The sequence below is a fragment of the Streptomyces bambusae genome (assembly GCF_019400985.1).
GTDB classification, from domain to species: domain Bacteria; phylum Actinomycetota; class Actinomycetes; order Streptomycetales; family Streptomycetaceae; genus Streptomyces; species Streptomyces bambusae_A.
The window spans coordinates 1-46,317 of record NZ_WTFF01000017.1 but is presented as its reverse complement, the minus strand read 5'-3'; the positions used below and the strand labels follow the sequence as shown (position 1 = coordinate 46,317).

The following is a 46,317-nucleotide window of genomic DNA, read 5'->3' as shown; positions in this document are numbered from 1 at the left end:
CTGCGGAGGGCGGCGATCGCGCGCGACTACGAGCGGGAGATCGAGGGCCTGTACCGGCGGTGAGGGCGGGCCTCCGGTCCCTGCGCCCCTCGGTGGCCGTGCCTGCGGGCCTTCGGCGCCCGGGGCCGCGTGGGGTGGCCGTGCTTGCGGGCTCTGGGGCCCGGGCCTCCGTGCGGCCGTGCCTGCGGGGCTCCGGCCCTTGCGCACCAGGTGGCCGTGCCTGCGGCCGTCGGCCCGCGCCTCCCGGTGGTCGTGCCTCGGGGGTCGGCCCGGGTGTCTCCGGGCAGCCGCGCCAGCAGGCTTTCGGCCTCGGGACTTCCGACGGCCGTGCTTGCTGCGGCCGTGCCTGCGGGCTCCGGCGCGGGCCTTCTGGGGTGGCCGCGCCTGCGGGCTCCGGCCCCCGCGCCCCTCGGGCCGGGCCCGTGGCTCGTGGGCTTCGCCTTCCGGCTGCCGGGCAGCCGCCCCTGGGGATTCCGGGGCCCGTGCCCCGGTTCTGCGGCGCCGGGGCGGCCGGGCTTGCTGTGCGCCCCCGCGTGGTGCGTCACGCGGCCTGTTCGGGCTGGGTGGCGTCGTACGTTGCGCGGTTGGCGTGGACCTCGGCGAAGTGGTTCTCGGCCCAGCGCTTCACCGAGGACAGCAGGCAGGCGAGGTCGGAGCCGAGGCGGGTGAGGGCGTAGTCGACGCGGACCGGTACGGACGGGGTCACGGTGCGGCTGACCAGGCCGTCGCGTTCCAGGGAGCGCAGCGTCTGCGTGAGCATCTTCTGGCTCACGCCGGGGATCTGGCGGCCGAGGTCGCTGTAGCGCAGGGACTCCCGCCCGTCGTCCTTCGCCTCGCGGAGGGCGCCGATGACGAGGCCGACCCACTTGTCGCTGATGCGGGCCAGGAGCTGGCTGGTGGGGCACTCCTTGAGGAAGGTGTCGAAGGCCTGGCGGGCTTCCTCGCGGCGTTCGGCGGCGGTGCGGGTGGCCATGGGCACTCACTTCCGGGTCGGGTACGCACCTTGAAGTGCGTCCTTACGAACGGAAAGTACCTCTCCCTAAGTTAGTTCGCAGCGAAACGGACGAACGAAACGAAACGAAGTGAGAGGGATGAGGGCATGGGCGAGAAGATGATGCGCGCGGTCGTGGTCGAGGCCTTCGGCGGCCCGGAGGAGCTCCGTGTCACGGAGGTCGCCGTGCCGGAGCCGGCCGCCGGCCAGCTGCGGATACGGGTGCGGGCGGCCGGCGTGAACCCGGTCGACGGCGCCGTACGGGCCGGGATCTTCGGCGGGGACGCCCCGCTCGGCTTCGGCTGGGACGTGGCCGGCGACGTCGACGCGGTGGGCGAGGGCGTGACCGGCTGGACGGTCGGGCAGCGGGTGGTCGGGCTGCACTACGGGCCGTTCAAGGCGGTGGGTACGGGCACGCACGCCGAGTACGTCGTCCTCGACGCGGCCGCGGTGGCCCCCGCCCCGGCCTCGGCCGGCGCGGAGGAGGCCGCGGTGCTGCCGCTGAGCGGGCTGACGGCGGCGCGGGCCCTGGACCTGCTGGAGCTGCCCGCCGGGGCGTCGGTGCTGGTCACCGGGGCGGCGGGCGTGGTCGGCGGGTTCGCGGTGCAGTTGGCGGCCGCGGCCGGGCTGGTGGTGACCGCGCTGGCCGGGGCCGAGGACGAGGCGCTGGTGCGGGAACTGGGCGCGGCGGAGTTCGTCGCCCGCGGGGGTGCGCCGGCCGCGCCGGTGGACGGGGTGCTGGACGCGGCGGTCCTCGGGGAGGAGGCGCTGGGCTTCGTGCGGGACGGCGGGGCCTACGTGGGCCTGCGGCCCGGCAGCGCGCCGGCGTCGGTCCGGGGCATCCGGATGGCCGAACAGGAGGTCGCGGCGGACGGCGAACACCTGGCGCGGCTGTCGGCCCTGGTGGACGCGGGGGACCTGACCCTGCGGGTCGGGCCGACGTACCCCCTGGAGGAGGCGGCTGCGGCACACGCAACGCTGACGAAGAGCGGCGTCCGCGGCCGGATCGTCCTCACGGTGTCCTCCTGAGCGGGGCCGCCGCGGGCGGGCACGTGGGCGGGGTGTGCGGGCGGGAGTGTGGGTGGCAGCTGCGGATGGGGGCCGCTGGTGGGGACGAGCGGGGCCAGGCCCGTGGTGGAGCACCGGGTGGACGGTCCGTGCGGGACGGGCAGTGGGGTGCTGGGGCTGTGGGGTGCTGGGTCTGCGGGGTTCGGGGCCTGCGGAGTTCTGGGCCTCGACCCGCCGGCCGCGGGCAGTGGCCCGGCCTCCTGGTAGAGAGGCCGGGGCACTGTCGTCCCCCGTGGTGCCGGGACCGGCGCGGCGCTGTTCCCCGTACGCCGTGCCGGGCCCGGCTGACGTAGCGACTCTCCTGCGCCAACCTGCGCCCGGTCCAGTGCCGTTGGCGAACGGGGTCAGCGTGGGACGTCCCACGCGCTGACCTGCTGGGATGTCCCGGCGCGGGATGCGCTCGTGGGACGACGACGGCGACCGGCCGCGAGCCGGTATCGCGCCAACCCGCTGCCATGACTGGAAGGCCGGCGCCGGGAGCCCCGATCCTGGGGACAGGACATGGGGGGACAGGCTAGTGGCGCGTTGGAAGGAACTGCCTGCCGCGCTCGACGCCCGAGAGCGGCGGCTCGTCGCGGAGTTGCGGCGGTTGAAGGACCACAGCGGCCTGAGCCTGGCTGCGCTCGCGGGCAAGACCGGGTACAGCCGCTCGTCGTGGGAGCGGTATCTCAACGGGAAGCAGCCCGTGCCCCGTGAGGCCGTCGAGGAACTGGCCGGGGTGTGCGGGGTGGACCCGACGCGCCTGACGGTGCTGCACGAGGTGACGGAGCGGGCCCGGCAGGCCGGCGCGGTGCAGCGGGCAGCGCAACAAGCAGCGCAACAGGCACAGCCGGCACAGCAGGTGCAGCACGCGCAGCAGGTGCTGAGCGGGGGCGCTCCTGGCGGGGAGGACGCCTCGGCGCGAGAGGGAGCAGCCGGGCGCGCTGTGGGTGCCGTCGGGCGGGAGGACGGGGCCGGGGGCCCTGCCCTGGACGGCGGCGCCGCCCTGGAGGGCAGCCCTGACCGGGAGCCGGACCGCGACTCGGACCCGGGGCCTGACCGGGAGGAAGCCCCCGGACGGGACGGTGGGCGTGTTCGCGGGCGGGAGCGGGACGGAGCCTCCGGACCGGACGCCCCCGGCCGGGACGGCGCCCCCGGCCGGGACCGTGCCCCCGGCGTCGCCGGCGTCGCCGGGGCGACCGAGGACGCCGGGTCCGCCGGGCCCGCTGAGGCTGCCGGCCCCGCCGGGACCTCGTCGCGGGCCGCTCGGACCGTGACGGTCTCCCTGCGGCGGTGTGTCGTCGCTGGCCTCGCCGTCGTGGTCCTGGCCTTCGTCGCGGGGCTGCTGGCCGGCGGTGCGTGGGCGGGCCGCGACGCGGGCGGCGGTACGGCGGCCGGCAGCGGTGAGGCGGCCGCCGGTACCGGCAAGACCGGCTACCGCCGGGGCGTCGCGTACTCCTGCGACGTCCGGCGCCACGGCGGCGACCTGCGCGCGGGACACAGCACCAGCCGCGAGATCCTGCTCGACACCAACAGCACCGGCTTCGACGTCGTCGAGGTGCAGTGCCTGCTGCGTCAGCACGGGTTCGAACCGGGCGCCACCGACGGGCTGTACGGCCCGACCACGAAGGAGGCCGTGACACGCTTCCAGCAGGTGCGCGGACTGGTGGCGGACGGGATCGTCGGGCCGAAGACCTGGGGGGAGCTGCGCGGGTGAGCGCCGCCGCCGAGTGCGGGCAGCTCGCGGCGGAGCTGAGGCGGCTGCGGGAGCGGACGGGGCTGAGCCTCGCGGCCCTCGCCCGGCGCACCCCGTACAGCAAGTCCTCCTGGGAGCGGTACCTCAACGGCAAGCAGCCCCCGCCCCGGCAGGCGGTCGAGGCGCTCTGCGCCGTCGCGGGGGAGCAGCCCGCCCGGCTGCTGGCGTTGTGGGAGCTCGCCGACGCCGCGTGGAGCGGCCGGGCCCGGCAGCCGGCGCGGGCAGCGGACGATCACGGTTCGACGGGTCGTACCCAAGGCGGTACGGAGCACGGGGCTGCCCCGGCCGACGGCGGGGCGGCACCCTACGACGGCGGGGCGGCACCCTACGACGGCGGGGCGGCACCCTACGACGGCGGGGCGGCCGCTGCCTACGGCGTGGCGGGCGGCGACGGTCGCGGGTCGGCCGGCGCGGATCCGTCCGTGACCGGTGCCGCAGGGGCAGCTCCCGGCCGGCGGCAGCTGACCGGAGCCGGGGCCGGGGCCGGAACCGGGACCAGGGCCGGGACCAGGGCCGGGACCAGGGCCGGGACCAGGGCCGGCTGGGCCGTGGGTGCCGTGGTGCTCGCTACGGCGACCGCCGCCGGCCTGGCGTTCCTGCTGCTGCCCCAGCTCCGGGAGCCGGCACGGCCGGAGGCGGCCTCCGCGGCGCCGGGGTCGGAGCGGCCCGTGCGCAATCCGGGGTGTGCGGCGGCGGCCTGCGAGGGGAAGGACCCGTTGCGCATGGGCTGCGGGGGCGCGGGGATGGTGGCCACGGTGCTGACCGGTTCGGCCGCGGACGGGCGGCAACTGGAGTTGCGCCACGGGGAGCTGTGCCAGGCGGTGTGGGTGCGGGCGTCGGGCCTCAAGGCGGGGGACCGCGTCGAACTGTCCGTACCGGGCCGCCCGCTGGCCCAGGCCCTCCAGGTCACGGACAGGGACCTCGGCCAGTACGTGGCGACCCCGATGGCGGCGGCGGAGAAGGGGCCCGCCGGCGCCCGGTTCTGCCTGATCCCCGGCGGCGCGGCCGAGGACGACCGGGTCTGCTTCGGCTGACCCCGACGCCCGCCGCCCGCCCCACCGGGGGCGGGAAGGCCAGGGCGCCATGAGCGCAGCAGACCGCCGCCCCCTGCGGAGCGGCGGTCTGTCAGCAGCGTTCAGCCGGATCCTAGTAGCCGGTGTACCAGACCCAGTCGCCGGACTGCTGCGGGTTGATGTACTTGTCCTGGGCCCAGCGGAAGCTGGTGCCCGTGCAGCCGCTGTTGTTGAAGGACTTGACCCGGACGGTCCACTTCCACCACCAGCCGTGGATCTGGGTCGAGGAGCCGGGCGACACACGGAAGCACTGACTGGTGTGCTGCCCGTTCTGGTTGTACCCCTCGATCTGGATCGAGTTGGCCGCGTAGGAGTTGTCCTTGAAGCCGATCTGCTGACCGTTGCTGCCGGCAGCGGCAGGGCCCGCACCGAACAGCAGGACCGCACCGGCGAGGGCGACAGCGGTGGCCGCGCCGCGGCGCGGGGTGATGCTCTTGAACACAGATTTCCTTCCGTCGGTTCCGGGACATCACGGTCATCGTGGGCCGGGGCCGGAACACACGGCGAGATATTAGTGATCTTGAATGAATTACCGCTGTTCGACACGCTGTTGGAGAAGAGGTGGGCGAGCCGGGCGAGCAGGCGGAACTACTTGTCCTCGTCCACCCGCAGCTGCCAGTCGTTGCTCGTGTGGAAGATGCCCGGCGGGTACTCGAACTGGGTCTCCCCGAGCAGGGTGAAGCCTGCGCGGCGGCAGACCGCGTTCGACGCCGGGTGGTCGGTCCCCGGGAAGGCGTGCAGGACCGGGCGGGTGCCGTGCTCCGCCACGAACGCGGCGAGTTCGGCGAGCGCCGCCACCGCCAGGCCCCGGCCCTGGAACTCCGGGAAGACGGCCCAGCCGGTCTCGTAGACCTCCTCGTCGCGCCAGTCGCGCTCCCAGAAGCCGACCGAGCCGACGTCCTCGCCGGTGGCGGTCAGCGACACCCGGAACATCCGGCCCTTCGACGCCGGGCCCTCGCTCAGGGCGACGTAGCGGCGCTGGCGGTCCGCCAGCCGGTCGGCGTGCTCCGGGCCGCCCAGGTACTCGGTCATCTCCGGGGTGTTGGCCCGCTCCAGCAGCGGGAAGTCGGCCTCCGACCACGGGGTCAGGCGGACCTCTCCGAGACTCAGCATGAATTCCTCCGTGTCGGCGCCGCGTGCGTGCGCCCAGTTGGTCTCCCGGCCCGTCACCACGAACCCGCACTTGGCCAGGACGCGCAGCGAGCCCGCGTTGTCCGTGGCCGCCCAGGCGTACAGCGGCCGGTGCGTGACCTGCTCCAGCAGCTGCCGCACGGCGGCGCTGGCGATGCCCCGGCCCCAGTGGGCGCGGGCGATGGTGTAGCCGATCAGGCGCTCCTGCGGCGGGCCGAACACCACGATGTTGCCCACGACCTCGTCGTCGGCAAGCACGCTGTGGACCTCGACGTCCGGGTCGGCGAACCTGCCCTTCCACCGGTCGTCGAAGTCGGCCCGGTCGGCGGGGCCGGGTACGGGCGGGAACGCCGCCATGTGGGCGGACTCGGGGTCCGTGGACATCGCCCAGAGGGCGTCCAGGTCCTCCGGGCCGGCTGGGCGCAGCCGTATGCGCGTGGTGTCCGTCATGGTCGGTTCGTCCTGCCCTTTCACCGTGCCGCCGCGGTCGCCGCGTTCGCCGCGTTCACCACGGCCGCCGCGGTCGCCGCGTCCACCGTGTTCACCGCGGCCGAGGCGACCCCGGTGACCGCCTCGATCACCTCGTCGAACGTGTCGGCCACCCACGTGGGTTCCGCGCCGGCGAGTTCGGCCCGGGAGTGGATGCCGTACGTCACGGCGATCGACCGCATGCCCGCCGCCCGTGCCATCAGCAGGTCGTGGGTGGTGTCCCCGACCATCACGGCGCGGTCGGCCGGGGTGCCGAGCCGTTCGAGGACGAGCAGGCCGGACTCGGGGTGCGGCTTGGGGTGGGCGACCTGGTCGGCGCCGACCACGACGGCGAACAGCTCCCGCAGGCCGGCGGCGGTCAGCAGGGCGTCGGCACTGGCGTAGAACTTGCTGGTCGCGACGGCGAGGGTGACGCCCCGGGCGCGCAGCGCGGCGAGGCCCTCCGGTACGCCGGGGAAGAGGAGTTCGCGGGCACGGGGCAGGACGAGTTCCCGGAACAGCTTGAGGTACTGCCGTACGCCTTCGGCCACGCGCGGGTCGGTCTCGGGTACGCCGAGCAGCGTGGCCCACGCGCGTTCCAGGGGCAGGCCGATCGTGGCGCGGACGGCGGCGGGGTCCGGGGCGGGGCCGGGCTCGCCCATCGCCCCGTACGCGGCGAGGAAGGTCTCGACGATGCCGCGCGGGGTGTCGACGAGGGTGCCGTCGAGGTCGAACACGGCGAGGTCGAAGTCCGAATCGGCGAGATCTGGCGCGAACTCGGTGAGCTCGGAGCCGAGTCCGGCCCCCTCGGCAGAGCGACCGGAGGCCGCCGCCGCCCGTCCCCCCGGCGCACGTCCCGCCGCCGCCCGTCCCGTGGTCGGGTCCATCGTGGTCATGCCGCTGCTCCCCCGATCGTGCTGTGCGCCGCGGCCAGCCGGCCCGCGGCCTCGGCGCAGGTGGCCAGGACCGCCATGTTGGCCTTCGCCGAGCGTCCGTCGGTGGCCGCGTCGACCGCGCGCATCAGGTACTTGGTCAGGCCCTGGCCGGACACCCCGTCCCGGGCCGCAGCCGTCACCGCCTCGCGGATCGCGGCGTCGACCTCGGCGGAGTCTACGGCGTCCTCCTCCCGCACCGGGGTGGTGATCAGGAAGGAGGTCGGGCTGCCCAGCGCCCGGTGCGCCTCGACGGCGCGGGCGAGGGCGGTCTCGTCGTCGATGCGGTGCGGGGCGCGGTGGCCGCTCGTACGGCAGTAGAAGGCGGGGAAGTCGTCCGAGCGGTAGGCGACGACGGGCACGCAGTGCGTCTCCAGGTACTCCAGCGTCAGCCCCAGGTCCAGGATCATCTTCGCGCCGGCGCAGACCACCGCGAGCCGGGAGCGGGTGAACTGGATGAGGTCGGAGGACACGTCGAACGTCTCCTGCGCGCCGCGGTGCACGCCGCCGATGCCGGCGGAGGAGAACCAGCGGATTCCGGCCAGTTCCGCCGCCACGACCGAGGAGGCCACGGTGGTCGCTCCGGGGCCGCCGCGGGCGAGGACCACCGGCATGTCCCGGCTGGAGACCTTGGGGATGCCAGGCAGCGAGGCGAAGCGTTCGACGTCGGCCTCGGTCATGCCGACGCGGATCGCCCCGCCGTCGATGCAGATGGTGGCGGGCACGGCCCCGCCCGCCCGGACGGCGTCCTCGACCTTGCGGGCCGTGGCCGCGTTGTCCGGGTAGGGCAGGCCGTGCGTGATCACGTTGGACTCCAGGGCCACCACGGCCCGGCCCTCGTGGAGGGCCTCACGGACCTCCTCGGTGTACGTGATCGGTACGGATACGGAGCTCATCGCCGGGCTCACGCCTCTTTCCAGTAGCCCGGGGCCTTGATGAGCAGCTCCCGGCGGGCGGCGAACGCGGTGACGACCTGCTCGTGCCAGTCCTCCGGGGCCACGGTCTCCAGGGCGATGGAGACCTTGTCCTCGGTGACGCCGAAGGTCTCGGTGACGGCGGCGGTGACGGCGTCGTCGAAGGCCTTGAGGCGCTCGGCGGTCAGGTTGTCCTTCGGGTAGTGCTGGACGTGGACGTGCGGCATGGCTGGATCCCTTCGGCGGTTCGGCGGTTCGGCGGTTCGGCGGTTCGGCAGTTCGGCCGTTCGGCAGTTCAGTCGTTCCGGTTGTCGGCGTAGGCGGCGGTCCGGTCGGCGGCCCGGTCGCGTACCGCGGCGACGAGCTCGGCGATGCCGTGCTCCTCCTTGAGCACCTCGTAGTGGTCGGCGGCCAGGTCGATGACCAGCGGCGGGGCGGCCGAGTAGCCCGAACTGCCCTCGATGAAGGAGTAGTCGTCGCCGGTGGCCCGGACGATGGTCACCGGCGCCCGCAGCCGCCGCTCGGCCAGCTCGCGGAAGGTGTACTCGAACTCGTACGTCTCCCCGACGATCCGGGTGATCCGCCGGATCATGTCCCGGTCCAGCTCGGGGAAGGTGCTCGCGACGAAGTCCACGAAACCGTCCTCGTCGCGGGCCGCGTCCAGGCACTCCTGCAGGCCAGGGCCGGCCAGGGCGCCCGCGAAGACGGAGTAGAGGATCGTGACGTAGCCGGGGTTGGCGTACGAGGACTGCCGCGGGTACGGGCGGCCGTCCGGGTCGCGCAGCATCGGGTTGCCGGGGCAGACCAGCAGCAGCTCGGCGACCTCCTGCCCGGCCTGCTCCAGCTGCCAGGCGCTCTCGAAGGCCACCCGGGCGCCGAACGAGTAGCCCCACAGCGCGTACGGGCCCTCGGGCTGGATCGCGCGGAGCTCGGCCACGTCGGCGGCGGCCATGTCGCGGATGGTGGCGTACGGGGTCTCGCCCGGGTTGATGCCCGCGGCCTGGACTCCGTAGAACGGGCCGCCGGTCGCGGCCGCGCGCGCCAGCCCGCGCAGGTTCATCGGGTAGCCGCCCAGGCCCGGCCAGCAGAAGACGGGGCTGCCGGGCCCGCCGTCGTGCAGCCGGACCAGGCGCGAGGTGGGCACCTCGGCGCCGCCGTCGGCGATGTGGCCGGCGAGGTCGGCCAGCCGCGGGTGGTCGAAGAGGGTCTGCATGGGCAGGGAGATCCCGAACTCGCGGTTGATCCAGCGGGTCAGGGTCATCGCGATCAGCGAGTTGCCGCCGCACGCGAAGAAGCTGTCCTCCATCGACACGCCCTCGTACTTCAGGGCCTTGCCCCAGGCCTTGGCCAGCCACTCCTCGAGCGGGCTGGCGGGGGCGACACGGGCGGTCGCGGAGGCCTGCGCGGCGGGGGCGGTGAGCTCCTCGCGGGCCGCCAGCGTCGGGTAGTCGATCTTCCCGTTGGCGGTGAGCGGCAGCTCGTCCAGGACGACGACCCGGTTGGGGATCATGTAGTCGGGCAGCAGCCGGGCCAGGTCGTCGCGGATCATCTCGGTCGGACCGCGCATGTGCACGGAGTCCTCGCGCATACCGGTGGAGCCGATCTGCTCCTCGCTGACCTTGCCGCCGAGGAAGAAGTACGACGGCCCGGACGCGATCCCCGCGCCCGCCAGGACCTCGTCGATCCGGCGGGAACTGGGCAGCGGGTGCCCGGACTTGGAGGAATAGCCGGACGACATCAGGCCCAGGCGCAGGGAGTTGCGCTGGAGGCGGTGCAGGGTGCGGCCGAGGTGGACGTACTCCAGCCAGGGCTCCGCGGTCCGGTTGACGGCGGTGATGCCGAAGGAGGCCGCCTCGTACACGCCCTGGTTGATGGCGATGACATGGCGCTTCTCGACCATCCCGGAGGCGACGCGGTCGAGTTCGCCGGTGGCCGCGTCGTGCCGGTACAGCCCGCCGGGCAGGTCGAGGACGCGGCCGGGGTGGGCCTGGAGGAACAGGTCGACGGGGGTGTCCGGCCGGTTCCCGGGCGCGTCGGGGACGATCTCGAAGCTGCCGAGGTAGTCGTCCTCGGCGGCGACGTCGAGCCGCTCGCGGAACTCCTCCCGGTACGCGTACGGGCGCACGGTCAGCCCGTACTCGGGCAGCACCTCCTCGAACACGCCCAGCATGTGGCCGGTTTCGAACTCCAGGACCTCGCGGATGTTGTTCGCGTAGACCGGTTCGATGGCGCACCGCTTGCCGAGGAAGTGCAGGCGCAGGGCGGGGGAGTCGGCGGGGTCGGCGGGATCCGCGGGGTCGGCGGGATCGGTGGAGGAGTCCGCGGGTGGTGCGTCCCCGATGCGGACGAGGCTGTGGTCGACGGGGTGGAAGTAGTAGATGCCGCCGCCGTCGGGCAGTCCGGCGGCGCCGCCGCGGGCCTCGATGTAGAGCTGGGTGGCGTACAGGGCGCCGGGGGAGGCGTACGCGTACTTCGGCAGCAGCCGGTCGGCGCTGTGGAAGGGGCCCAGCCAGCGCAGGACCTCGCCCAGTTCGGCGTACGTCAGCTCGGTGACCGGGCGGGGGTGGACGGCCGGGGCTGGGCCCGGGGGCGGCGCGAGGTGGCCGAGCAGGTCGGTCAGGTCGGTGCGGGTGACCTTGCCGCCCTCGAAGAAGCGGTAGGTCTTGCGGGCGAAGGTCTCGCGGCGCTGCCGCTCGGAGGGCGTGCGGCCGGGCAGGGAGAGGACGGGGCGGCCGGCGAGCTCGTCGGCGCCGCGCAGGCCCGGGTTGGAGAGCTGGGCCTTGACCTGGAGCTTGTCGTCCTTGGAGCGATGGTGGGCGCCGGCGCCGTGGTTGCCCTGGTCCATCAGCGCGGCTTCCTTGGGGTTGAGCTCGACCAGCGCGCACAGTTGCTGGAAGCCGGTGCGGGGGTCGTCGGTGACGACGGCGGCGGCCCGGCGGACCCAGTCGTGCTCCTCGATGGCGGAGGCGACCTCCTCCAGCTCCACGCGGTAGCCGCGCAGCTTGACCTGGGTGTCGGCGCGACCACAGAAACGTATCGTCCCGTCGCTGTTCCAGGCGGCCAGGTCGCCGGTGCGGTAGAGCCGCTCGTCGGGCAGGAAGGGGGCGCCCAGGAAGCGCTCCTGCGTCTGCTCGGGCAGGTTCAGGTAGCCGCGGGCCAGCTGGACGCCGCCGATGTAGAGCTCGCCCTTCTCGCCGATCCCCACCGGGCGCAGGTCCTCGTCCAGGATGAAGCAGCGCGTGTCGTCCACGGGTACGCCGATGGACACGATGGCGGAGGCCTCGTCACCGGCGAGGGCGCCGAGGTCGACCTCGTGGGCGGTGGCGTTGATCGTGCACTCGGTGGGCCCGTAGAGGTTGACCAGCGCGGCGCCGGGCAACTGCGCGGCGAACGCCCGGGCCAGCTTGACGGTCAGCGCCTCGCCACCGGAGAAGACCCGGCGCAGGGCGGTGCAGGAGGACAGGCGCTCGGTGTCGATGAGGGCCTGCAGGAGCGTGGGCACGCACTGGAGCGTGGTCACGCCGTGCGCGGCCATGGTGTCCACCAGGGCCTCGGGGTCGCGGTAGGTGCCGGGCGCGGCCATGACGACCCGGCCGCCGGTGGCGGGGGCGAGCAGCTCCCACTGGGCGGCGTCGAAGCTCATCGGGGTCTTCTGCAGCACGGTGGTCGCGGGGCCGAGGTGGCCGCGGGAGGCCAGCCAGTCGAGCTGGGCGAGGATGCTGCGGTGCTCGATCATCACGCCCTTGGGGCGGCCGGTCGAGCCGGAGGTGTAGATGACGTAGGCGAGGTCGTCGCCTTGGGGGGCGGTCCGGCTGCTCCTGCCAAGGTCCCCGTCGCTGTCCCGGTCGCCGTCCCGGTCGGCGTCCTCGGGGCCGTCCTCGTCCAGGACCACGACGGCGGCACCCTCCGGCAGCAACTCCCGTACCCGGTCGGCCAGATGGGCCTGGGTGACCACGAGGTCCAGGGCCGCGTTGCCGGCCATGTAGCGCAGCCGGTCCTGCGGGTAGTCCGGTGACAGGGGCAGGTAGGCGCCGCCGGAGGCGAGGATGCCCCAGACCCCGGTCATCAGGTCGAGGGAGGGCTCGGCGTAGAGGCCGACCGGGCTGCCCGGGCGGGCGCCGAGGCGGCGCAGGCGCGCGCCCAGGCGCCGGGACGCGGCCTCCAGGCCGGCGTACGTCAGGTGGCGGCCCGCGGTGTCGACGACGGCCACCGCATCGGGCCGCACCGCCGCCTGCCGGGCGAGCAGGTCGGTCAGGTGGGCGGGGGAGGACGGTTCGGCCGGGGAGGACGGCCGGGGAGGGGAGGACAGGTCCCCGGATCCGCGCGGGCCCGTCGCGACGTTCGCGTCCGGGTTCACGTCTGCGTTCGCGTCTATGGCGTGGGTCTTCATGGTCTCGACTCGGCTCTTTCCGGGGCGGTGGAGGCGGCGGAGGCGGAAGCGTCGGTGTCCGTGGCGGCGGAAGCGTCGGTGGACGAGGTGGGCGGACGGCGCGGCGGGCGCGGCGGGCGCGGCTGGGCCACGAAGACGGCGGCCAGGACCGCGGCCGCGCCGACGATCTGGAGAGGGGTGAGGGTCTGGTCCAGGACGAGGTAGCCGAGCGCGGTGGCCGCGAGCGGCGAGATGAACCCGAGGAACGACACGGCGAGCGCGGGCAGCCGTTCCACGCCGCGGAACCACACGGCGTACGCGAGCAGCGCGCCAACCCCGCCCAGGTACACGAACCCGGCGAGGTTCCGGCCGGTGACGGCGTCCGGCAGGCCCTCGCCGAGCAGGGTGACCGGCGTCAGGACCAGTCCGCCGACGGCCAGTTGCCAGCCGGTGAAGGTGAGCAGCCCGACGCCCTCGGGGCGGCCCCACCGCTTGGTGAGCACGATGCCGGAGGCCATGCTGGCGGCGGCGAGCAGGCCGCCGGCGACGCCCAGGGCGTTGAGGCCGGCGTTCGGCTGGAGCACCAGCAGGCCGACCCCGGCCGCGCCGAGCGCGCACGCCGCCACGTGGACCGCTCTGATCCGGTCCTTCAGCAGCAGCACGGACAGCACCAGCACGAACATCGGCTGCACCGAGCCGACCAGCGCCGCGACCCCGCCGGGCAGGTTGTAGGCGGCGAGGAACAGGAAGTAGAAGAACGCACCGATGTTGAGCACCCCGAGGGCCAGCGCCCGCCACCACCACGTGCCGCGGGGCAGTGCCCGGCCGAGCGCCACCAGGATCAGCCCGGCGGGCAGCGCCCGGGCGGTGGCGGCCAGCAGCGGCCGGTCCGGGGGCAGGAACTCGGTGGTGACCAGGTACGTCGAGCCCCACACGGCGGGCGCGAGCGCGGTGACGAGCGAATCCGCCGCGAGCCGGTGCCCGCTCACCCCGCTCACCGCCGGGCGGCCAGGGCCGAGTCGGTGGTGCCGAAGAACCGGTCCCCGAAGTCCCCGATGCCGGGGATCATGAACGCGTTCGGGTTCAGCCGCTCCTCGATGGAGGACGTGATCAGCGTGACCTCGGGGTGTGCGCGGCGGACGGCGTCGATCCCTTCCGGCGCGGAGAGGAAGTTGACGAGCACGATCCGCTCCTCCCTGACCCCCGCGCCGAGCAGCACCTCGATCGCGGCGTTGGCGCTGCCGCCGGTGGCGAGCATCGGCTCCAGCAGCAGGACGTGGCGGTCGGCGATGTCGTCGGGGAGGTTCCAGTACTGCAGGTGGGGCAGCTTGGTGGTCTTGTCGCGCTGGATGAGGATCTTGCCGACCCGGATGCCCGGTATGAGCAGGCGCAGCTCCTCCACCATGGAGTCGCCGGCCCGGATCACGGGTACGGCGCACAGCTTGCCGGTGAACCGCAGCCCGGGGTAGGTCTCGCCGACCGGGGTGGTGACGTCCTGCTTGTCGAAGGGCAGCAGGTCCAGGGCGGACTCCAGGAGGAGCCGGATGACGCGGCGCGCGTAGTGCACGAAGTCCGCGCGCGGGACGTCACGGTCCCGGATGATCGTGTGCAGCGCGCGCAACTGGTTGGTCTGCGGCAGCTGGTGGACCTTCTCGCTGGTCGTCATGACACCTGCTCTGCGTCGGCTTCCGGGGACGTGGGGTACGGGGCCGCCCGGGCGGCGGCACCACCGCCCGAAAACAAAACAGATTCTTTGTTATTCAGCCCCCCGCACGGAACACCCCACCCAGTTGCCACCACCAACCGCCAGCGGAACACGGGGGACCCATGCGAAGGCGTCGGCCCGTGCGGCCGGTCGTGCGGTCAGAACGCGCGCAGGTATACCCGGGCTTGGTCGGCTTCCAGGTTCTCGATGTGGATCTCCAGCCACGCGACACTGCGACGTCGGTAGTCCTTGACGCAAGGAGGGCAGACACCTGCCCAGAGTGCGCCCTTGAGTGTTTGCGGCTCCGTGAGGCCGAGGTGTCCGAAGAGTTCGGGTTCCGACGTCGAGCTGATACGCCATGGCTTGAGCGGCTCTTCGGAGTGCAGGTCCTCTGCAACTCGGGTTGCGGTGGCCCTGTCGGTGCGGAAGGAGAGGATGTACTCGTCCTCCCGGGGGTTGACCTGCACGGCGCCCTTTACGTCCGTGGCCCCCTCGGGGATCTGAACTTTCATGAACGCCGCCGCCTCGGTGGCGCCGGCGCCCTCCTCCCAGCGCGGATAGGTGCTCTCGCGTGTGGCGCTGCCCGGTGCTCCGGTCGAGCAGGACGTGAGAAGCAGCGCGGAGACAAGCGCCGCGCACATTGCTCCGCACGCCCGGTTTCGGTTTCGCATGCTCACCGGTTCTCCTCGTCGCCCCGCGAGACGTCTCCACGGCCGCCCGATCGGCCAGGGTCGGCAGGGTTCACTGCAGGGCTCGCGTCGCCGTTCAAATCGCGCGTGAACGTCGGGCTGCTACCGCGCATGTCGAACTCTTGGGCGATGCCGACGGTGTGAAGGTGGCCCATGTCTTCGTCCCGGATGACGATTCCCCCGGGGAAGTCTGTGGACTTCCCCTTGTCCCAGTTGTAGCGGTCCCACACATTGACCTGATACTCGAGCGACACATCAGGCTTGCCGGCCTCGCCAGGTCTGACAGTGACCATGCCCGAGACGGTCTGCTGGTGTGACCCCACGGCGTGATACCAGTCTGTGTCCTTTGTGAACGTACCGCCGTATTGTTTGCTCTCGACCGGAATGGTGATCGTTCTATCGCCTCCTGCCTTCTCGAATTCGGCGAGCGCTTCCCTGCGCCACTGCTCCTGGTTCTGTGCGATATGGACCCGTTCGATGTCGGACCGGAACTTGGCATCGTCGTGCAGCATGCGGTTCACGTCGAGGGAGAGAGGTTCGCCGGTGGCGCGCAGGTAATGCAAGATGTTGCGAGAAGCCCCGGTTTCTCCGGTGAGGTCGCCAGCCGTGGCGAGGCCGAGGGCCCAGGCGTGGAACTTCACATCCCGTGGCGTGGGGTCCTCTACACCGAATGGCCCGGATCCAGGGTCAGGAGACGTCCACTGGTACTGCGGGTCCATGATCCCTGCCGCCCGTAGTGCGTCGCCCTTCTCCTGGAGCAGGATGCCTCGGGTGGCAGGGTCGAGGCTGCGCCACCAGGCGGGGACATCCTTGCGGTCCTTGGGCATGTTGGCGGCCTTGCCGGCCTCCTCCAGGGAGGGGTACGGGCTTGCCTTGGGGTTCCGGTTGAAGCCGTTGAACGTGCCGTCCATGAGGTCGGAGTCGAGGACGGCGGCGGCGAGCGCGAGACGGATGCCGTCGTCGGCGTCGGTGACCGCCTTGACGGCCTGGGCCAGCTTTTCGGACCACTCGCTGGCGTGCGTGCGGGCGCTTTGCTGGAAGTCGGGGTCGTGGAGGTATGCCGTGCGCTCGCCCTGGGTGAGCCGCTCCGTGTCGTACGCGACGACACCCTGGTCGGACACGCGCATGCCCGCCTTGACCGCGTCGTCACGGATCGCCCTGACCCGGTTCCGCAGGTCGGTGAGTTGTGTGTGCGCGTTACGCAGGATGCCGGCGACTGCTTTCGCCTCCTTCTGCGCTCCTTGGAGTTCCTTGAGGGTGACGGTGAACCTTTCGTTGGCGGCTTGGGCGCTCAGGCCGATCCAGGACTCGCCGAGCGAGACGCCGTGGACGTCCTTCGCGTACTGGTCCTCAAGTGTTTTGAACTTGCCTGCCGTCTCCTCCCACTTGCCGGCGGCAGCGGTGAGTGTGGACAGGTCGGTGCTCATGACTTCGTGATAGGTCGGCATGTCTCCCCCTGGGGCCGGTCGGCCGGCCGGTCAGATGCCGTTGATCCGCGACTGGCGGGCCAGGGCCAGCCGCGCGGTGGTGTCGAGTTCGTTGCTCTGGAAGCTGACGCCGGTCGCGCTCAGGGCCTGCTTCTCCGAGGCCAGGCGGCCGAGCAGCATCGTGACCTGCCTCTCCCAGGTCTCGTGCGCCTTCTTCAGCGCGCTGGAGGTGTCCCAGCCGTGACCGTCCTTCGGCCCGAACTCCTTGACCGCGGCACCCATGCTCTCAGCCGTGTGCTTGCCGTCCCTCGTGACACCCGGCTCCAGGTCCTCGTTGATCGCTTTCGCCGCCGCCTTCTTGGCCGCCGGGCTGGCTGCCATGTCCGGCTTGCCGACACCGCCGCCGCCCGCCGCCGGGGCGAGCTGGTTCAACCGGGTCGAGACGGACTGCTGGGCTCCCGAATCCGCCTTGATCTGCTCCCACTCATCCCAGGCCATGGATCCCTCCCTGTTGATGTCCCGTCAGGCAACTTACGGAACGGAAACCGCGTACAGAAAGCGTGATCCGGTCAGGAGGCACGCAGAGTGGCTCAATCGCGCCCCGGTTGAAGAGGTCGGACAGCGGTACGCCGATGGTGCGCCTGCGGTCAGGGCCAGACCAGGCAGTACGGCTGGTGGCCCGCCTCGTGGAGGCGGTGGGAGAAGTCCTGCCATTCGTGGAGGAGCTGGTAGACGTTGAAGGCGTCGCTCGGGCCGCCGCGGTCCGGGACCGTGGACCAGATGAAGGCCGCCGCGCCGACCGACTCCTCGCCGATGTCGCGCAGCGGGTCGACCACCGTCATGGGGAGCTTGACCACCGCGTAGTCGGGGTGGAGGACGACCAGCTCCAGCGGCGGGACCTTGTGCAGGGGTATGCCCTCGATGCCGGTCAGGACCATCGCGGCCACCGTCTCCGGCTTGATCTTGGTGAACATGCCGCCCATGCCGAGCTCGTCGCCGCCGAGCTCCTCCGGGCGCATCGAGATCGGGACCCGGGCCGCCGTCGCGCCGTCCGGCGCGCCGAAGTACTTGTACGTCACCCCCATGCCGCGGCCCCCGATCGGCGAGCCGACGCGGTCCCCGTCGGTGTCGGACGGACGCCCGCGGTCCCCGTCCGTGTCGGACGCCCGCCCGCCGTCCCGGGAGCCGCCCGGCCCGCGCCGCCGGGGGCCGCCCGCCCCGAGCCGTCGGGAGTCGTCCATCCCGCGGTCGGGGTCCGTGTCGCGGCCCGTGGAGCCGACCGTGTCGCGATCCTTGTCGGGGTCCGTGTCGGGGTCCGCCCCGCCGTCCCGAGCGCCGTCCTGCCCGAGCCCCTGGACACCGTGCCCCTGGGCACCGTGCCCCTGGGCACCGTGCCCCTGGGTGCCTCGCCCCTGAGCGCCGTCCGCCCCGCGCCCCCGGGACACGTCCGTCCGGCGGTCCGCGGAGCCGTCCCGCGTGCGGCCCTCGTCGCGGTCCGCGGCGGGGTCCGCCACGCGCTCCGACCCGAGTCCCGGCCCGAGTCCCGGCCCGAGTCCCGATCCGCGCTCCGCCCCAGGTCCAGCCCCAGCCTCCGGCATCGGCGAGGCCTCGGGCAGCCCGGTCGGTTCCGTCGACGCGCGGCGGCGGTGCTTGCCGCGGCGGCGGGCTTCGCGGGCCTCGCGGGCGCGCTGCGGGTCGAGGCCGTCCGTACCCTCGCCCGGTCCACCACCGCGTTGCATATCTCCACCCGACTGGTCTTGCCTGCCCCGGCCCCGTGGCCCCCGCCACGCAGCCTGATCATCATGGCAGTGACCTCCCCCGCGGCGGCGCGGTGAAACGCCCGTCCGCAAGTCGGTCGCGGCCTGGTGAGACCATGGCTCGTGTGAGCTACCCGTACCCGTATGAAGCCCCAGTTTCGCAGACGCTCTTCGAGCGCGCGTCCCTCGTGACCCCCGGCGGCGTGAACTCTCCGGTCCGCGCCTTCCGTGCCGTGGGCGGAACGCCCCGGTTCATGGTCTCCGGTACCGGTCCGTACCTGACGGATGCCGACGGACGCGAGTACGTCGACCTCGTGTGCTCCTGGGGACCGATGATCCTCGGCCACGCCCACCCCGAGGTGATCGCCGCCGTGCAGGAGGCCGTCGCCCGCGGCACCTCCTTCGGTACGCCCGGCGAGGGCGAGGTCGCGCTCGCCGAGGAGATCGTGGCCCGCGTCGAGCCCGTCGAGCAGGTGCGCCTGGTCTCCTCCGGCACCGAGGCGACCATGTCGGCGATCCGGCTCGCCCGCGGCTTCACCGGCCGCGCCAAGGTCGTCAAGTTCGCCGGGTGCTACCACGGCCATGTCGACGCGCTGCTGGCCGCCGCCGGTTCCGGGCTCGCGACCTTCGCGCTGCCCGACACCCCCGGCGTCACCGGCGCGCAGGCCGGCGACACGATCGTGCTGCCGTACAACGACCTCGACGCCGTACGGGCGGCCTTCGCCGCGCACCCCGGCCAGATCGCCTGCGTGATCACCGAGGCCGCCCCCGGCAACATGGGCGTCGTCACCCCCGCCCCCGGCTTCAACCAGGGCCTGGCCGACATCTGCCGCTCCGAGGGCGCGCTCTACATCTCCGACGAGGTCATGACCGGCTTCCGTACCAGCCGCGCCGGCTGGTACGGCGTGGACGGCGTCAAGCCCGACCTGATGACCTTCGGCAAGGTCATGGGCGGCGGTTTCCCGGCGGCGGCGTTCGGCGGCCGCGCGGACGTCATGGCGTACCTGGCCCCGGCCGGCCCGGTCTACCAGGCGGGCACGCTCTCCGGTAACCCGGTCGCCACCGCCGCGGGCCTCGCCCAGCTGCGGCTGCTCGACGACGCGGCGTACGAGAAGGTGGACGCGGTCTCCGCCGAGATCCAGCGGCTCGTCACGGGCGCGCTGGCCAAGGAGGGCGTCGCGCACCGGCTGCAGACCGCCTCCAACATGTTCTCGGTGTTCTTCACCGCCGACGAGGTGCGCAACTACGAGGACGCCAAGCAGCAGGAGTCCTTCCGCTTCACCGCCTTCTTCCACGCCATGCTGGCCGGCGGCGTGTACCTGCCGCCGTCGGCGTTCGAGTCGTGGTTCGTCTCCACCGCCCACGACGAGCGCGCCGTCGAGCGGATCGCCGCCGCGCTGCCGGCCGCCGCCCGCGCCGCCGCGGAGGCCACCGAGGCCACGGAGGCCACGGCATGAGCGGGAACGAGATCACCGTCGTCCACCTCGTGCGGCACGGCGAGGTGGAGAACCCGGACGGCGTCCTCTACGGCCGCCGGCCCGGCTACCACCTCTCCGCCCTCGGCCGGCAGATGGCCGACCGGGTCGCCGAGCACCTGGAGGGCCGGGACATCGCGTACGTCGTGTCCTCCCCGCTGGAGCGGGCCCAGGAGACGGCCGCCCCGATCGCCAAGAGCCACGGCCTGGCGCTGGCCACGGACTCGCGGCTGCTGGAGGCGGAGAACGTCTTCGAGGGCAAGACCTTCGGCGTCGGCGACGGCGCGCTGCGCAAGCCCTCGAACTGGAAGCACCTGACCAACCCCTTCAAGCCGTCCTGGGGCGAGCCGTACGTCGAGCAGGTCGTGCGGATGATGAGCGCCCTGGAGGCGGCGCGCGACGCGGCGCGCGGCCACGAGGCGGTGGCGGTCAGCCACCAGCTGCCGATCTGGATCGTGCGCAGCTTCGCGGAGAAGCGGCGGCTGTGGCACGACCCGCGGCGCCGGCAGTGCACGCTCGCCTCGCTGACCTCGTTCACCTACCAGGGCGACCGGCTCGTGTCGGTGGGCTACAGCGAGCCGGCGCGGGACCTCGTACCGGCGCACCTGCTGGCGGGGGCGAAGCCGGTGAAGGGGAAGTCGAAGGCCTTCGGCGCCTGAGCCGGCCCGGCGGCCCCCGGCCGGCCACCGGACGGCCCCCGCCCGGGCCCGGTGCCGCGTCGGGGGGTGCGGAAGATCCCTAAAACGCCCATGCGAAACTTTTCACATGAGCCCTAGCCGCGCCCCCCGCCGCCGCCGCTCGACCCGCGGCCGCGCGATCCTGCTGACCGCGGTGACCGCCGCCGGCGCCCTGACCCTGACCTCCTGCGGCGATTCCGGCGGCAGCAAGGCCGCCAAGAGTTCGGGCGGCGGCTACGTGACGGGCGCGAGCGGTGTCTCCACCGTCGCCCGCGGCGAGCGGACCGAGGCGCCGAAGCTCGACGGCGAGACCGTCGACGGCAAGACGCTCGACACCAGCACCCTCAAGGGCAAGGTCGTCGTCCTCAACGTCTGGGGCTCCTGGTGCCCGCCCTGCCGGGCCGAGGCCCCGAACTTCGCCAAGGTCTCCAAGGAGCTGGCCGACGCCGGCAAGGACGTGGCCTTCGTCGGGATCAACACCCGCGACAACAGCAAGCAGGCCGCGATCGCCTTCGAGCAGAACTTCGGGATCACCTACCCGAGCCTGTACGACCCGGACGGCAAGCTGATGCTCCGCTTCCCCAAGGGCACGCTCAACGCGCAGTCGATCCCCTCCACGATCATCGTCGACAAGGAGGGCCGGATCGCCGCCCGCACCCTCGTCGCCGTCAGCGAGGAACAGCTGCGCAAGATGATCGACCCGGTCCTCGCGGAGCAGTGAGCCACGTGCCGCTCCTCCTCGCCGCCGGAACGACCGGCGTGAACGAGACCGTGCTGGGCGGGGCCCTCCTGCTGGCGCTGCCCATCGCCCTGCTGGCCGGACTCGTCTCCTTCTTCTCGCCCTGCGTGCTGCCGCTCGTACCCGGCTACCTCTCCTACGTCACCGGGGTCAGCGGTGCCGACCTGGCCGAGGCCCGGCGCGGGCGGATGCTGGCCGGGGCCGGCCTGTTCGTCCTCGGCTTCACGGCCGTGTTCGTCTCCGGCGGGGCGCTCTTCGGCTACTTCGGCGAGACCCTCCAGGAGAACCGGCGGATCATCTCCCAGGTGCTCGGCGTCCTGGTGATCGTGCTCGGGCTGTTCTTCATGGGCCTGATCCCGGGCCTGACGATGCGCGAGTTCCGCTTCCACCGCAAGCCCACGGCCGGGCTGGTCGGCGCGCCCGTGCTGGGCGTGCTGTTCGGCGTGGGCTGGACCCCCTGCATGGGGCCCACGCTCGCCGCCGTCTCCACGCTCTCGCTCAACGAGGCGAGCGCGGGCCGCGGCGCGCTGCTGACCACCGTGTACTGCCTGGGGCTGGGCCTGCCGTTCATCGCGGCGGCGCTGGCGTTCCGCAAGGCGCTGGGCGCGTTCGGGTGGGTCAAGAAGCACTACGCGTGGGTGATGCGGATCGGCGGCGGCATGCTCATCGTGACCGGACTGCTGCTCGTCACAGGAATGTGGGACAGCATCGTCCAGGAGATGCAGGGCTGGACCCAGGGCTTCACGGTGGGGATCTGAGGACGAGGACATGAGTACGACGGACAAGGCCGCCCCCGCGAACGCCACGGACGCCACGGACGCCACGGCGGACACCGCCGACACCGCTGCCGCCGCGCAGCTGTCGACCGCGCCCGCCGAGGACGGCGCCGCCGCCCCCGTGGGCATCGGCGTCATCGGCTGGCTGCGCTGGTTCTGGCGGCAGCTCACCTCCATGCGGGTCGCGCTGATCCTGCTGTTCCTGCTGACGCTCGGGGCCATCCCGGGCTCGCTCGTGCCGCAGACCCACATCGACCCGATGAAGGTCGAGCAGTGGAAGAAGACCCACGAGTTCTGGGTGCCGCTCGCCGAGAAGCTCCAGCTGTTCGAGGTCTACGGCTCGGTGTGGTTCTCCGCGATCTACATCCTGCTGTTCGTCTCGCTCATCGGCTGCATCGTGCCCCGCACCTGGCAGTTCGTCGGCCAGCTGACCGGCCGCCCGCCGGGGGCGCCCAAGCGGCTCGACCGGATGCCCGTCTACGCCACCTGGCGCACGAGCGCCGCCCCCGACGAGGTGCTCGCGCACGCCCGCGGCCTGCTCGGCCGGCGCCGCTTCCGCACGGAGGCCGCGCCCGGCGGGACCTCCGTCGCGGCGGAGAAGGGCTACCTGCGCGAGGCCGGGAACCTGGTCTTCCACGTCGCCCTGATCGCGATCCTCGTCGCCTTCGCCGTGGGCAAGCTCTACAAGTACGAGGGCGGCAAGCTCGTCCTGCGCGGCAAGGGCTTCTCGAACACCCTCACCCAGTACGACGACTTCAAGCCGGGCTCGCTCTTCGACTCCGACGACCTGCCGCCGTTCAGCTTCACCCTGGACCGGTTCGACGCCTCGTTCGAGACGCACGGGCCGCAGCGCGGCACCCCGCGCACCTTCAAGGCGTACGTCACCTACAGCAAGGGCGCCGACGGCACGCCCACCCCGGCCGAGATCGAGGTCAACGAGCCGCTGGAGGTCGACGGCTCCAAGGTCTTCCTGCTCGGCCACGGCTACGCCCCGGTGATCTCGGTGACCGACCCCACCGGCAAGGTGATCTTCAAGGACGCCGTGCCGATGCTGCCGCAGGACGCGAACCTGACCTCCTCCGGCGCGGTGAAGGTGACCGACGGCTACGTCGACCCGAACGGGGTCAAGGAGCAGCTCGGCTTCAGCGCGTGGTTCGTGCCGACCTTCGCGGGCGAGGGCTCGGGCACGATGTTCTCCCAGTTCCCCGACCTGGCCAATCCGCGGCTGGCGCTGAACGCCTGGCACGGCAGCCTCGGCGTCGACTCCGGCCTGCCGCAGAACGTCTACCGGCTCGACACGTCCAAGATGCAGCAGTTCAAGGACGACAGCGGCCAGCAGTTCAAGGCGCGGCTGGCCGTCGGCGAGGAGATGGTGCTGCCGAACGGCGCGGGCACCGTGAAGTTCGAGGGCATCGAGCGCTGGGCGACGTTCCAGATCTCCGAGCAGCCGGGCAACGGCCTCGCGCTCGTCGGCGCCGTGGGCGCCATCGTGGGCCTGGCCGGCTCCCTGTTCATCCACCGCCGCCGGATCTGGGTCCGGGCGGTCGCCGGCCCGGACGGCGTGACCGTCGTCGAGCTGGCGGGCCTCGGCCGCAGCGAGTCCGCCAGACTCCCCGAGGAGCTGGCCGGCCTCGCCGCCGCCCTGAACGAGCAGGCGCCGACCGCGCCCGCCCCCGAGCCCGAGCCCGCCCCCGAGCCCGACGACGCACAAGCCGAAGAGCCCCCAGCCGAAGAGTCCCGAGAAGGAGAGCGCGGATGACCCCGCTCGCTGCCGCAGCCAACGAGAACCTGGCTGAGATCAGCAACTACCTGATCTATTCGTCGATGGCGGTCTACACGCTCGCCTTCTTCGCCCACATCGCCGAATGGGTCTTCGGCAGCCGCAGCAAGGTCGGCCGTACGGCCGCCGCGCTGACCGCCGCCCGCGCCGGCGCCGCCGGCAAGCCGGCGGCCGGGACGCCCGCGGTGCAGGTGCGTACCCAGGGCGGCGGCACGGCCGTCCTCGACAAGCCGGAGGTCGTCAGCCGGTCCGCGGCCGGCAGCCGGGACGTACCCGACGGCCCCGGCGCGGCCGGCGGCACCGAGAAGGGCGACCTGTACGGGCGGATCGCGGTCTCGCTGACCGCGCTCGGCTTCCTGATCGAGGCGGGCGGCGTCGTCGCCCGCGCGCTCTCGGTCGAGCGGGCGCCCTGGGGCAACATGTACGAGTTCTCGATCACCTTCTCCACGATGGCGGTCGGCGTGTACCTGGCCCTCCTCGCGGTGGGGAAGAACGTCCGCTGGCTCGGCCTGATCCTGGTCACCACCGTCCTGCTGGACCTCGGCATCGCCACGAAGTGGCTCTACACCGACAGCGACCAGCTGGTCCCGGCGCTGGACTCGTACTGGCTGTGGATCCACGTCTCCACCGCCATCTTCTGCGGCGCCACCTTCTACCTGGGCGCCGCCGGCACCGCCCTGTACCTCTTCCGCGACTCCTACGAGGCCAAGCTCGCCGGCGGCGGCAAGCCCGGCACGCTCGCCTCGTCCGTGCTGGAGCGGCTGCCGTCGGCGGCCTCGCTGGACAAGTTCTCGTACCGGATCAACGCGGCCGTCTTCCCGCTGTGGACGTTCACGATCATCGCGGGCGCGATCTGGGCGGGCGACGCCTGGGGCCGCTACTGGGACTGGGACCCCAAGGAGGTCTGGTCCTTCGTGACCTGGGTGGCGTACGCCTGCTACCTGCACGCCCGGGCCACCGCCGGCTGGAAGGGCCGCAAGGCCGCCTACCTGGCGCTCTTCGCCTTCGCCTGCTGGATCTGGAACTACTACGGCGTGAACATCCTGCTCAACGGCAAGCACAGCTACGGCGGCGTCTGAGCCCCCGCCCTCCGTACACGCGCGGCCGCGCACCCTGGGCCCGGGCCCGAGGTGCGCGGCCGCGCGTACGGAGCGACGCTGGTGCCATGCCGACACCGCAAGGCACCAGCGAGCGCCGGAGCGGCGACCGCTACCTGCTGCACTTCGAGCCGCACCTGCCGTGCGCCTACGAGACGGTCTGGCCGGCCCTGACCACGCCGGAGGGGCTGAGCAGCTGGCTCGCGGACGCGGACGTGCTGGAACGGCACCTGGGCGGGGCCGTGACCCTGCACTGGCTCGACGAGGACGAGACGGTCTCGGGCCGGGTCACGGCCTGGGACGTCGAACGGGTCGCGGAGTACACGGTGGACGAGAACGACCGGATCCGCTTCCACCTGGAGCCGCTGGGCACGGACTCCACGCTGGTCCGCTTCACCGACGACCGGCACGGCTCCGACAGCGACTGCGCACACTGCCTGGCCGTCTGGCAGGACCGCTTCGAGCGGCTGGAAGCCGCACTGACGGCCACGGCCCCGGGCGCGGGGCACTCATCTCCCCCGCCCCACTGAGACGACCGAGGCCGAGACGACGGAGGCCGAGGGCGCGGGAGGCCCGCCAGGACCGGCCCTCGTCCCCGCTAGGGCTGGCCCTTGTCCTCGCCCTTGCCCTCGCCCTGCTCGCGCCGCTTCAGCTCTTCCTCGCGGCGCCGCAGGTCCGCCTCCCAGTCCTTGAGGAGGGCCTCGTCCTTCTTGTTCTCCTCGCGGAGGGAGTTGAGGAAGGCCGGGTTGTCGTCGGGGGCGACCCACTCGTGCCGGTGGTTGCGGTGCCACTCGGAGGGCGTACGGCCGCCCACCGGGGGACGGCGCATCTTGCCCGCGGCGAACCAGACGATCGGGCCGACGATCCAGAAGAGCAGGATGATGATGACCCAGACGACCTTGGGGAGGTGCTTGGCCTCGTCCTCGGGGGTGTTGAGGCAGTCGATGAACGCATAGATCGTCAGCGCCAGCGGCAGGATGTACATCAGCGCCCGGATCATGTGGAGCAGCCCCCTGTAAGCAATGGCGGGGTTCGAATCGACGGCCCCGGTGACAGGTCCAGCGTATCCGGTGACGGATACTTGCCCCTATGGCTTACGACGATCTCCGCTCGCTGCTCCGGGCTCTGGAGCGCGAAGGCGACCTCAAGCGCATCAAGGCCGAAGTCGACCCGTACCTGGAGGTCGGGGAGATCGTCGACAGAGTGAACAAGGCCGGGGGGCCGGCGCTCCTCTTCGAGAACGTCAAGGGTTCCGACATGCCCCTGGCGATGAACGTCTTCGGCACCGACCGCCGGCTGCTCAAGGCGCTCGGCCTGAAGTCGTACGGCGAGATCAGCGAGAAGATCGGCGGGCTGCTCAAGCCGGAGCTGCCGCACGGCTTCGTCGGCGTCCGCGAGGCCTTCGGCAAGCTGGGCTCGATGGTGCACGTGCCGCCGAAGAAGGTGAGGTCCGACGCCGCCCCCGTCCAGGAGGTCGTCCTCACCGGCGACGACGTCGACCTGGACCGGCTGCCGGCCCTCTTCACCTGGCCCAAGGACGGCGGCTCCTTCTTCAACCTGGGTCTGACGCACACCAAGCACCCGGAGACGGGCGTGCGCAACCTGGGCCTCTACCGCCTCCAGCGCCACGACAAGCGCACCATCGGCATGCACTGGCAGATCCACAAGGACAGCCGCAACCACTACGCGGTGGCCGCCGAGCGCGGCGAGCGGCTGCCGGTCGCCATCGCCTTCGGCTGCCCGCCGGCCGTCACGTACGCGTCCACCGCCCCGCTGCCGGGCGACATCGACGAGTACCTCTTCGCGGGCTTCGTCGCCGGCAAGCGGATCGAGATGGTCGACTGCAAGACCGTTCCGCTCCAGGTCCCGGCGCACGCCGAGGTCGTGATCGAGGGCTGGCTGGAGCCGGGCGAGATGCTGCCGGAGGGGCCGTTCGGCGACCACACCGGCTTCTACACGCCGCAGGAACCGTTCCCGGCGCTGAAGATCGACTGCATCACGATGCGGCGGCGCCCGCTGCTCCAGTCGATCGTGGTCGGCCGCCCGCCGACGGAGGACGGCCCGCTGGGCCGCGCGACGGAACGCTTCTTCCTGCCGCTGCTGAAGATCATCGTCCCGGACATCGTGGACTACCACCTGCCCGAGTCGGGCGGGTTCCACAACTGCGCGATCGTCTCGATCGACAAGAAGTACCCGAAGCACGCACAGAAGGTCATGCACGCCATCTGGGGCGCGCACATGATGTCCCTGACCAAGCTGATCATCGTGGTGGACAAGGACTGCGACGTCCACGACCTGCACGAGGTTTCCTGGCGGGCCCTCGGCAACACCGACTACTCCCGCGACCTCACGGTGGTCGAGGGCCCGGTGGACCACCTGGACCACGCCTCGTACCAGCAGTTCTGGGGCGGCAAGGCGGGCATCGACGCGACGAAGAAGCTGCCCGAGGAGGGCTACACCCGCGACGGCGGCTGGCCGGACATGGTCGAGTCCGACCAGGCGACGGCCGCCCTTGTCGACCGCCGCTGGAAGGAGTACGGGCTGTGAGTTCCGATCTGGGTGGACCGGCGCTGTTCATCGGCGAGGACACCACGTTCATGTTGCTCGTGCGCCCGAGGCTCGACCCCGCGGACCCGGCTGTCCGGGAAGCCGCCGAGCAGGCGGGCGTCTCGGCCGAGGAGTTCGCCGGCCCGGGCGACGTGTGGGCCCTGATGCTGGACGACGACTACGAATCCGACGGCGGCTTCGAGCTGCCGGGCGTACGCGACGCCGAGGTCGACGACTTCGCGGAGCGGCTGCAGGCCGCGGTCGGCACCGGCGAGACGTTCACCGTGGAAGCCGGCGCAGTGTTGCGGCTCGAAGGCCGCCCGATCGTTCATGCGCGGACGGGCGAGAGCTACGTGTTTACGGTGCATGCCACCCCACCCGAGCCCGAGGGAGCACCCACGGTGTCCCTGGAGACCGGCCCGGTGCCCCGCGCGGCCCTGCTGGCCGCAATCGAAGAGTTCCGGAGCGAGCTCGCATGATGACGACCGCCGAAGGGGTGGTCGGCCCCGGTCCCGCGCCGCAGGCCCCCGGCAAGGTCAAGGCCTTCCTGCGCCTGGTCATGATCGAGCACTCGGTGTTCGCGCTGCCCTTCGCGTACATCGCCGCGCTGACGGCGATGTACTTGGCGGACCGGAGCGTCCACTGGTGGACCCTGGCGCTGGTCACCGTGTGCATGGTGGGCCTGCGGACCTTCGCCATGGCCGCGAACCGGATCATCGACCGCGAGATCGACGCCCGCAACCCGCGCACCGCCGGCCGCGAGCTGGTCACCGGCGCGGTCTCGGTGCGGACCGCCTGGACCGGCGCCGGGGTCGCGGTCGCGGTGTTCCTCGGCTCCGCCGCGCTGCTGAACCCGCTCTGCCTGGCGTTGGCCCCGGTGGCCGTCGTCCCGATGGTGGTCTACCCGTACGGCAAGCGCTTCACGAACTACCCGCACGCCATCCTGGGCCTGGCCCAGGCGATGGGCCCGGTGGGCGCGTGGCTCGCGGTGACCGGCACCTGGTCCTGGGACGCGGTGGTCCTGGGCCTGGCCGTGGGCGTCTGGATCGGCGGCTTCGACCTGATCTTCGCCTGCCAGGACGTGGCGGCCGACCGCGCCGAGGGCGTGAAGTCCGTCCCGGCCCGCTTCGGCGTCCCGGCCGCCCTGTGGGGCTCCCGCGCCTGCCACGTCGTCACCATGGCCCTGCTGGTCTGGTACGCCCTGGCCACGGACGCGGGGGCGTTCTTCTGGGCGGGCCTGGCGATCGTGGCGGTGGCCTTCGTCTACGAGCACACGATCGTCCGCCCGCACGACCTGTCCCGGCTGAACAGGGCGTTCTTCACCGTCAACGGCTTCATCGGAATTGCGCTTTTCGTGTGCGCCCTGCTCGATCTGGCGGTTCGAGGCCTGACCCTCTAGCCAGCGTGCGGCCTACCATCGAGTGCATGGACAGGGAGGCCGACGTGACCGTCTCGCAGATCGAGCGCCTGCACTCAAAGCTGAGCCGGCTCGAGGACATGTTCCCCGGGTACCGGACGGAACTTGTCGAGGGCGCCATCGTGATGAGTCCGCTGAGGCCGTACCACAACGATACGGTCTGGGATGTGCGGGACAGCCTCAAGGGGCAGCTGCCAAGGGGGTGGGCATTCATCTCCGACGTTGCGATCCCCTTCAACGGCGACAACGAATTCTGCCCGGACCTTGCGCTGATCCCCGACGCCGAGCGGCGGAAGAACCTCAGCTCCTACCCGCCCGACCTGGTCGAGCTGGCCATCGAGGTGGTCTCACCGAGCAGCGTCCACAACGACTACGAGGTCAAGGACCGGGCCTACGCCCGCCGCGGCATTCCGAACTACCTGATCTTCGACCCGTACAAGGCGCACTGCATGACCCTGTGGAACCCGGGCCCCGACGGCTACCGGGGCCGCGACACCATCGCGTACGGCGACACGGTCGTCGTCGAGACCGGGATCGGCAAGTTCACGATCGACACCTCCGGCCTGCCGGTCGATCCGTCCGTGGTCAGCTGAGCCGCGCCGGGCGCCGGTAGAACAGGGCCGTGGCGATGCCGGCCGCCAGGCCGGCCAGGTGGCCCTGCCAGCTGACGTCCGAGTCGGTCGGGAGGACGCCGGCCACGATCCCGCTGCCGTAGAACGCGGCGATGCCCAGGGACACGGCGATGCCGAGCGGCTTGCGTTCCACGAAGCCCCGGACCAGCAGGTAGCCGAAGAGGCCGAAGACCATGCCGGACGCGCCCAGCGTCTCGGTGTCCGGCGGCGAGATCAGCCAGGTGCCCAGGCCGTCCGCCAGCAGGATCAGGGCGCACACCGCGAGGAAGTGCCGGATCCCCACCGACAGGGCCGTCATGAAGCCCAGGACCAGCAGCGGGACGCTGTTGGAGGCGACGTGGTCGAAGCCGACGTGGAGGAAGGGCGCGGTGAGCACGCCCGGCAGGCCGGCCGGCTCGCGGGCCTCGATCCCGTACTCGTCCAGCGCGTGCCCCGTGGCGAGGTCGACGGCTTCGAGGACCCACAGGAGGGCCACCCAGCCCAGCATCAGGACGGCCGCCGCCTTGGCCCGGCCGAGCCCGCCCGCCGTGGCCGGCATCCCCGGCATCCCCGCCCTCCCAGCCCGCCCCGGCGTGTTCGTTCCGTTCATCCCGTCCGCCCCGTTCATCTTCGTCCGCCCCCTCGTCGTGTTCACCCGTCCTCCCGGGAACGTCCGGCGCACCGTGGCGAGTGCCCGTACGGTCTGGCCGGATAGGCTCGGAGGCATGACTGACGGCAAGCGCACCCCGTGGGTGGTCGGGGTGTCCGGGGCGTCCGGGACGCCCTACGCGGCTTCGGTGCTCCGTGGGCTGCTCGCGGCGGGGGAGAGCGTCGACCTGGTGGTCAGCCGGGCATCGCGGCTCACCCTGCTGGACGAGACAGGCATCGCCTTCCGGGACGCGCACTGGCGGGAGGACCTGGGCGAGTGGCTGGCCCGGGGGGCCGATTCCAAGCCGGGGACGTTCACCGTGCCGGATCTGGGCGACGTACGGTACTGGGCCGCCGGCGACCTGGCCGCAGGTCCCAGCAGCGGTTCGTACCCCGTCAAGGGGATGCTGATCGTACCGGCGTCGACGGCGTGCGTGGCCGGTGTCGCGCTCGGGCTGTCGAAGGACCTGCTCCAGCGGACGGCGAGCGTCACGCTCAAGGAGCGGCGGCCGCTGGTGGTGGCGGTGCGGGAGACCCCGCTGAACGGGCAGACGCTCAAGCACCTGGTGGCGCTGGACGAGGCGGGCGCGGTCGTGCTGCCCGCCTCTCCGGCGTTCTACGCGGGTGCGACGCACATCCAGGATCTCGTGGACTTCGTCGCCGGGCGGGTGCTGGACGCGGCAGGGGTGCCGCACCGGCTGTACCGCCGTTGGGAGGGTGAGCTGGGTGGAGGCGCCCCCGGTGGAGGCGCCCCCGGTGGAGCGAGGGGGACCTCACACGCTCCCGGGAGTTAGCGCTTCTTGCTGCGGACGCCGCTCAGAGGCTTGCGGGCCTTGTCGAGACGGTGGGCGGCGGCGGGCTGGTGGGCACGGGATCGGTTGGCCAGCTCCTGCAGCTGTCGCATGTGGGCGTAGGCCATCTCGATCGTGTACACGGTGAACCACTCCTGAAGATCGTCATTGATCTGTTGAAAGATTCACAGGGCGTTGACCCCTGTGTACCTTCGATTCTATACCTAAACTTGCAGGATCGCCGAACAATAGAAGGGGTCAGGTAGATGGACGCGGTGGATAGGCAGCTCATCCAGGCACTGAGGGAGAACGGACGTGCCTCCTACGCGGAGCTCGGCCGGCTCGTGGGCCTCTCCGGGCCCAGCGTCACGGACCGGATCAACCGGCTGGAGAGCGCCGGTGTGATCACCGGCTACCGGGCGACCGTCGACTCGGCCTCCCTCGGCCTCGGCGTGACCGCCCTGATCGGCATCTCGCTCTCCGACGCCGCCGACCACGAGGACGTGGCCCGGCGGCTGCGCGACCTCGCCGAGATCGAGGACTGCTGGTTCATCGCCGGCGACGACTCCTACATGCTCAAGGTGCGCGCCAGCGACGTGGACGGCCTGGAGAAGATCATCCGCAAGCTGTCCGGGACCAAGGGCGTCTCCCGCACCCGTACGACCATCGTGCTGTCGACGAAGTGGGAGAACCGGGTCGGGGAGCTGCCCGAAGAGCGCTGAGAGTACGGTTGCGAGGGTTGCAGGACAGTCAGGACATCAGGACGTATAGAGGAGGCGACCGGTAGATGGACGCTGGGCTCAAGCGTGAGCTGGAGGAGAAGGTCCGCTCCGGCGAGCGGCTGACCCGTGAGGACGGCATCGCCCTCTACGAGTCCGACGATCTGGCCTGGCTGGGCGGCCTCGCCCACGAGGTGCGCACCCGCAAGAACGGCGACGTCGTGCACTTCAACGTCAACCGCCACCTCAACATGACCAACGTGTGCACCGCGTCGTGCGCGTACTGCTCCTTCCAGCGCAAGCCGGGCGAGAAGGACGCGTACACGATGCGCATCGAGGAGGCCGTCCGCCTGGCCAAGGCCATGGAGAACGACAACCTCACCGAGCTGCACATCGTCAACGGCCTGCACCCCAACCTGCCGTGGCGCTACTACCCGCGGTCGCTGAGCGAGCTGAAGAAGGCGCTGCCGAACGTCTCCCTCAAGGCTTTCACGGCGACCGAGATCCACCACTTCGAGACCATCTCGGGCCTGTCGGCCTCCGAGATCCTGGACGAGCTGATCGAGGCGGGCCTGGAGTCGCTGACCGGCGGCGGCGCGGAGATCTTCGACTGGGAGGTCCGCCAGCACATCGTCGACCACCGCACCCACTGGGAGGACTGGTCGCGCATCCACCGCCTCGCGCACGAGAAGGGGCTCAAGACCCCGTGCACGATGCTCTACGGGCACATCGAGGAGCCGCGCCACCGCGTGGACCACGTGCTGCGGCTGCGCGAGCTCCAGGACGAGACCGGCGGCTTCCAGGTCTTCATCCCGCTGCGCTACCAGCACGACTTCGTGGACATGAAGGACGGCAAGGTCCGCAACACGCTCCAGGCGCGGACCACGATGGCGACCGGCGCGGAGGCCCTGAAGACCTTCGCGGTCTCCCGCCTCCTCTTCGACAACGTCCCGCACGTCAAGGTCTTCTGGGTGATGCACGGCGTGCAGACCGCCCAGCTGGCGCTCCAGCACGGCGCGGACGACATGGACGGCTCGGTCGTGGAGTACAAGATCACGCACGACGCCGACAACTACGGCACCCCCAACAAGCTCAGCCGGGACGACCTCCTGGAACTGATCAGGGACGCCGGCTTCCGCCCGGTCGAGCGCAACACGCGCTACGAGGTCATCCGCGAATACCCGGGCCCGGACGCGACCCTCCGCGAGTCCCCCCAGCCAATGCGCGTCTGACCCACCTGCCGCGCCGGACGCGCCCTGCCGCGCCCGGCCTGCACCACCGTCCGCCCGAGGCCGCCCGCACCCACTCTGCGAGCGGCCTCGGCCGTTTGGCGGGAGCTCAGCGGACGATGCCGTTGCGGCCTTCGATCGGGTCGCTGATGGCGGTGCCCTCGGCGACCCAGCCGGGCACGGCCTGGCGCTGGCGCTCACGGCCGGGATTCCGGCGCGGCAGGGGTGTACTCATGGCCTGCTCCTCTCCGACGGGGGACGCAGCGGGCCGCAGGACGGCGCGAGGACGGGCCTGCGGCCCGCTGCTGGGGCACATCCCGGAGCGGGTGGGTTGCTCCGAGGTGCGATGACCAGTCAACGGCCGCAGGGTCCTGGGGTACAGGAAAGGTTGGCGCCGAGTTGCTCCCGGCCCGCCGGAAAACTTTGCGTCCGCATTACCCGGCGCCTGGTGCGATCAGTACGCGTCCGGCTACGTTCGGTCGCATGGGGGTGAACGCCGTCTTCACGGCTCACGCGGACGAACTCGGCCTGACGCAGGACGAATTGGCACGTCAGATGAACGCGGCGCTCCAAAGCCTCACCGGCAGGCCGGGCGATGTGTCCGCACGCACGGTGCGCAACCTCCTCAACGGCAGGACCCGGCGCCCGATCGGCCGGAGCTGCATTGCGCTGGAAGCGGTATTCGGCCGCCCGGTCTCGGACTTAGGGTTCGAGCCACCACGTACCGCCGCACCAGCGGAGGACCCAGTGCACCGCCGTACTCTCCTTCTCGCAGCGACCGGAACCGCCGCCGCTGCAGCCGTCCCGGCGCGGCGGTCGCGGCTGGGACAGTCCGACGCCGAGCGGTTCCACCGTGAGTACGCCGCCCTGCTGCGCGATGATGCGAGGATCGGCGGAGCGCGGCGGATCGAGAACACGGCTGTCGAGCTGGGGGCGCGCATCCGGTCCTCGCTCGCCATCGGCGGTGCCTCGGACCGCGTCCAGCGACACATGTACCGGCTCGCTTCTGACGTCACGTGCCTGGCAGCCTTCGGCGCCATCGACGCCAGCGCTCCGCAGCGCGCACGCGCCCACCTGGACAAGGCGCTCGCCCTCGCCGGCCTCGCCCGCGACGGCGAGAGCATGTACCGGGTCTGGGACCACCTGATGCTCACCTTCAGCCAGCGGGAGAACCACGTCGAGGCGGCGGCCGGCGCGGAGGTGATGAAGCGCTCGGCGGTGGCCCGGCGTGACCCGTTGTTCGCGTCGCTGGGCCACGTGCGGCACGCCAACGCTCTGGCCCGGCTGCACCGGCCCGCCGAGTCGCTGCGGGCCCTGGACCTCGCGGAGAAGGCTTTCGGCAAGGCCGGGTGCGGGCGGCGGTCGGCGTGGATCTCGTTCTACAGCCGGGCCGAGTTCGACGCCCTGTCGTCCTACGTCTGGACCGCGCTCGGGGAACACGAGCGGGCCGAATCGTGCCTTCACTGCACGCTCGCCGCCATCCCGGACGGCATGATCCGTAACCGGGGGCTGTACCTGTCGCACCTGTCGCTGTGCCAGGCGAGACAGGGAGAGCTGGAACTCGCGTGCGCGACCGGCCGGCAGGCGTACGGAATGCTGCTGCCGGCGTCCGGGTCGCGGCGTACGACGAACACCCTGGCCAGGACGCGCCAGGTCATCGAGGCCACGGGCACGAAGGCGCCCGAGGTCGTGAGCTGGGTCGAGGAGTCACGCCAATGGACCTGAAGCGGTACACCCATGCCGACGCGCCGGACGTCCGCTCCTTGCTCCTGGACATCCACGACGAGGTGTACGCGGGCGATCCGGATCCGTTCCACTCGCGGGAGCGGTTCTCGTACTTCGTCGACCTGTGGTCGGGGCGCGAGGACTGGCTGTGCGTCTCGGGCTGGGAGAACGGCGGCCCGGTCGGGTACGCGTACGGCTCGAAGTTCAAGCCGGGTGGGTGGTGGAAGGGGACGGACCGGCCCGACGGGGTGCGTGGTCGGATCCTCGCGCTGTCCGAGCTGATGGTGGTGCCCCGGTGGCAGGGCACCGGCCGGGCCCGGCAGATCCATGACGCACTCGTCGACGCGGTCGATGTGGACCATGTGACGCTCCTCGTCGACTCGGCGCACCCCAAGGTGCAGGCCCTGTACGAGAAGTGGGGGTACGAGAAGCGGGCCGAGGCCAAGCCCTCCGGCGACTCCCCGCTGTACGCGGTGATGGTGCGCAGTCTCTGACGGCCGCACGCGTACGTCCGCGGCGGGGCCTCGGCGTTATGTCGTTGCCTCCCCCCGGGGTAATGGATACTCTCGCCGTATGACCCTTACCTTCACGCTGGATCCGGTGATCGACCCCGTTCTGCACGCGGGCATCCTCGATCTGTGGACGGACGTGTCCAATGCGGGCGGTGCCGTCGGCTTCGTGCCGCCCGTCGGGCGGGACGACGTGCGGCCGCAGCTGATCAAGCAGCTTGCGCAGGTGGCCGACGGGGGATCGCGGCTGCTGGTCGGGCGGGACGCCGAGGGTGGGGTGGCGGCGACGGTCTTTCTGACCTTCAACACCCACCACCTGATGACCCACTGGCTGTGGGCCTACACGGTGATGGTCCACCCCCGCCACCAGGGCAAGGGCTACGGCCGCGACCTCATGGCGGCCGCCGCGGACGCCGTCCGTACGTCCTTCGACGGCGTCGAGGCGATCCGGCTGTGCTGCCGCGGCGGCCTCGGTCTGGAGCACTTCTACGCGTCCTGCGGGTACAAGGAGGTCGGCCGCATCCCCGACGCCATCCGCGTCGCCCCCGGCGACGACCGCGACGACATCATCATGCTGCTTCCGCTGCGCTGATCGGTGGGCCGACCGCTCGGCGGCCGGCCGTTGCGCTGACCGCTGCGCCGACCCCTCCGCGCCGACCCCTCCGCGCCGACCCCGCCGCGCCGGGCGGGGGTCCCGGCGTGCTTCACTGGACGGGCATCACCGGACGTACCGACACAGACAAGGGGTCACCGTGTCCCAGAAGCCGAACGCCACGATCCGCTACACCGCCATGCGGTTGGGCATCTTCGTCGCGTGCTTCCTCGTGGTGTTCGCCCTCGTCCGGCTGCGCTGGGTGCCCGCCGGTCTCGGTGACGCGAACCTCGCCTGGGTCGTGCTGCTCGCCCTCGTGCTCTCCGCGCCGCTCTCCTTCGTCCTGCTGCGCAAGCAGCGCGAGGAGATGTCCGAGCAGATCGCCGGCCGGGTCGAGCGGGCCAAGAGCCGGCTCGCCGAGAACCGCAGCCAGGAGGACGCCGCGGACGACGCCGCGCGAGCCGCCACGCCGTCCGCCTGACCGCAGGCTTCGTAAGCTTCGTCACACCTTCCTCATACCCTGCGACCGCCCCGCCGCCGGACTTCCCGTCCGGTGGCGGGGCGTTGGCGTTCCTGCGCCGCTCCCGGCGCGCTCCCGCACTCACACCCGGCCCAAAGTAATGCTTTGGGTTTCTCAAAGCAGAAGTGTTAGCTTCTTCAACATGTTGACCGCTGCCGCGCCCCTGACTGCCATGAGCACCCTGCTCGTGGCGCGCCTGCACGTCGACCTCTGCCGCCGCGTGTCCGCGGCCTGTTGCTGTCCGTAACACCTTTACGAGTTCAGCAGCGGTCCCGGCCGGGCATCTTCCTGGCTGCCGCACCGCAACACCTTGCAGAAACGTCCCTGCCTCCCGTGCGCCCACCCCGGAGTGTGTCCGTGTCCGCAACCACCGCGGCCCCCAAGGCCTCGTTCAAATTCCCCTTCTGGGCCCAGATCGTCACCGGTCTGGTGCTCGGCGTCCTGCTCGGCTGGCTCGCCCGCAGCCAGGACATCAGCTGGCTCCACACCACGCTGGAGAAGGTCGGCGACATCTTCGTCCAGCTGCTGAAGCTGGCCGTCGCGCCGCTGGTCTTCTTCGCCATCCTGGTGTCGATCACCAACCTGCGGAAGGTGAACAACGCCGCCCGGCTCGCCTCGCGCACGCTGCTCTGGTTCATGATCACGTCGCTGATCGCGGTCGCCATCGGCCTCACCATCGGCCTGCTGACCGACCCGGGCGCCGGCACCGGCCTCACCCCCGCCGACGGCAAGCTGCCCAAGCGCACCGGCTCCTGGATCGACTTCCTGACCGGCATCGTGCCGACGGACGTCATCACGCCGTTCACCGAGCTGAACGTGCTCCAGATCGTCTTCATGGCCGCCGTCGCCGGTATCGCCGCCCTCCAGCTCGGCGAGAAGGCCCAGCCCGTCCTCACCTTCGCCGAGTCCGTGCTGGAGCTGCTGCAGAAGGCCCTGTGGTGGGTCATCCGCCTCGCCCCCCTCGGCACCGTCGGCCTCATCGGCACCGCGATCGGCACGTACGGCTGGGACCTGATCGGCAAGTACGCCACCTTCACCGCCGACGTCTACATCGGCTGCGCGCTCGTGCTGTTCGGCGTCTACCCGCTGCTGCTCGCCACCGTCGCCAAGGTCAGCCCGCTGCAGTTCTTCAAGGGCGCCTGGCCGGCCATCCAGCTGGCCTTCGTCTCCCGCTCCTCGGTCGGCACCATGCCGGTCACCCAGAAGGTCACCGAGCGCCTCGGCGTCCCGAAGGAGTACGCCTCCTTCGCCGTGCCGTTCGGCGCGACCACCAAGATGGACGGCTGCGCCGCGATCTACCCGGCGCTCGCCGCGATCTTCATCGCGCAGATCTTCGGCGTGCAGCTGGGCATCAAGGACTACCTGATCATCGCCTTCGTCTCGGTGGTCGGCTCGGCCGCCACGGCCGGTCTGACCGGCGCCACGGTCATGCTGACGCTGACCCTGTCCACGCTGGGCCTGCCGCTGGAGGGCGTTGGCCTGCTGCTGGCGATCGACCCGATCCTCGACATGATGAGGACCGCCACGAACGTGGCCGGCCAGTCCCTGGTCCCGGTCGTGGTCGCCGCCCGCGAGGGAATCCTGGACAAGGAGGCCTACGCCTCCGCGTCGGCCTCCCCGATCGACGGCCCGTCGGCCCACGAGGCCGAGCAGAAGGCCGCCGTCCCGGTCGCAGCGGTCTGACCCCCGCCGGCCCGCAACTCCGCAACCGCCGCAGCCCCCGCCATCCGGACGGGGGCTGCGGCCTGTGGCGTCTCAGGCCGTCTTCACACGGATGATCGCGATCACGGCCAGCACCACGGGCGGGGCGAACCACCACAGGCCCATGGCCCGGCGCACGGACGGGATCAGCGTGATCAGCACCCCCAGGACGCTCAGCGCGACCGAGGCGAGGCAGACGGCGCCGAGCCCGGCGTAGCCCTGGTCGTCCCAGTCGCCCTGGGGCGAGAAGGCGACGGCGGAGTACACGAAGAAGGCGTTCAGCAGGTGGATCAGGGTCAGCGGCACGCCCAGCACCCACCGCAGGCAGCCCCGGTCCTCGGGCAGGTCGATGCTCTCGTGGGGGTACGTCAACGCAGCGCTTCCTTCACCTTGCCGATGCTGTCTCCGAACCGCTCACCGTACTGCTGCGCCTTGGTCGTCTCGTAGTACGGGCCGCCGTTGTAGCGGGCGGCGAGCTCCCGCATCTGCGCGTCGGTCATCTGCTCCGGGGGTACGTTCGCGAAGCCGCTCTCGGCCTTCAGCTGGGCCAGGTAGCCGGCGGCGATGAAGGCGTTCTGCTTCGGGTCCTGGAGGGCGTCCTCGATCAGGTTGCGCTGGCCGTCGGTGAGGTTCGCCGGGTCGTAGCCGAGCACCTCCGCGCCGCGCCGGACCTGGATGGCGATCGGGCCGAACGAGGTCTCGTCGGCCTTCCCGCCGAGCCGCCAGGGCAGGTTCTCGGCCGTGATCGGGCTCAGGCCCCAGGGGGCGTCGGCCTGCTGGCGGAGCGTGTCGGTGATGTCGTCGAAGGCCTGGGGCTGACCGGAGATCTCCTGCCAGGCGATGCCCGCGACCACCTCGACGGGCAGCCCCGCGTGCGCGGCCGCGGCCTTGAGGACCTCCTTGTTCTTCGAGAGCCACGCCGCCTTCTCGTCGTCGCCGTCCGGCGGGTTCCAGTAGCCGTTCGCCGCATCCCCCGGCAGCCCCGCCACCTTCATCTGGATCTCGCGCAGCGCCGGCGAGACCGGCTCCTTGCCCAGCGGCCCATCCGCCAGGTCGCGCTTCGGGCCGCTGCCCGGCAGGTGCGTCAGCGGGTTCTGCCGGGCCTCCTCGCCCTCACGGCGCATGTCCGCCATGGCCGCGTAGAGGTCCACCTTGGAGGAGTCGCCCTTGAGCCGGAACTCGGGCAGCAGGTCGTACGCCTGGTTCAGCGCGTGCAGACACGTGGCGCGGGCCTCGGACTCGGCGGACTTGGCCTGGTGGAAGCTGCCGCCGCAGCTGTCGTGCAGGCTGTTGGCGCGGTCGCGGATGTCGTCCACGTCCATGGTGAGCTCCGCGAGCCCGTCGAGGAAGCCGGTCGTCGCCCGCATGTCCTCCCACTGGCGCATCGGCTCGGCCTCCTGCGCGGTACGGGTGATGGCGGTGCCCTTGGTGTGGATGAGGTCGGCGAGCTGCTGCTCGGTGCGCTTGCCCGCCGAGTAGTGGGACCGGGCGGTGGTCAGCGCCTGGGAGTACGCGTGCAGGGCGCTCGCCGCCTTGCCGAAGCCCTCGGCCATCTGCTCGGCCAGCTTGCGGGCCTCGGAGAGGCGGGCGGTGTACGCGCCGCTGTTCTCGCTGTGCCACTCGGTGCCCGTCTCGGCCCGGCGCGCCGGGGTGCCGATCTCGGTGAGGAGGTCGCGCAGCCGCTTGAACTCCAGGGCGTTGCGCTCGACGAGGGCGGGGTTGCACTCGGCGAGGAACTCGACGTCCTTGCGGTAGCTCAGTCCGCTGCTCATTTGTCCTCCGGCTTCACATAACTCCCGGATTCCAACAACTCGTCCAGGAACGTACGGGCGTTGTCGTCGTCCACGCGCGCGAAGTCGGTGCCGGCCGCCTTCAGCTTCGTGGCCAGGGCCGCGAAGAGGGCGACGGTGTCCTGGTACTGGTCGCCCGCGAACCGGGCGAAGGCCTGGGTCTTCGCCGCCACCTCGGCGTGCGCCCGCGGCGCCCGGGCCATGGTGGCCGCGTCGCCGTCGGGGCGGCCCTCGTGGAGGAGGGCGGCGATCTCGATGAGGAGATTGGCGTTCCCGTTGATGGAGGAGGCGTGGGCGACGAGTGTGCCGCCGGGGCCCTGGCCGCCACCGCCACCGCTGCCGCCGGGCCCGGCATCGGCCGAGTTCAGGCGCATGCCCGGCTCGTCCTGCTGGAGCCGGGCATGGGCGGCTGCCCGGTAGGTGGCCCATTCCGCGTCGAACGACATGAGTTCCGTGTTCCTGGTTCCCCGTGGGTGCGTGTGCTGCCGGTGCTGCGTGTGCTGCCGGCCTGCTGACTGCATTGGCCGACAAGGGTGTTCACGCAGGTCAGGAGTGTGCGGTTCCGGGGAGTTCGGTGCAGGGGCTGTGCAGAGGGGTGTTCAGGGGTGGCTACCCGCTCGTAAATTACCAGCGGTAACTCGCGGTGCGTGGCCGGTAATGCACGGTTCCCTGGCCGCAGCCGGACCGCAGCCGGACCCCTCGCACCGTCCTCCCGCACCCCTCGTACCCGTCCCCCCGAACCCTTCGTACCCCTTGGAAACGCCCGCACGCCCCGCCCAACCCCGCACGCCCCCGCAGAACCCCGCACACCCCGCACACGTGTGACGAGTCAGCCCGCAGAGCCGAGGAGATCGCCGTGGAAGCCGCACAAGACATGGGAGCCGCACCGCAGTTGGTCCGGCCGGTGAAGACCGTGGTCGACGGAGTCGTGCGGCAGGTGGAGGTGCCACCGCTCGTCGCGCCGTCGGTCCGCGGAGCCCTCGGCGACATCCCCTTCGACAACGCCCGCGAGGCGCCGGAAGCGGTGGTCCTGGCCCGCAAGCAGCCGGACGGCAGCTGGGAGGACGTCACCGCCGCCCGGTTCGCGGCCGAGGTGCTCGCCGTCGCCAAGGGGCTCATCGCCGAGGGGCTGCGGCCCGGCGACCGGCTCGCGATCATGGCCCGTACGACGTACGAATGGACCCTGCTCGACTTCGCGGGCTGGGCCGCCGGGCTGGTGACCGTACCCGTCTACCCCACCGCCTCCGCCCACCAGGCGCGCTGGATCATCCACGACTCCGGCGCCGTCGCCTGCGCCGTCGAGGACACCGCGCAGGCCCGCCTGATCAGCGGGGAACGGGCCGCGCTGCCCGGCCTGGTCCACCTGTGGGAGTTCGACACCGGGGCGCTCGCCCGCCTGGTCAAGGCCGGCGAGCACATCCCCGACGCGCTCGTGCACGAGCGGCGCGCGCTGTGCTCGCCCGACACCGTCGCCACCCTCGTCTACACCTCGGGCACCACCGGGCAGCCCAAGGGCTGTGTCCTGACCCACGGCAACTTCCTCGCCGAGGTGGACAACGCCGTCGAGCTGCTGCACCCGGTCTTCCGGGCCGTCAGCAAGGAGCCCGCCTCCACCCTGCTCTTCCTGCCCCTGGCGCACGTCTTCGGGCGGATGGTCGCCATCGGCTGCCTGCGCGCCCGGGTCCGGCTGGGCCACGCCCCGAGCATCGCGACCGAGGACCTCCTCGCGGACCTCGCCGGCTTCCGGCCGACCTTCCTGCTGGCCATCCCGTACGTCCTGGAGAAGGTCTACAACACCGCCCGCGCCACCGCCGAGAAGATGGGGCGCGGCTCCTCCTTCGACCGGGCCGCGCGGATCGCCCGGACCCTCGGGGAGGCCGTCGAGGGCAGGGCCCCCGGCCTCGGGCTGCGGGCCGCCCGCGCCCTGTACGACCCGCTGGTCTACCGGCGGATCCGCACGGCGCTGGGCGGCCACGTCAAGTACGTGATCAGCGGCGGCTCCCCGCTCGGGCGCCGCCTCGCCACCTTCTACACCGGCGCCGGCATCGAGGTCTTCGAGGGCTACGGGCTCACCGAGACGACCGGGGCCAGTACCGTCACGCCGCCACAGGCGCCGCGCCTGGGCACCGTGGGCTGGCCGCTGCCGGGCACGGCCGTACGGATCGCCGACGACGGGGAGGTGCTGCTGCGCGGCCGGCACGTGTTCGCCGGCTACTGGAACTCCGACCCGGCGCACGGCCCGTACGTCTCGTACGCCGGCGAGCCCGGGCTGTGGCTGGCCACCGGCGACATCGGGGAGCTGGACGCCGACGGCTACCTCACCATCACCGGCCGCAAGAAGGATCTGATCATCACCTCCGGGGGCAAGAACGTCGCCCCCGCGCCCCTGGAGGACTGGCTGCGCGCCCATCCGCTCGTCGGCCAGTGCATGGTCGTCGGCGACAACCGCCCGTACATCACCGCGCTGATCACGCTGGAGCCGGAGGGGCTCGCGCACTGGCGGCGGATGCGCAAGAGGGAGCAGGTGCCGCTGCGGGAGCTGGTGCGCGACGAGGAGCTCCTGGCCGACCTCCAGCGGGCGGTGGACGAGGCGAACCAGCTGGTCTCGCGCGCAGAATCGATCCGCCGCTTCGCCGTACTGCCGACCGACTTCACGGAGGCCCGCGGCCACCTCACCCCGTCGCTGAAGCTGCGGAGGGCGGCGATCGCGCGCGACTACGAGCGGGAGATCGAGGGCCTGTACCGGCGGTGAGGGCGGGGCGACGGTCAGCGGCGGCGGCCCGGGAGGAGCGAGACGAGCACGGAGCCCAGGAGGCCCAGGAGGCCCGCGGCGGCCAGGGTCAGGGCGCCCAGGTGGACGAAGGTCAGCCAGGTCTCCGGTTCGCCGTAGGCGCGTTCGCCCAGGACCCGGGCTTCGCCCTTGAGGGTCAGGGCGCCGGAGGAGCGCTCGATCTGGTCGGCGTACGCGTACAGGGCGCCCTGGCGGGTCTCGCCGTCGACGGTCCACGTGGTGCGCTCGCACACGACCGTGCTGCGGCCCGCGTCGCCGCCGCGGACGATCGTCTCGGTGCCGCAGCGGCCCGGCAGCTGGAGGGTGGCCGGGGAACCGAAGGCATAGGCCGCGCCCCAGCCGGCCGGCTGCTGGGAGGCGCTGCCGACGAGGAAGAACACCCCGGCCGCGACACCGATGACGACCAGGCACAGGGCGGAACGGTTCTTCAGACTTTCCCGGCGTGCAGACACGAGCGCTCCCCAGCGTGAACACGTCAACATCAACGAAGTGGCGTGTTTCTATCGCACTGCGTGACCGGTCCACAAGGAGTACAGCGAACGTGACGTACGGTCAGGACGACTGGGCGGGTACGCGCGCGAGTGGGCGTGTGCGTGCGCGCGGACGTGCGGCGATCCCGGACCCGGCGGTATGCGCAGGTCAGCGGGGTGAGCATCGAGTGTCGTACGTCGTACGCCGCCGAACCGGCCCGCCGACGGCGGCGTTGGGCGGACGTTGGCCGGACGTTGGCCGCCGTCCGCACCATGAGGCCCATGGCACGAACCATCAACACCAAGATCAAGGCCGCGCTGCTCGCGGCCGCCGCCGTCGCGGGCCTCGCCGTGACCGCCACCCCGGCCCAGGCCCTCAGCTACTGCAACGCCGGCGGGGGCGGTGTCTACATCTGCGAGTACGGCATCACGAGCTACTCGTTCCCGGACGGCACGAAGCAGCAGTTCGTGATCGGCGCGGACACCGCGGTGTGGACGCGCTGGACCAACACCAGCGGCACCTGGAGCAAGTGGCTGTCCATGGGCGGCAAGTCCACCAGCAAGGTCTCCATCCATGACGGCGTCCGCCCGGACACCGATCCGTGGACGTTCGCGGTGCTCTACTACGCGGCCGACGGCTACGCCCGCGAGAACTACCGGGACCACAACGGCAACTGGAGCGGCTGGAAGGTCGTGGACGACTTCTGACCCCGGAGGGCGGCAGGCGAAGGCGGCGCAGCACGGCCGCCGCTCGAACGGCCGTACGGGCCGCACGGGCGGCGGTACGGGCCGCACGGGCCGCGGATACCGGCCGCACCGGCTGCACGGGCAGCACGAACGGCGGATACGGGCGCCACGGGCGGCGGATACGGGCGCCACGAACGGCGGATACGGGCCGTACGGGTGAACTTGACGGGCGTCCCAGAAGGGCTGCGGTCCCGGACCGCCGTCCGGGGAACGCGCCCCGCACGGCGGACGGGATCAATCCTTTCTGCAGGCCGGCACGACACGCCGCCCGCACCCGCCCGCACCCGCCCCACCCCCGCCCGCCCCCGCTGCGCCGAGCGGGGGCGGGCCGCTCAAGCCGCGCCGGAGGGCGCACCGATGGAGAGGGAGGCCGCACCCCGACAGCCAGCTGTACCGCCGGCTGTCCGTCGGTGAGGGGAGCGGCCATCGCCATGACGCCCTCCACCCCTCCTGGGAGTCCCCCCATGCGCCTGCTCGCCCGACTGGCGACCGCCACCCTCCTCGCGACGGCCCCGCTGGCGGCCGGGACCGCCTCGGCCGCCGGACCCGAGCCCACCCCCGTCCCCCTGCACACCTCCGCGAACGCGGTCCCCGGCCAGTACATCGTGACCCTCGACAAGGGCGTGGACGCGGCGAAGACCGCCGCGAAGCTGGGGCTCAAGCCGACGTTCGTCTACAACTCCGCGATCAGGGGATTCGCCGGCCCGCTGACCAAGTCGCAGCTGGACCTCGTCCGGGTCAGCCCGGGCGTGAAGGCGGTCGAGGAGGACGCCCGCGTCCAGGCCACACCGCTGCCGTCGGCCCCGGGTTCCAGAGCGCCGTCCGCGTCGTGGGGCCTGGACCGGATCGACCAGCGGCACCTGCCGCTCGACAACGACTTCACCACCGCCGGCAACGGCTCCGGCGTGAACGCCTACATCCTCGACACCGGCATCGACTACGGGCACACCGAGTTCCGCGGCCGGGCGGCCCTCGGCTTCGACGCCATGGGCGACGGCCGGGGCGGCCAGGACTGCAACGGCCACGGCACGCACGTCGCCGGCACCGTGGGAGGCTCGACGTACGGGGTCGCGCGCAAGGCCAACCTGATCAGCGTCCGTGTCCTCGGCTGCGACGGCACGGGTTCGTGGTCGGGGATCATCGCCGGGATGGACTGGGTGGCGAGGAACGCCAAGGGGCCCGCCGTCCTCAACGGCTCCCTGGGCGGTGACCGGTCGGACGCGGTCAACAACGCCGCGAACGCCGTCGCCGACGCGGGCGTCCTGCCGGTCATCGCGGCCGGCAACTCAGCGATCGACGCGTGCCGGGTCTCGCCCGCGTCCGCGGCCCGCGTGCTGACGGTCGGGGCCACCAACAGGTGGGACGAGGAGACGAGCTTCTCCAACTACGGCACCTGCCTCGACCTCTACGCCCCCGGCCAGGACATCGTCTCCGCCAAGCTCGGCGGCGGGAGCGTCGCCCTCAACGGCACCTCCATGGCCGCCCCGCACGTCGCCGGCCTGGCCACCCTGTACAAGGGGGCGTACCCGGCGGCCACCCCGGCGGAGGTCGCCGACTGGCTCGACTCGAAGAGCACCAAGGACGACCTGACGAACCTCGGCAACGGCAGCCCCAACAAGCTGCTGTTCACCGCCGGCTTCTGACGCCTGCGACCGACCCACCCACCCCGGGCCCGGCGGTCTCGGACCGCCGAGCCCGGGGTACCGGGCCACCCGCGCCTAGGCGGCGCGCCGGTCGCCCGGGCGCTCCTTCTGGCCCGCCACCACGGCGCGCTCCAGCACCGCCGTGCGCTCGACGACCGTCCCCGCCTTGATCCCGTCCTGCTCCCTCACCTGGACGCCCCGGCTGCCCAGGTACGCGTACGACGAGCGGTCGAAGACCCACTCGGTGCGGGAGCCGTGGCGTTCGTCGACGCGGGCCAGGGCGATGCCGTCGCGGCCGGCCGCGTCCTGCGAGTGCTGGACGACGACCACGCCCGGGATCCTGGCCGCGGCCTGGTACAGGGCCGCGGCGACGCCCGGCGGGACGATCTGCTCGTGCAGCATCGAGCCGATCTCCTCGAACGCCTCCTGGTCGCGGTCGCCCGCCCCGCCGCCCGCCGCCTCACGGGCCGCCTTCAGCAGGGCGTCGGGGTCGGCCTTCTGCGCCTTCAGCCAGTCGTACGAGAAGTTCGGCGCCTCGCCCGGTATGTCCTGGCCGTTCTTCGGCTTGGCCAGCGGGCCGTCCTTGTCCAGGGTGATGCCGCCGTCCGGCTGCTGCCCCGGCTCGTCCAGCCAGCCCTTCCGGCCGTCGGGGGACTTCCACACCTCACGGGTGTGCAGCGGCTGCACCCAGGTCTTCGACTCGTTCCTGTCGACGTCGTGCGACAGCTCCAGGTACGAGACCGTGCTCTTGACGTAGACGTACTGGCCCGGCCCCGGCTCCGGCAGCTTGCCGGTGGCGGCGGCCGCGGCGATCTGCTGCACGGTGGCGGCGACCGGCTCGGCGCTGCCCGCCTCGACGGAGACCACCGGCGCCTCGACCGGCGCCGCCCGGCCGGGACCGGCCGAGCCGGCGGTGGCGTTGGGCCTGTCTCTTTTCTACTTTCCACGCCTCCCGCTCCTCTACGCGGTAGAGTGTTTGTGGGTTGGCGGTGATGTGGCCAAAAACATTACAGCACACATCGAAATAGGAAGGAAGATAAGCAGCGCATATCTCGTCAAGCTAG

General features: G+C 72.0%; 46 protein-coding genes and 1 pseudogene. 25 read left to right on the top strand and 22 right to left on the bottom strand.

Annotated features, from left to right (window positions below; all coding sequences use genetic code 11):
- Nucleotides 1–541: 541 nt before the first annotated feature.
- Entirely contained in the window at nucleotides 542–973 is a 432-nt protein-coding gene (locus GPJ59_RS05120) for a winged helix-turn-helix transcriptional regulator (protein ID WP_219665148.1), read from the bottom strand.
- Nucleotides 974–1,114: 141 nt separating this feature from the next.
- On the opposite strand from GPJ59_RS05120, the gene GPJ59_RS05115 reads away from it, so the two are divergent.
- The 3 genes from GPJ59_RS05115 to GPJ59_RS05100 all read left to right on the top strand — a co-directional run bounded on the left by GPJ59_RS05115 (nucleotide 1,115) and on the right by GPJ59_RS05100 (nucleotide 4,828).
- Entirely contained in the window at nucleotides 1,115–2,020 is a 906-nt protein-coding gene (locus GPJ59_RS05115) for an NADP-dependent oxidoreductase (RefSeq protein ID WP_219665161.1), read from the top strand.
- Nucleotides 2,021–2,576: 556 nt separating this feature from the next.
- Nucleotides 2,577–3,755: a helix-turn-helix domain-containing protein gene (locus GPJ59_RS37135; protein WP_308120143.1), complete on the top strand. Its 1,179-nt coding sequence runs from the start codon at nucleotides 2,577–2,579 to the stop codon at nucleotides 3,753–3,755.
- Nucleotides 3,752–4,828 carry a helix-turn-helix domain-containing protein gene (locus tag GPJ59_RS05100; protein WP_219665147.1) on the top strand — a complete coding sequence of 359 codons (1,077 nt, stop codon included), beginning with the start codon at nucleotides 3,752–3,754 and terminating at the stop codon, nucleotides 4,826–4,828. The genes GPJ59_RS37135 and GPJ59_RS05100 overlap by 4 nt, the downstream gene beginning before the upstream one ends.
- A 112-nt stretch (nucleotides 4,829–4,940) precedes the next feature.
- Here GPJ59_RS05100 and GPJ59_RS05095 read toward each other — a convergent pair whose 3' ends face one another.
- From GPJ59_RS05095 to GPJ59_RS37130, 12 genes are all read right to left on the bottom strand, one after another.
- Nucleotides 4,941–5,309, bottom strand: coding sequence for a hypothetical protein (locus GPJ59_RS05095; RefSeq protein WP_219665146.1), 369 nt, complete (start codon nucleotides 5,307–5,309; stop codon nucleotides 4,941–4,943).
- A gap of 146 nt (nucleotides 5,310–5,455) precedes the next feature.
- Entirely contained in the window at nucleotides 5,456–6,448 is a 993-nt protein-coding gene (locus tag GPJ59_RS38390) for a GNAT family N-acetyltransferase (protein ID WP_308120142.1), read from the bottom strand.
- A gap of 20 nt (nucleotides 6,449–6,468) precedes the next feature.
- A complete protein-coding gene (locus GPJ59_RS05080; protein WP_258023896.1) occupies nucleotides 6,469–7,362 on the bottom strand; it encodes an HAD family hydrolase in 894 nt (297 codons plus the stop codon).
- Nucleotides 7,359–8,294 carry a pseudouridine-5'-phosphate glycosidase gene (locus GPJ59_RS05075; RefSeq protein ID WP_258023895.1) on the bottom strand — a complete coding sequence of 312 codons (936 nt, stop codon included), beginning with the start codon at nucleotides 8,292–8,294 and terminating at the stop codon, nucleotides 7,359–7,361. Before GPJ59_RS05075 ends, GPJ59_RS05080 begins: the two co-directional genes overlap by 4 nt.
- Nucleotides 8,295–8,302: 8 nt before the next feature.
- On the bottom strand, nucleotides 8,303–8,539 hold the full coding sequence (locus GPJ59_RS05070; protein WP_219665144.1) for a tautomerase family protein: 237 nt from the start codon (nucleotides 8,537–8,539) through the stop codon (nucleotides 8,303–8,305).
- 68 nt (nucleotides 8,540–8,607) lie between these two features.
- Nucleotides 8,608–12,702, bottom strand: coding sequence for a non-ribosomal peptide synthetase family protein (locus GPJ59_RS05065; RefSeq protein WP_219665143.1), 4,095 nt, complete (start codon nucleotides 12,700–12,702; stop codon nucleotides 8,608–8,610).
- Entirely contained in the window at nucleotides 12,699–13,670 is a 972-nt protein-coding gene (locus GPJ59_RS05060; RefSeq protein ID WP_219665142.1) for an EamA family transporter, read from the bottom strand. Before GPJ59_RS05060 ends, GPJ59_RS05065 begins: the two co-directional genes overlap by 4 nt.
- A gap of 5 nt (nucleotides 13,671–13,675) precedes the next feature.
- Complete coding sequence (gene upp, locus GPJ59_RS05055) at nucleotides 13,676–14,347, bottom strand: uracil phosphoribosyltransferase (RefSeq protein WP_219665141.1); 672 nt, start codon at nucleotides 14,345–14,347, stop codon at nucleotides 13,676–13,678.
- A 197-nt stretch (nucleotides 14,348–14,544) separates the two neighbouring features.
- Nucleotides 14,545–15,057, bottom strand: a complete 513-nt coding sequence (locus GPJ59_RS05050; protein ID WP_219665157.1) for a hypothetical protein — start codon at nucleotides 15,055–15,057, stop codon at nucleotides 14,545–14,547.
- A gap of 2 nt (nucleotides 15,058–15,059) precedes the next feature.
- Nucleotides 15,060–16,502, bottom strand: coding sequence for a hypothetical protein (locus tag GPJ59_RS05045; RefSeq protein WP_258023894.1), 1,443 nt, complete (start codon nucleotides 16,500–16,502; stop codon nucleotides 15,060–15,062).
- Nucleotides 16,503–16,553: 51 nt separating this feature from the next.
- A complete protein-coding gene (locus tag GPJ59_RS05040; protein ID WP_219665139.1) occupies nucleotides 16,554–17,000 on the bottom strand; it encodes a hypothetical protein in 447 nt (148 codons plus the stop codon).
- A 149-nt stretch (nucleotides 17,001–17,149) separates the two neighbouring features.
- Nucleotides 17,150–17,743: a hypothetical protein gene (locus GPJ59_RS37130; RefSeq protein WP_258023900.1), complete on the bottom strand. Its 594-nt coding sequence runs from the start codon at nucleotides 17,741–17,743 to the stop codon at nucleotides 17,150–17,152.
- 632 nt (nucleotides 17,744–18,375) lie between these two features.
- Between GPJ59_RS37130 and hemL the strand changes: the two genes are divergently transcribed.
- The 7 genes from hemL (at nucleotide 18,376) to GPJ59_RS05000 (ending at nucleotide 25,333) form a co-directional block, all read left to right on the top strand.
- Nucleotides 18,376–19,716 (top strand): glutamate-1-semialdehyde 2,1-aminomutase, encoded by a 1,341-nt coding sequence (gene hemL, locus GPJ59_RS05030; protein ID WP_219665137.1) that lies wholly within the window; start codon nucleotides 18,376–18,378, stop codon nucleotides 19,714–19,716.
- Nucleotides 19,713–20,393, top strand: coding sequence for a histidine phosphatase family protein (locus tag GPJ59_RS05025; RefSeq protein ID WP_219665136.1), 681 nt, complete (start codon nucleotides 19,713–19,715; stop codon nucleotides 20,391–20,393). Before hemL ends, GPJ59_RS05025 begins: the two co-directional genes overlap by 4 nt.
- Before the next feature lie 106 nt (nucleotides 20,394–20,499).
- Complete coding sequence (locus GPJ59_RS05020; protein ID WP_219665135.1) at nucleotides 20,500–21,132, top strand: TlpA family protein disulfide reductase; 633 nt, start codon at nucleotides 20,500–20,502, stop codon at nucleotides 21,130–21,132.
- Nucleotides 21,133–21,137: 5 nt separating this feature from the next.
- Entirely contained in the window at nucleotides 21,138–21,908 is a 771-nt protein-coding gene (locus tag GPJ59_RS05015) for a cytochrome c biogenesis CcdA family protein (RefSeq protein ID WP_219665156.1), read from the top strand.
- 10 nt (nucleotides 21,909–21,918) lie between these two features.
- Complete coding sequence (resB, locus tag GPJ59_RS05010; protein ID WP_219665134.1) at nucleotides 21,919–23,685, top strand: cytochrome c biogenesis protein ResB; 1,767 nt, start codon at nucleotides 21,919–21,921, stop codon at nucleotides 23,683–23,685.
- The gene (gene ccsB, locus GPJ59_RS05005) at nucleotides 23,682–24,785 is read left to right on the top strand and encodes a c-type cytochrome biogenesis protein CcsB (RefSeq protein ID WP_219665133.1); all 1,104 of its coding nucleotides are present in this window, start codon (nucleotides 23,682–23,684) and stop codon (nucleotides 24,783–24,785) included. The genes resB and ccsB overlap by 4 nt, the downstream gene beginning before the upstream one ends.
- Nucleotides 24,786–24,871: 86 nt before the next feature.
- Nucleotides 24,872–25,333 (top strand): SRPBCC domain-containing protein, encoded by a 462-nt coding sequence (locus tag GPJ59_RS05000; RefSeq protein WP_219665132.1) that lies wholly within the window; start codon nucleotides 24,872–24,874, stop codon nucleotides 25,331–25,333.
- A gap of 68 nt (nucleotides 25,334–25,401) precedes the next feature.
- On the opposite strand, the gene GPJ59_RS04995 is transcribed toward GPJ59_RS05000, so the two are convergent.
- Nucleotides 25,402–25,803 carry a PLD nuclease N-terminal domain-containing protein gene (locus tag GPJ59_RS04995; protein WP_219665131.1) on the bottom strand — a complete coding sequence of 134 codons (402 nt, stop codon included), beginning with the start codon at nucleotides 25,801–25,803 and terminating at the stop codon, nucleotides 25,402–25,404.
- Between the two features lie 89 nt (nucleotides 25,804–25,892).
- Between GPJ59_RS04995 and GPJ59_RS04990 the strand changes: the two genes are divergently transcribed.
- The 4 genes from GPJ59_RS04990 to GPJ59_RS04975 are packed head-to-tail and all read left to right on the top strand — an operon-like array spanning nucleotide 25,893 to nucleotide 29,360.
- A complete protein-coding gene (locus GPJ59_RS04990) occupies nucleotides 25,893–27,350 on the top strand; it encodes a menaquinone biosynthesis decarboxylase (protein ID WP_219665130.1) in 1,458 nt (485 codons plus the stop codon).
- The gene (locus tag GPJ59_RS04985) at nucleotides 27,347–27,829 is read left to right on the top strand and encodes a hypothetical protein (protein WP_308120141.1); all 483 of its coding nucleotides are present in this window, start codon (nucleotides 27,347–27,349) and stop codon (nucleotides 27,827–27,829) included. The genes GPJ59_RS04990 and GPJ59_RS04985 overlap by 4 nt, the downstream gene beginning before the upstream one ends.
- Entirely contained in the window at nucleotides 27,826–28,749 is a 924-nt protein-coding gene (gene mqnP / locus GPJ59_RS04980; protein WP_374200786.1) for a menaquinone biosynthesis prenyltransferase MqnP, read from the top strand. The genes GPJ59_RS04985 and mqnP overlap by 4 nt, the downstream gene beginning before the upstream one ends.
- Nucleotides 28,750–28,775: 26 nt before the next feature.
- Nucleotides 28,776–29,360: a Uma2 family endonuclease gene (locus GPJ59_RS04975; RefSeq protein ID WP_219665129.1), complete on the top strand. Its 585-nt coding sequence runs from the start codon at nucleotides 28,776–28,778 to the stop codon at nucleotides 29,358–29,360.
- On the opposite strand, the gene GPJ59_RS04970 is transcribed toward GPJ59_RS04975, so the two are convergent.
- Entirely contained in the window at nucleotides 29,353–29,946 is a 594-nt protein-coding gene (locus tag GPJ59_RS04970) for a rhomboid family intramembrane serine protease (RefSeq protein ID WP_258023893.1), read from the bottom strand. The genes GPJ59_RS04975 and GPJ59_RS04970 overlap by 8 nt on opposite strands.
- Before the next feature lie 157 nt (nucleotides 29,947–30,103).
- On the opposite strand from GPJ59_RS04970, the gene GPJ59_RS04965 reads away from it, so the two are divergent.
- Complete coding sequence (locus tag GPJ59_RS04965; protein WP_219665128.1) at nucleotides 30,104–30,820, top strand: UbiX family flavin prenyltransferase; 717 nt, start codon at nucleotides 30,104–30,106, stop codon at nucleotides 30,818–30,820.
- On the opposite strand, the gene GPJ59_RS04960 is transcribed toward GPJ59_RS04965, so the two are convergent.
- A complete protein-coding gene (locus tag GPJ59_RS04960; protein ID WP_219665162.1) occupies nucleotides 30,817–30,960 on the bottom strand; it encodes a hypothetical protein in 144 nt (47 codons plus the stop codon). The genes GPJ59_RS04965 and GPJ59_RS04960 overlap by 4 nt on opposite strands.
- Before the next feature lie 123 nt (nucleotides 30,961–31,083).
- On the opposite strand from GPJ59_RS04960, the gene GPJ59_RS04955 reads away from it, so the two are divergent.
- Nucleotides 31,084–31,539, top strand: a complete 456-nt coding sequence (locus GPJ59_RS04955) for an Lrp/AsnC family transcriptional regulator (RefSeq protein WP_125646494.1) — start codon at nucleotides 31,084–31,086, stop codon at nucleotides 31,537–31,539.
- Nucleotides 31,540–31,604: 65 nt separating this feature from the next.
- The gene (gene mqnE, locus GPJ59_RS04950) at nucleotides 31,605–32,768 is read left to right on the top strand and encodes an aminofutalosine synthase MqnE (RefSeq protein WP_219665127.1); all 1,164 of its coding nucleotides are present in this window, start codon (nucleotides 31,605–31,607) and stop codon (nucleotides 32,766–32,768) included.
- A gap of 106 nt (nucleotides 32,769–32,874) precedes the next feature.
- On the opposite strand, the gene GPJ59_RS37125 is transcribed toward mqnE, so the two are convergent.
- Nucleotides 32,875–33,000: a hypothetical protein gene (locus GPJ59_RS37125; protein WP_258023892.1), complete on the bottom strand. Its 126-nt coding sequence runs from the start codon at nucleotides 32,998–33,000 to the stop codon at nucleotides 32,875–32,877.
- Nucleotides 33,001–33,248: 248 nt separating this feature from the next.
- On the opposite strand from GPJ59_RS37125, the gene GPJ59_RS04945 reads away from it, so the two are divergent.
- From GPJ59_RS04945 to GPJ59_RS04925, 5 genes are all read left to right on the top strand, one after another.
- Nucleotides 33,249–34,490, top strand: a complete 1,242-nt coding sequence (locus GPJ59_RS04945; RefSeq protein WP_258023891.1) for an XRE family transcriptional regulator — start codon at nucleotides 33,249–33,251, stop codon at nucleotides 34,488–34,490.
- Nucleotides 34,481–34,984 carry a GNAT family N-acetyltransferase gene (locus tag GPJ59_RS04940; RefSeq protein ID WP_219665126.1) on the top strand — a complete coding sequence of 168 codons (504 nt, stop codon included), beginning with the start codon at nucleotides 34,481–34,483 and terminating at the stop codon, nucleotides 34,982–34,984. The genes GPJ59_RS04945 and GPJ59_RS04940 overlap by 10 nt, the downstream gene beginning before the upstream one ends.
- Before the next feature lie 79 nt (nucleotides 34,985–35,063).
- A complete protein-coding gene (locus GPJ59_RS04935) occupies nucleotides 35,064–35,591 on the top strand; it encodes a GNAT family N-acetyltransferase (RefSeq protein ID WP_219665125.1) in 528 nt (175 codons plus the stop codon).
- Nucleotides 35,592–35,751: 160 nt separating this feature from the next.
- Nucleotides 35,752–36,072: a DUF4229 domain-containing protein gene (locus GPJ59_RS04930; RefSeq protein WP_308120140.1), complete on the top strand. Its 321-nt coding sequence runs from the start codon at nucleotides 35,752–35,754 to the stop codon at nucleotides 36,070–36,072.
- A gap of 390 nt (nucleotides 36,073–36,462) precedes the next feature.
- Complete coding sequence (locus GPJ59_RS04925; RefSeq protein ID WP_219665124.1) at nucleotides 36,463–37,794, top strand: dicarboxylate/amino acid:cation symporter; 1,332 nt, start codon at nucleotides 36,463–36,465, stop codon at nucleotides 37,792–37,794.
- 72 nt (nucleotides 37,795–37,866) lie between these two features.
- On the opposite strand, the gene GPJ59_RS04920 is transcribed toward GPJ59_RS04925, so the two are convergent.
- From GPJ59_RS04920 to GPJ59_RS04910, 3 genes are read right to left on the bottom strand one after another with little or no spacing between them, the layout of a single operon-like run.
- Nucleotides 37,867–38,184 (bottom strand): hypothetical protein, encoded by a 318-nt coding sequence (locus GPJ59_RS04920; protein WP_219665123.1) that lies wholly within the window; start codon nucleotides 38,182–38,184, stop codon nucleotides 37,867–37,869.
- Nucleotides 38,181–39,584, bottom strand: a complete 1,404-nt coding sequence (locus GPJ59_RS04915) for a hypothetical protein (protein ID WP_219665122.1) — start codon at nucleotides 39,582–39,584, stop codon at nucleotides 38,181–38,183. Before GPJ59_RS04915 ends, GPJ59_RS04920 begins: the two co-directional genes overlap by 4 nt.
- Nucleotides 39,581–40,048: a hypothetical protein gene (locus GPJ59_RS04910; protein WP_258023890.1), complete on the bottom strand. Its 468-nt coding sequence runs from the start codon at nucleotides 40,046–40,048 to the stop codon at nucleotides 39,581–39,583. The genes GPJ59_RS04915 and GPJ59_RS04910 overlap by 4 nt, the downstream gene beginning before the upstream one ends.
- Before the next feature lie 428 nt (nucleotides 40,049–40,476).
- On the opposite strand from GPJ59_RS04910, the gene GPJ59_RS04905 reads away from it, so the two are divergent.
- Entirely contained in the window at nucleotides 40,477–42,354 is a 1,878-nt protein-coding gene (locus GPJ59_RS04905) for an AMP-dependent synthetase/ligase (protein WP_219665149.1), read from the top strand.
- Between the two features lie 14 nt (nucleotides 42,355–42,368).
- On the opposite strand, the gene GPJ59_RS04900 is transcribed toward GPJ59_RS04905, so the two are convergent.
- On the bottom strand, nucleotides 42,369–42,845 hold the full coding sequence (locus tag GPJ59_RS04900; RefSeq protein WP_219665121.1) for a hypothetical protein: 477 nt from the start codon (nucleotides 42,843–42,845) through the stop codon (nucleotides 42,369–42,371).
- Between the two features lie 300 nt (nucleotides 42,846–43,145).
- On the opposite strand from GPJ59_RS04900, the gene GPJ59_RS04895 reads away from it, so the two are divergent.
- Nucleotides 43,146–43,571, top strand: coding sequence for a hypothetical protein (locus GPJ59_RS04895; RefSeq protein ID WP_219665120.1), 426 nt, complete (start codon nucleotides 43,146–43,148; stop codon nucleotides 43,569–43,571).
- 503 nt (nucleotides 43,572–44,074) lie between these two features.
- Entirely contained in the window at nucleotides 44,075–45,253 is a 1,179-nt protein-coding gene (locus GPJ59_RS04890; RefSeq protein ID WP_219665119.1) for a S8 family peptidase, read from the top strand.
- A gap of 75 nt (nucleotides 45,254–45,328) precedes the next feature.
- Here the strand turns inward: GPJ59_RS04890 and GPJ59_RS04885 are convergent.
- Nucleotides 45,329–46,144: pseudogene (locus GPJ59_RS04885) on the bottom strand (CU044_5270 family protein); the annotation flags it as partial.
- Nucleotides 46,145–46,317 lie beyond the last annotated feature (173 nt).

What these genes read in the sequence shown, in the direction of transcription:
- GPJ59_RS05120 (WP_219665148.1), bottom strand. Translation starts at nt 973, where the DNA reads ATGGCCACCCGCACCGCCGCCGAACGCCGCGAGGAAGCCCGCCAGGCC.
- GPJ59_RS05115 (WP_219665161.1), top strand. Translation starts at nt 1,115, where the DNA reads ATGCGCGCGGTCGTGGTCGAGGCCTTCGGCGGCCCGGAGGAGCTCCGT.
- GPJ59_RS38390 (WP_308120142.1), bottom strand. Translation starts at nt 6,448, where the DNA reads ATGACGGACACCACGCGCATACGGCTGCGCCCAGCCGGCCCGGAGGAC.
- GPJ59_RS05080 (WP_258023896.1), bottom strand. Translation starts at nt 7,362, where the DNA reads ATGACCACGATGGACCCGACCACGGGACGGGCGGCGGCGGGACGTGCG.
- GPJ59_RS05075 (WP_258023895.1), bottom strand. Translation starts at nt 8,294, where the DNA reads ATGAGCTCCGTATCCGTACCGATCACGTACACCGAGGAGGTCCGTGAG.
- GPJ59_RS05070 (WP_219665144.1), bottom strand. Translation starts at nt 8,539, where the DNA reads ATGCCGCACGTCCACGTCCAGCACTACCCGAAGGACAACCTGACCGCC.
- GPJ59_RS05065 (WP_219665143.1), bottom strand. Translation starts at nt 12,702, where the DNA reads ATGAAGACCCACGCCATAGACGCGAACGCAGACGTGAACCCGGACGCG.
- upp (WP_219665141.1), bottom strand. Translation starts at nt 14,347, where the DNA reads ATGACGACCAGCGAGAAGGTCCACCAGCTGCCGCAGACCAACCAGTTG.
- GPJ59_RS05050 (WP_219665157.1), bottom strand. Translation starts at nt 15,057, where the DNA reads ATGCGAAACCGAAACCGGGCGTGCGGAGCAATGTGCGCGGCGCTTGTC.
- GPJ59_RS05045 (WP_258023894.1), bottom strand. Translation starts at nt 16,502, where the DNA reads ATGAGCACCGACCTGTCCACACTCACCGCTGCCGCCGGCAAGTGGGAG.
- GPJ59_RS05040 (WP_219665139.1), bottom strand. Translation starts at nt 17,000, where the DNA reads ATGGCCTGGGATGAGTGGGAGCAGATCAAGGCGGATTCGGGAGCCCAG.
- GPJ59_RS37130 (WP_258023900.1), bottom strand. Translation starts at nt 17,743, where the DNA reads ATGGACGACTCCCGACGGCTCGGGGCGGGCGGCCCCCGGCGGCGCGGG.
- hemL (WP_219665137.1), top strand. Translation starts at nt 18,376, where the DNA reads ATGGCTCGTGTGAGCTACCCGTACCCGTATGAAGCCCCAGTTTCGCAG.
- GPJ59_RS05025 (WP_219665136.1), top strand. Translation starts at nt 19,713, where the DNA reads ATGAGCGGGAACGAGATCACCGTCGTCCACCTCGTGCGGCACGGCGAG.
- GPJ59_RS05020 (WP_219665135.1), top strand. Translation starts at nt 20,500, where the DNA reads ATGAGCCCTAGCCGCGCCCCCCGCCGCCGCCGCTCGACCCGCGGCCGC.
- resB (WP_219665134.1), top strand. Translation starts at nt 21,919, where the DNA reads ATGAGTACGACGGACAAGGCCGCCCCCGCGAACGCCACGGACGCCACG.
- ccsB (WP_219665133.1), top strand. Translation starts at nt 23,682, where the DNA reads ATGACCCCGCTCGCTGCCGCAGCCAACGAGAACCTGGCTGAGATCAGC.
- GPJ59_RS05000 (WP_219665132.1), top strand. Translation starts at nt 24,872, where the DNA reads ATGCCGACACCGCAAGGCACCAGCGAGCGCCGGAGCGGCGACCGCTAC.
- GPJ59_RS04995 (WP_219665131.1), bottom strand. Translation starts at nt 25,803, where the DNA reads ATGATCCGGGCGCTGATGTACATCCTGCCGCTGGCGCTGACGATCTAT.
- GPJ59_RS04990 (WP_219665130.1), top strand. Translation starts at nt 25,893, where the DNA reads ATGGCTTACGACGATCTCCGCTCGCTGCTCCGGGCTCTGGAGCGCGAA.
- mqnP (WP_374200786.1), top strand. Translation starts at nt 27,826, where the DNA reads ATGATGACGACCGCCGAAGGGGTGGTCGGCCCCGGTCCCGCGCCGCAG.
- GPJ59_RS04975 (WP_219665129.1), top strand. Translation starts at nt 28,776, where the DNA reads ATGGACAGGGAGGCCGACGTGACCGTCTCGCAGATCGAGCGCCTGCAC.
- GPJ59_RS04970 (WP_258023893.1), bottom strand. Translation starts at nt 29,946, where the DNA reads ATGCCGGGGATGCCGGCCACGGCGGGCGGGCTCGGCCGGGCCAAGGCG.
- GPJ59_RS04965 (WP_219665128.1), top strand. Translation starts at nt 30,104, where the DNA reads ATGACTGACGGCAAGCGCACCCCGTGGGTGGTCGGGGTGTCCGGGGCG.
- GPJ59_RS04955 (WP_125646494.1), top strand. Translation starts at nt 31,084, where the DNA reads ATGGACGCGGTGGATAGGCAGCTCATCCAGGCACTGAGGGAGAACGGA.
- mqnE (WP_219665127.1), top strand. Translation starts at nt 31,605, where the DNA reads ATGGACGCTGGGCTCAAGCGTGAGCTGGAGGAGAAGGTCCGCTCCGGC.
- GPJ59_RS37125 (WP_258023892.1), bottom strand. Translation starts at nt 33,000, where the DNA reads ATGAGTACACCCCTGCCGCGCCGGAATCCCGGCCGTGAGCGCCAGCGC.
- GPJ59_RS04945 (WP_258023891.1), top strand. Translation starts at nt 33,249, where the DNA reads ATGGGGGTGAACGCCGTCTTCACGGCTCACGCGGACGAACTCGGCCTG.
- GPJ59_RS04940 (WP_219665126.1), top strand. Translation starts at nt 34,481, where the DNA reads ATGGACCTGAAGCGGTACACCCATGCCGACGCGCCGGACGTCCGCTCC.
- GPJ59_RS04935 (WP_219665125.1), top strand. Translation starts at nt 35,064, where the DNA reads ATGACCCTTACCTTCACGCTGGATCCGGTGATCGACCCCGTTCTGCAC.
- GPJ59_RS04915 (WP_219665122.1), bottom strand. Translation starts at nt 39,584, where the DNA reads ATGAGCAGCGGACTGAGCTACCGCAAGGACGTCGAGTTCCTCGCCGAG.
- GPJ59_RS04910 (WP_258023890.1), bottom strand. Translation starts at nt 40,048, where the DNA reads ATGTCGTTCGACGCGGAATGGGCCACCTACCGGGCAGCCGCCCATGCC.
- GPJ59_RS04905 (WP_219665149.1), top strand. Translation starts at nt 40,477, where the DNA reads ATGGGAGCCGCACCGCAGTTGGTCCGGCCGGTGAAGACCGTGGTCGAC.
- GPJ59_RS04895 (WP_219665120.1), top strand. Translation starts at nt 43,146, where the DNA reads ATGGCACGAACCATCAACACCAAGATCAAGGCCGCGCTGCTCGCGGCC.
- GPJ59_RS04890 (WP_219665119.1), top strand. Translation starts at nt 44,075, where the DNA reads ATGCGCCTGCTCGCCCGACTGGCGACCGCCACCCTCCTCGCGACGGCC.